General features: G+C 59.1%; 57 protein-coding genes and 3 tRNA genes (1 of these 60 cut by a window edge). 40 read left to right on the top strand and 20 right to left on the bottom strand.

Annotated elements, in window-relative coordinates; genetic code table 11:
- The 3 genes from MHK05_RS02860 to MHK05_RS02850 form a co-directional block, all read right to left on the bottom strand.
- Positions 1–316, bottom strand: the 5' portion of a protein-coding gene (locus tag MHK05_RS02860; protein ID WP_239204691.1) for an MFS transporter. The gene continues 1,052 nt to the left of window position 1, outside the view; 316 of the gene's 1,368 nt are visible here — the first part of the coding sequence; the start codon lies at positions 314–316; its stop codon lies beyond the left edge, outside the window.
- Between the two features lie 15 nt (positions 317–331).
- Complete coding sequence (deoD, locus tag MHK05_RS02855; RefSeq protein WP_200288289.1) at positions 332–1,057, bottom strand: purine-nucleoside phosphorylase; 726 nt, start codon at positions 1,055–1,057, stop codon at positions 332–334.
- A gap of 85 nt (positions 1,058–1,142) precedes the next feature.
- Positions 1,143–2,099: a sugar-binding transcriptional regulator gene (locus tag MHK05_RS02850; protein WP_239204689.1), complete on the bottom strand. Its 957-nt coding sequence runs from the start codon at positions 2,097–2,099 to the stop codon at positions 1,143–1,145.
- A gap of 164 nt (positions 2,100–2,263) precedes the next feature.
- Here MHK05_RS02850 and MHK05_RS02845 point away from each other — a divergent pair.
- The 7 genes from MHK05_RS02845 to rplA all read left to right on the top strand — a co-directional run bounded on the left by MHK05_RS02845 (position 2,264) and on the right by rplA (position 5,670).
- Positions 2,264–2,339 (top strand) — tRNA-Thr (locus tag MHK05_RS02845).
- 37 nt (positions 2,340–2,376) lie between these two features.
- Positions 2,377–2,448: transfer RNA gene (locus tag MHK05_RS02840), tRNA-Met, on the top strand.
- Between the two features lie 139 nt (positions 2,449–2,587).
- Positions 2,588–2,660, top strand: a tRNA-Trp gene (locus tag MHK05_RS02835).
- A gap of 223 nt (positions 2,661–2,883) precedes the next feature.
- Positions 2,884–3,216 carry a preprotein translocase subunit SecE gene (secE, locus tag MHK05_RS02830; protein WP_023020522.1) on the top strand — a complete coding sequence of 111 codons (333 nt, stop codon included), beginning with the start codon at positions 2,884–2,886 and terminating at the stop codon, positions 3,214–3,216.
- 126 nt (positions 3,217–3,342) lie between these two features.
- On the top strand, positions 3,343–4,281 hold the full coding sequence (gene nusG / locus MHK05_RS02825) for a transcription termination/antitermination protein NusG (RefSeq protein WP_239204687.1): 939 nt from the start codon (positions 3,343–3,345) through the stop codon (positions 4,279–4,281).
- 172 nt (positions 4,282–4,453) lie between these two features.
- Positions 4,454–4,897 carry a 50S ribosomal protein L11 gene (rplK, locus tag MHK05_RS02820; RefSeq protein ID WP_005327961.1) on the top strand — a complete coding sequence of 148 codons (444 nt, stop codon included), beginning with the start codon at positions 4,454–4,456 and terminating at the stop codon, positions 4,895–4,897.
- A 68-nt stretch (positions 4,898–4,965) separates the two neighbouring features.
- Entirely contained in the window at positions 4,966–5,670 is a 705-nt protein-coding gene (gene rplA / locus MHK05_RS02815) for a 50S ribosomal protein L1 (RefSeq protein WP_005322897.1), read from the top strand.
- Positions 5,671–5,755: 85 nt separating this feature from the next.
- Here rplA and MHK05_RS02810 read toward each other — a convergent pair whose 3' ends face one another.
- The 4 genes from MHK05_RS02810 to MHK05_RS02795 are packed head-to-tail and all read right to left on the bottom strand — an operon-like array spanning position 5,756 to position 10,792.
- A complete protein-coding gene (locus tag MHK05_RS02810) occupies positions 5,756–7,144 on the bottom strand; it encodes a type III PLP-dependent enzyme domain-containing protein (protein ID WP_239204685.1) in 1,389 nt (462 codons plus the stop codon).
- Positions 7,141–8,442 (bottom strand): FAD/NAD(P)-binding protein, encoded by a 1,302-nt coding sequence (locus MHK05_RS02805; RefSeq protein ID WP_239204683.1) that lies wholly within the window; start codon positions 8,440–8,442, stop codon positions 7,141–7,143. The genes MHK05_RS02810 and MHK05_RS02805 overlap by 4 nt, the downstream gene beginning before the upstream one ends.
- The gene (locus MHK05_RS02800) at positions 8,439–9,455 is read right to left on the bottom strand and encodes a pyridoxal-phosphate dependent enzyme (protein WP_239204681.1); all 1,017 of its coding nucleotides are present in this window, start codon (positions 9,453–9,455) and stop codon (positions 8,439–8,441) included. Before MHK05_RS02800 ends, MHK05_RS02805 begins: the two co-directional genes overlap by 4 nt.
- A gap of 32 nt (positions 9,456–9,487) precedes the next feature.
- Positions 9,488–10,792 (bottom strand): cryptochrome/photolyase family protein, encoded by a 1,305-nt coding sequence (locus MHK05_RS02795; protein WP_239204679.1) that lies wholly within the window; start codon positions 10,790–10,792, stop codon positions 9,488–9,490.
- A 313-nt stretch (positions 10,793–11,105) separates the two neighbouring features.
- On the opposite strand from MHK05_RS02795, the gene rplJ reads away from it, so the two are divergent.
- The 15 genes from rplJ (at position 11,106) to tuf (ending at position 30,707) form a co-directional block, all read left to right on the top strand.
- Positions 11,106–11,627 (top strand): 50S ribosomal protein L10, encoded by a 522-nt coding sequence (gene rplJ / locus MHK05_RS02790; RefSeq protein WP_005322886.1) that lies wholly within the window; start codon positions 11,106–11,108, stop codon positions 11,625–11,627.
- An 88-nt stretch (positions 11,628–11,715) separates the two neighbouring features.
- Positions 11,716–12,105, top strand: coding sequence for a 50S ribosomal protein L7/L12 (gene rplL, locus MHK05_RS02785; RefSeq protein WP_005322882.1), 390 nt, complete (start codon positions 11,716–11,718; stop codon positions 12,103–12,105).
- A 143-nt stretch (positions 12,106–12,248) separates the two neighbouring features.
- Positions 12,249–12,530, top strand: a complete 282-nt coding sequence (locus tag MHK05_RS02780; RefSeq protein WP_200288284.1) for a type II toxin-antitoxin system RelE/ParE family toxin — start codon at positions 12,249–12,251, stop codon at positions 12,528–12,530.
- Positions 12,505–12,837 (top strand): HigA family addiction module antitoxin, encoded by a 333-nt coding sequence (locus MHK05_RS02775; protein WP_023020529.1) that lies wholly within the window; start codon positions 12,505–12,507, stop codon positions 12,835–12,837. The genes MHK05_RS02780 and MHK05_RS02775 overlap by 26 nt, the downstream gene beginning before the upstream one ends.
- Positions 12,838–12,909: 72 nt before the next feature.
- Entirely contained in the window at positions 12,910–13,926 is a 1,017-nt protein-coding gene (gene pgfA / locus MHK05_RS02770; protein WP_239204677.1) for a cell envelope lipid trafficking protein PgfA, read from the top strand.
- A gap of 384 nt (positions 13,927–14,310) precedes the next feature.
- Entirely contained in the window at positions 14,311–17,805 is a 3,495-nt protein-coding gene (gene rpoB, locus MHK05_RS02765) for a DNA-directed RNA polymerase subunit beta (RefSeq protein WP_239204675.1), read from the top strand.
- Positions 17,806–17,912: 107 nt separating this feature from the next.
- A complete protein-coding gene (locus tag MHK05_RS02760; RefSeq protein WP_023020532.1) occupies positions 17,913–21,908 on the top strand; it encodes a DNA-directed RNA polymerase subunit beta' in 3,996 nt (1,331 codons plus the stop codon).
- A gap of 291 nt (positions 21,909–22,199) precedes the next feature.
- Positions 22,200–22,811, top strand: coding sequence for an ECF transporter S component (locus tag MHK05_RS02755; protein WP_200288279.1), 612 nt, complete (start codon positions 22,200–22,202; stop codon positions 22,809–22,811).
- Between the two features lie 14 nt (positions 22,812–22,825).
- Complete coding sequence (locus tag MHK05_RS02750) at positions 22,826–24,253, top strand: ABC transporter ATP-binding protein (RefSeq protein ID WP_239204673.1); 1,428 nt, start codon at positions 22,826–22,828, stop codon at positions 24,251–24,253.
- Positions 24,246–25,016 carry an energy-coupling factor transporter transmembrane component T family protein gene (locus MHK05_RS02745; RefSeq protein WP_239204671.1) on the top strand — a complete coding sequence of 257 codons (771 nt, stop codon included), beginning with the start codon at positions 24,246–24,248 and terminating at the stop codon, positions 25,014–25,016. Before MHK05_RS02750 ends, MHK05_RS02745 begins: the two co-directional genes overlap by 8 nt.
- 26 nt (positions 25,017–25,042) lie before the next feature.
- Complete coding sequence (locus MHK05_RS02740) at positions 25,043–25,594, top strand: nucleoside/nucleotide kinase family protein (protein ID WP_023027806.1); 552 nt, start codon at positions 25,043–25,045, stop codon at positions 25,592–25,594.
- A 232-nt stretch (positions 25,595–25,826) separates the two neighbouring features.
- Positions 25,827–26,198, top strand: a complete 372-nt coding sequence (gene rpsL, locus MHK05_RS02735) for a 30S ribosomal protein S12 (protein ID WP_005322866.1) — start codon at positions 25,827–25,829, stop codon at positions 26,196–26,198.
- Positions 26,199–26,204: 6 nt separating this feature from the next.
- Positions 26,205–26,672: a 30S ribosomal protein S7 gene (rpsG, locus tag MHK05_RS02730; protein WP_005322865.1), complete on the top strand. Its 468-nt coding sequence runs from the start codon at positions 26,205–26,207 to the stop codon at positions 26,670–26,672.
- Positions 26,673–26,994: 322 nt separating this feature from the next.
- A complete protein-coding gene (gene fusA, locus MHK05_RS02725; RefSeq protein ID WP_023020537.1) occupies positions 26,995–29,124 on the top strand; it encodes an elongation factor G in 2,130 nt (709 codons plus the stop codon).
- A 392-nt stretch (positions 29,125–29,516) separates the two neighbouring features.
- The gene (tuf, locus tag MHK05_RS02720; protein ID WP_023020538.1) at positions 29,517–30,707 is read left to right on the top strand and encodes an elongation factor Tu; all 1,191 of its coding nucleotides are present in this window, start codon (positions 29,517–29,519) and stop codon (positions 30,705–30,707) included.
- A 230-nt stretch (positions 30,708–30,937) separates the two neighbouring features.
- Here the strand turns inward: tuf and MHK05_RS02715 are convergent, their stop codons facing one another.
- The 4 genes from MHK05_RS02715 to MHK05_RS02700 all read right to left on the bottom strand — a co-directional run bounded on the left by MHK05_RS02715 (position 30,938) and on the right by MHK05_RS02700 (position 36,619).
- A complete protein-coding gene (locus tag MHK05_RS02715) occupies positions 30,938–32,632 on the bottom strand; it encodes an ABC transporter family substrate-binding protein (protein ID WP_239204669.1) in 1,695 nt (564 codons plus the stop codon).
- Positions 32,633–32,741: 109 nt separating this feature from the next.
- On the bottom strand, positions 32,742–34,646 hold the full coding sequence (locus tag MHK05_RS02710) for a dipeptide ABC transporter ATP-binding protein (RefSeq protein ID WP_239204667.1): 1,905 nt from the start codon (positions 34,644–34,646) through the stop codon (positions 32,742–32,744).
- Positions 34,643–35,635, bottom strand: coding sequence for an ABC transporter permease (locus tag MHK05_RS02705; protein WP_239204665.1), 993 nt, complete (start codon positions 35,633–35,635; stop codon positions 34,643–34,645). Before MHK05_RS02705 ends, MHK05_RS02710 begins: the two co-directional genes overlap by 4 nt.
- Positions 35,636–36,619, bottom strand: a complete 984-nt coding sequence (locus MHK05_RS02700; RefSeq protein ID WP_239204663.1) for an ABC transporter permease — start codon at positions 36,617–36,619, stop codon at positions 35,636–35,638.
- A 332-nt stretch (positions 36,620–36,951) separates the two neighbouring features.
- On the opposite strand from MHK05_RS02700, the gene MHK05_RS02695 reads away from it, so the two are divergent.
- A complete protein-coding gene (locus tag MHK05_RS02695; protein WP_023020542.1) occupies positions 36,952–37,650 on the top strand; it encodes a hypothetical protein in 699 nt (232 codons plus the stop codon).
- Here the strand turns inward: MHK05_RS02695 and amaP are convergent.
- The 6 genes from amaP to MHK05_RS02665 are packed head-to-tail and all read right to left on the bottom strand — an operon-like array spanning position 37,639 to position 40,760.
- Positions 37,639–38,214 carry an alkaline shock response membrane anchor protein AmaP gene (gene amaP / locus MHK05_RS02690; RefSeq protein ID WP_023020543.1) on the bottom strand — a complete coding sequence of 192 codons (576 nt, stop codon included), beginning with the start codon at positions 38,212–38,214 and terminating at the stop codon, positions 37,639–37,641. The genes MHK05_RS02695 and amaP overlap by 12 nt on opposite strands.
- Complete coding sequence (locus MHK05_RS02685) at positions 38,207–38,773, bottom strand: DUF6286 domain-containing protein (RefSeq protein WP_239204661.1); 567 nt, start codon at positions 38,771–38,773, stop codon at positions 38,207–38,209. Before MHK05_RS02685 ends, amaP begins: the two co-directional genes overlap by 8 nt.
- Positions 38,766–39,731 (bottom strand): Asp23/Gls24 family envelope stress response protein, encoded by a 966-nt coding sequence (locus MHK05_RS02680; protein WP_023020545.1) that lies wholly within the window; start codon positions 39,729–39,731, stop codon positions 38,766–38,768. Before MHK05_RS02680 ends, MHK05_RS02685 begins: the two co-directional genes overlap by 8 nt.
- A complete protein-coding gene (locus MHK05_RS02675; RefSeq protein ID WP_023020546.1) occupies positions 39,731–39,925 on the bottom strand; it encodes a DUF2273 domain-containing protein in 195 nt (64 codons plus the stop codon). The genes MHK05_RS02680 and MHK05_RS02675 overlap by 1 nt, the downstream gene beginning before the upstream one ends.
- Positions 39,926–39,927: 2 nt before the next feature.
- The gene (locus tag MHK05_RS02670) at positions 39,928–40,275 is read right to left on the bottom strand and encodes a hypothetical protein (protein WP_239204659.1); all 348 of its coding nucleotides are present in this window, start codon (positions 40,273–40,275) and stop codon (positions 39,928–39,930) included.
- A gap of 5 nt (positions 40,276–40,280) precedes the next feature.
- A complete protein-coding gene (locus MHK05_RS02665; RefSeq protein ID WP_023020548.1) occupies positions 40,281–40,760 on the bottom strand; it encodes an Asp23/Gls24 family envelope stress response protein in 480 nt (159 codons plus the stop codon).
- Between the two features lie 719 nt (positions 40,761–41,479).
- Here MHK05_RS02665 and rpsJ point away from each other — a divergent pair.
- Genes rpsJ through rpsQ form a run of 11 tightly spaced genes read left to right on the top strand, consistent with a single transcriptional unit; the run spans position 41,480 to position 46,651 of the window.
- Entirely contained in the window at positions 41,480–41,785 is a 306-nt protein-coding gene (rpsJ, locus tag MHK05_RS02660) for a 30S ribosomal protein S10 (RefSeq protein ID WP_003848085.1), read from the top strand.
- 23 nt (positions 41,786–41,808) lie between these two features.
- The gene (gene rplC, locus MHK05_RS02655; RefSeq protein WP_239204657.1) at positions 41,809–42,465 is read left to right on the top strand and encodes a 50S ribosomal protein L3; all 657 of its coding nucleotides are present in this window, start codon (positions 41,809–41,811) and stop codon (positions 42,463–42,465) included.
- Positions 42,462–43,115 (top strand): 50S ribosomal protein L4, encoded by a 654-nt coding sequence (gene rplD / locus MHK05_RS02650; protein WP_005322847.1) that lies wholly within the window; start codon positions 42,462–42,464, stop codon positions 43,113–43,115. The genes rplC and rplD overlap by 4 nt, the downstream gene beginning before the upstream one ends.
- A complete protein-coding gene (gene rplW / locus MHK05_RS02645; protein ID WP_023020550.1) occupies positions 43,115–43,417 on the top strand; it encodes a 50S ribosomal protein L23 in 303 nt (100 codons plus the stop codon). Before rplD ends, rplW begins: the two co-directional genes overlap by 1 nt.
- A gap of 35 nt (positions 43,418–43,452) precedes the next feature.
- A complete protein-coding gene (gene rplB / locus MHK05_RS02640; protein ID WP_023020551.1) occupies positions 43,453–44,289 on the top strand; it encodes a 50S ribosomal protein L2 in 837 nt (278 codons plus the stop codon).
- 13 nt (positions 44,290–44,302) lie between these two features.
- The gene (gene rpsS / locus MHK05_RS02635; protein ID WP_005276936.1) at positions 44,303–44,581 is read left to right on the top strand and encodes a 30S ribosomal protein S19; all 279 of its coding nucleotides are present in this window, start codon (positions 44,303–44,305) and stop codon (positions 44,579–44,581) included.
- Positions 44,582–44,584: 3 nt separating this feature from the next.
- Positions 44,585–44,947: a 50S ribosomal protein L22 gene (rplV, locus tag MHK05_RS02630; protein WP_239204655.1), complete on the top strand. Its 363-nt coding sequence runs from the start codon at positions 44,585–44,587 to the stop codon at positions 44,945–44,947.
- Positions 44,947–45,690 carry a 30S ribosomal protein S3 gene (gene rpsC, locus MHK05_RS02625; protein ID WP_023027807.1) on the top strand — a complete coding sequence of 248 codons (744 nt, stop codon included), beginning with the start codon at positions 44,947–44,949 and terminating at the stop codon, positions 45,688–45,690. The genes rplV and rpsC overlap by 1 nt, the downstream gene beginning before the upstream one ends.
- 3 nt (positions 45,691–45,693) lie before the next feature.
- Positions 45,694–46,110, top strand: a complete 417-nt coding sequence (gene rplP, locus MHK05_RS02620) for a 50S ribosomal protein L16 (RefSeq protein WP_023020553.1) — start codon at positions 45,694–45,696, stop codon at positions 46,108–46,110.
- Positions 46,110–46,340 (top strand): 50S ribosomal protein L29, encoded by a 231-nt coding sequence (rpmC, locus tag MHK05_RS02615; RefSeq protein ID WP_005322842.1) that lies wholly within the window; start codon positions 46,110–46,112, stop codon positions 46,338–46,340. The genes rplP and rpmC overlap by 1 nt, the downstream gene beginning before the upstream one ends.
- A 2-nt stretch (positions 46,341–46,342) precedes the next feature.
- A complete protein-coding gene (rpsQ, locus tag MHK05_RS02610) occupies positions 46,343–46,651 on the top strand; it encodes a 30S ribosomal protein S17 (protein ID WP_023020554.1) in 309 nt (102 codons plus the stop codon).
- 72 nt (positions 46,652–46,723) lie between these two features.
- Here the strand turns inward: rpsQ and MHK05_RS02605 are convergent, their stop codons facing one another.
- Positions 46,724–47,545, bottom strand: a complete 822-nt coding sequence (locus MHK05_RS02605) for a siderophore-interacting protein (RefSeq protein WP_239204653.1) — start codon at positions 47,543–47,545, stop codon at positions 46,724–46,726.
- Between the two features lie 100 nt (positions 47,546–47,645).
- On the opposite strand from MHK05_RS02605, the gene MHK05_RS02600 reads away from it, so the two are divergent.
- From MHK05_RS02600 to MHK05_RS02585, 4 genes are all read left to right on the top strand, one after another.
- Entirely contained in the window at positions 47,646–48,593 is a 948-nt protein-coding gene (locus MHK05_RS02600; protein WP_023020556.1) for an ABC transporter substrate-binding protein, read from the top strand.
- Positions 48,594–49,676, top strand: a complete 1,083-nt coding sequence (locus MHK05_RS02595; protein WP_239204651.1) for a FecCD family ABC transporter permease — start codon at positions 48,594–48,596, stop codon at positions 49,674–49,676.
- Between the two features lie 5 nt (positions 49,677–49,681).
- Positions 49,682–50,716, top strand: coding sequence for a FecCD family ABC transporter permease (locus MHK05_RS02590; RefSeq protein WP_239204649.1), 1,035 nt, complete (start codon positions 49,682–49,684; stop codon positions 50,714–50,716).
- 85 nt (positions 50,717–50,801) lie between these two features.
- Entirely contained in the window at positions 50,802–51,644 is an 843-nt protein-coding gene (locus MHK05_RS02585; protein WP_239204647.1) for an ABC transporter ATP-binding protein, read from the top strand.
- A 36-nt stretch (positions 51,645–51,680) separates the two neighbouring features.
- Here the strand turns inward: MHK05_RS02585 and MHK05_RS02580 are convergent, their stop codons facing one another.
- Positions 51,681–52,073, bottom strand: a complete 393-nt coding sequence (locus MHK05_RS02580; protein WP_023020560.1) for a hypothetical protein — start codon at positions 52,071–52,073, stop codon at positions 51,681–51,683.
- Positions 52,070–52,954, bottom strand: coding sequence for a carbohydrate kinase family protein (locus MHK05_RS02575; protein ID WP_239204645.1), 885 nt, complete (start codon positions 52,952–52,954; stop codon positions 52,070–52,072). The genes MHK05_RS02580 and MHK05_RS02575 overlap by 4 nt, the downstream gene beginning before the upstream one ends.
- Positions 52,955–52,974: 20 nt before the next feature.
- Between MHK05_RS02575 and MHK05_RS02570 the strand changes: the two genes are divergently transcribed.
- Together MHK05_RS02570 and MHK05_RS02565 are read left to right on the top strand one after the other, a co-directional pair.
- Positions 52,975–54,183, top strand: coding sequence for a glycoside hydrolase family 32 protein (locus MHK05_RS02570; protein ID WP_239204643.1), 1,209 nt, complete (start codon positions 52,975–52,977; stop codon positions 54,181–54,183).
- A 133-nt stretch (positions 54,184–54,316) separates the two neighbouring features.
- Positions 54,317–56,365, top strand: coding sequence for a sucrose-specific PTS transporter subunit IIBC (locus MHK05_RS02565; protein ID WP_239204641.1), 2,049 nt, complete (start codon positions 54,317–54,319; stop codon positions 56,363–56,365).
- Positions 56,366–56,389: the final 24 nt, after the last annotated feature.

The following is a 56,389-nucleotide window of genomic DNA, read 5'->3' as shown; positions in this document are numbered from 1 at the left end:
AGGCTAAAATCGATCCCACGGCAATGAGGACAACGCCGGTGAGCATGAGCTTGCGGATGGAAATGGAATCCGCCAGCGCGGCATAGACCACAGCACCGATGCCGATGATGACGCCGGCGAGGGAAGCCTGGAGGGAGGCGGTCTTAACGGAAAGGTCGAGCGCCTGGGCAATCGGCATGGTCATCGTCTTAAAGCCGTTATCAATAACCAGAGAAAAGACAAAGACGAAGAGCAGGATGGGGACGGCAACTTTGGGGTTTAGCGCGGGACCTGGCCGCTTGTCCTGCGGGGAAGCAGAGGTAGTAGAAGAAGTCACGGGGAAGGCGTCCTTTTAGTCGAGCGCGTTAAGCGGCAGCGCGAGTTCAATCATGGTGCGGAAGGCGGTTTGACGCTCTTCGGCAGAAAGCTTGGTACCGTGCACGAGGTTGTCGGATACGGTGAAAAGCCCCAGCGCGTCGACGCCGGCTTCGGCCGCGGTGGCATAAAGCGCTGCGGATTCCATCTCGACGCCGAGCACGCCCATGTGCGCCCAGCGTTCGTTGACGGATTGGTCAAAGTTATAAAAGATATCCGAGCTCAAGATATTGCCCACGTGAATGTGTGCCTGCTGCTTCTCGGATTCATCCACCAAAGCCTTGAGGAGCTTCCACGAGGCGGTCGGAGCGTAGCTGCCCGGCAGGTTGTACTGGCTCAAGAAATTGGAATCGGTGGAGGCGGAGGAGGCGACGATGACATCGTGCAGCTCGATGTCTTCTTGCATAGCGCCGATGGAACCGACGCGGATGAGCTTCTTTACGCCGTAGTTGTGGATGAGCTCCCAGGAGTAAATGCCGATGGAGGGAATGCCCATGCCGGTGCCCATGACCGAAACGGGGTTGCCTTTATAGGTGCCGGTAAACCCCAGCATATTGCGCACGCCGTTGAACTGGACGGTGTCTTCCAGGAAGTTTTCGGCGATGAATTGTGCGCGTAGTGGGTCGCCGGGCAGCAAGATGGTTTCTGCAATGGGCGCGCCCTGCGGGTTGATGTGTGGGGTGGCAATGTCGGTAGCGGACATAGCTTCGCTCCTCGGTGTGGGGGGGATTTTACACACTTAGCTTAACCCCGCAGGAACCCATGTCAATGACGCAATTTACAATTGTTCAACATTTGTGGGAGGACTCACTAGCCCAGTCCACGAGCTTGCGCGCGGTGGCCTGATCTGTGACCAGATGGGTAGCCAATCCCTTGCGCAGCGCCACCCATATGGCCCGCGCCTTAGATGCGCCGCCAGCTACCAGCACCCGGGTGGGGCGCGTGGCCAAGTCTGCGAGGCTGATGCCCACGGTGCGGGCGTCTACGGCCGGGCAGGCTACTTCCCCGCAGGCGTCGAAGAAGCGCGAGCACACATCACCCACAGCATTGTCTGCAATCTGCTGTTTCTCGGCCGCGGTCAGATAGCCCAGGTTGAAAGCTAAAGATTCCTGCTCGGCCGAGCCCACCGTAAAGACCGCCACGCTTACCGACGCCCCCTTATGCAAAATCTGCCCAATATGCCTATCGCGCTCCACCCACTGCTTGGCCTCCGCGGAATCGAAGATGCCCGGCAGCGGTAAAAGGTGGGCCTCGGCATTGAAGGCGTGGGCAAAGGCCTGCAGGGTGTAGAAGTCTTTAGTGGATCGCTCCGTGTGTGAGTGGCCACCTTTTAGTTGTACAATCTCTACGCCTTCCCGTGGCTGTCGCCGCAGGTGAGAAGCGACGGCGGACATCGTCTCGCCCCAAGAGAGGCCGACGCTGGTGCCATCCTCAATGAGTTCTTCCATGAGGGCGGCGCCGGCGCTGCCCAGGTCTGCTAGGGGAGAACCGCCGGGTGGGGTGGTGGTCACGCGGACGTCGGCAAGCGCAAAGCGTTGGCGTAGTTGGCCCACTAGTTCATCGGATTGCTCCCGCGGATCGGCAATGCTGATGGTGACAAAGCCGCGCGCGGAGGCGTGGCTGAGCAACTTGGACACCGTGGGCCGGGAAACCCCAAGATGATGGGCAACCTCGGCCTGAGAGAAGCCGGAGTTGTAGTACAACTTTGCGGCGTCAATGGACTGGGCATCCTTCTGATCCAACATGCCTTTCATTCAAGCACATTCACATGCGCGATAAGGTGTCATAAAAGCTTCCCATTTTTGCGCTCTGACGTGGCGATTTGTGTAAAACGTTGCAAGCGGGTTAGATTATTGGAGTCCGCAACGGAGAGCACAACGAAATAGCGATGTGTTCAACGCTAGGATGTGCCCCCTTAGCTCAGTCGGCAGAGCGTTTCCATGGTAAGGAAAAGGTCGACAGTTCGATTCTGTCAGGGGGCTCCATTCATGTTCGGAGGAAGAAATTCCCCAAGGTGAATATGGCGGTGTAGCTCAGTGGTAGAGCAAGCGACTCATAATCGCTGTGTCGCGAGTTCAATTCTCGCCATCGCTACCGGGAAAGAAAGGCGCCCGTAGGGCGCTTTTTTATTACCGCGCTGAAGGCTTTGCAGACCCGCCTGGTTTCAGATTGGAACTATGGCTCTGGTAAGGTCTTCAACGCTTGATGCTGAGGCATTAAGAGATAAAAGAATAGGGGCGTGGCGCAATTGGTAGCGCAACGGTCTCCAAAACCGTAGGTTGCAGGTTCGAGTCCTGTCGCCCCTGCACAGTAAACCCCGTCACTTGATTTCAGGTGGCGGGGTTTGTTCATGCCATATTTTCCCGGTCGAGCCTTGCTCGCCGCTGTGCTCGCCCAATGTATCCAAGGCCACGTCTTATAAATGCGGTGGTCAGCTTTTCATGCAGTGCAAGCTTTGCTAGGGTTGACAAAGTTATGGAGGTGCGCGTTAAGCGCCCTATTAGATTTAGTTCCCAAGGAGGGTTAGCTGTGAGCGATGAGCAGCAGCCGAAGAATTCGGGTGCACCGCGCCCGACCGGTAAGCGTCAGCTCTCTGGTGCGGCTACCACGTCCTCCGCGGACTACGCCGATAAGCACGTCGTCCGCGTAGAGGATAAGAATCACGATGACACCCCAGGTGGTGGCGTAGCCGCTTTCCCTGGCGAGGTGGCAACTGAGATGAAGAAAGTGGTGTGGCCGACCGCTAAGGAGATGCTGCAGTACACCCTCATTACCTTTGCCTTCCTCATCGTCATGACCGTTTTGGTGTGGGGTGTGGACGCTCTGGCCGGTCTCGGAGTTGAGCAGGTTCTCTCTGATTAGTAAGATAGCCGCATAATCTTTTATCCCGCTGTTTCCACTGAAGGAACGGCGGGATACTTTTTGCCCATACGCGGGCGGGTAGGCTAGTCCTACGCAACGCGCCGAGGAATTTTTGGAGTAAGAATCATGAGCGACGAGAATAACGTCGAAACCGTAGGCACCTCCCTAGAGGAGGCTATGCAGGCCAACGTGCAGGAGCAGGCGGCAGAGCACGCTAGCTCCGTTGAAGAAGCACAGCAGGAGGACGCTACCCCAAGCGCGCCCGCAGTAGAAGAAGCAGCAGAGTTCACCGACGCTGCAGGCGAGTCTGCGGAGGCAGCCGAGGCACCGGGAGCGGAATCGGAATCGGCAGCAGCCGACGCCGAGGGCGCGGCAGAGGCCGCAGCTCCAGAGGCTGGCGAGGATGAGTCCGAAGACGCCGCCTACCGCAAGCGCCTGCGTGCGTTTACCCGCGAGCTGAAGAAGCAACCGGGCCAGTGGTACATCATTCAGTGCTACTCCGGTTACGAAAACAAGGTAAAGACCAACCTGGACATGCGTGCCCAGACCCTCGAGGTGGAGGACTCTATCTTCGAGGTTGTCGTTCCTATTGAGCAGGTACTTGAGAACAAAGACGGCAAGAAGAAGATTGTGAAGCGCAAGCTGCTGCCGGGCTACGTCCTCGTCCGCGCCGAACTCAATGACGCCGCTTGGTCCGTCATCCGCGAAACCCCTGGTGTGACCTCCTTCGTGGGCAACGAGGGCAACGCCACCCCGGTTAAGACCCGCGATGTGGCTAAATTCCTGATGCCGAACGAAGCACCGTCCACCAAGGGCGATGCCGCCCCGAATGAGGCCGAGGGCGAGCAGGTCGTGGCCATGCCAGAAAAGGAAGTGGCAAAGAAGTACGCCCACGACTTCGAGGTAGGCGAGGCAGTGACCATCCTGTCCGGCCCGCTGGCCGCAGTCTCCGCCACCATTTCCGAGATCGACCCAGAGACCGGCAAGATGCAGGGACTGGTATCCATCTTTGGTCGCGAGACCCCAGTGGAGTTGTCGCCGACCGAGATCGAGCGCATCTCCTAAAAGTGATTTTGTGCAGGGCGCACGGTGTTCTAAACTGGAACGCCGTGCGCCTTTGGCGTGCGTATAAGAAAAACGTTTCATCCTCCGGTGGCCCACTGAAGGTGAGCATCCGGACGGGATCCCGTTATTCATCGTGGCGGCTATCCCGGTAACACAGGAAAGAGGTAATTCGATGGCTCCTAAGAAGAAGGTATCTGGCTTCATCAAGCTGCAGATCGAGGCAGGCGCCGCTAACCCGGCACCGCCAGTTGGCCCGGCACTGGGTGCCCACGGCGTCAACATCATGGAATTCTGCAAGGCTTATAACGCCGCTACCGAGAACCAGCGTGGCAACGTGGTTCCGGTTGAGATCACCGTCTACGAGGACCGTTCCTTCGACTTCAAGCTGAAGACCCCGCCGGCAGCCAAGCTGCTGCTGAAGGCCGCTGGCATCAAGAAGGGGTCCGGCGTTCCACACACCGACAAGGTCGGCTCTGTGTCTTGGGACCAGTGCAAGGAAATCGCAGAGACCAAGTTTGCGGACCTGAACGCACGTGACATCGAGAACGGCGCTCGCATCATCGCCGGTACCGCCCGCTCCATGGGCATCACCGTTGATGGCGCACCGGAGAAGTAAAAACTTTATGTGGTAGGGCCAGCTACGGCCCGCCGAACACCACACCAATCCAGAAAAGGAATTGTTAAATGAGCACCAAGTCTAAGGCTTATAAGGCCGCTGCGGAACTGGTAGATAAGTCCCGCCTGTACCGTCCGATCGAGGCCACCAAGCTGGCTAAGGAGACCTCCTCCAAGAACTTCGACGCCACCGTTGATGTTGTTTTCCGTTTGGGCGTTGACCCGCGCAAGGCTGACCAGCTGGTTCGCGGCACCGTTTCCCTGCCTAACGGCACCGGTAAGGACGTTCGCGTTGCTGTCTTCGCAGAGGGCGAGAAGGCTACCGCCGCTCAGGAAGCTGGCGCTGATATCGTCGGCACCGCTGAATTGATCGAGCAGATCAACGAGGGCAACATCGACTTCGACGTTGCTATCGCCACCCCGGATCAGATGGCCAAGGTTGGCCGCGTTGCCCGCGTCTTGGGCCCGCGTGGTTTGATGCCGAACCCGAAGACCGGCACCGTTACCGCAGACGTTGCTAAGGCAATCTCTGAGGTTAAGGGCGGCAAGATCTCCTTCCGCGTTGATAAGGCTGCTAACCTGCACGCCATCATCGGTAAGGCTTCCTTCGATGCTGAGAAGCTGGCTGAGAACTACGGCGCCCTCATGGATGAGATCCAGCGCCTGAAGCCTTCTTCCGCTAAGGGCATCTACATCAAGCGCGCTACCATCTCCACCACCTCCGGCCCGGGCATCCCGGTTGACGGTTCCGTGGTCAAGGATTACACCGCTTAAGCAGTTATCACGTACTGCGTTTAAGGTTAAAGGGCTTAGAGGCAATTCCTCGAAGCCCTTTTTCTATATCTCGAGCCACTAGTAGTTATGTGGCGTCAATATCGTCTGGCACCCATTCGCTGCCGTCGTAGTAGACGTTTCGAGCCAAGGGAATCTGGTGCGAAGCAGACTCGAGGATGTGCATAAAATATCCGGCCGTGTTGGGAATGGCGAGGGTATCTCCTACGGCAATGCCCGCTGGGAAGTCCAGTTCGCGGCGCAGAATCACCTCGTCTTCAATGCAGTAGGCACCGACTACAAAGCCGGTACGTCGCTCGCGGGAGACCTCCTTTGCTGAACCGGCTGTAGGCACGAGGAGGGGGTCTAGCAGGATGTCATCCGCGGCGGTCCGGCACTGCGTGCGATTCATCGCCACACCGATAAGGGGCAGGCCATCAGAACGTTCTTTGAGAAAGCTCACCTCGGCGAGGATGACACCACAGCCGTCGAGGAGGCTGCGGCCCGGTTCTAGATGGAGGGCGATGTCCCGCTCTCGCAGGGCACCACCGGCGTTGCCGTAGCCGGGGACCTCACCGGAGAGAAGTTGGTTCAGCCACTGACCGCGCGTCGGTTCCTGCCAGAATGGGTAAGTATTGGAGAGCGGATCCGATTTCCAGGTAAAGGGGTCACCGGTACCAGCGCGTTGCGCAGAGATACGCGCTGTGTAGTTTTCCCACTGCTCGCGGGATTCTAAATAGCTCATGGGCACGCCGCCGCCGATATCGATGAAATTAGCGGGTTGGTTCATTGCGCGTAGGTGCTCGACTAGAGCAATGGCCTCTGCAAGGGCGGTGCGGCGATCCGCCTCGCTATAGCCATGCAGGTGGACGTGGACACCCACGGCACGAAGCTCCGTGGGCCACTCCGCTTTCTGCCATGCAGGTAGCCTTTCCCCGAAGCGGGTCGGTGGTAAATCATCTGGATCTGGAGCAAGGCGCGGTGCCACGCGGGCGGTAGTTTCTAAAGCTCGGGCGATGGCGGCGATGCGGCCGCATTCTGCGCGAGAATCGCACGATATAGTAACGCCACGCGAAATCGCGAGGCGGAGCAAACCATCGCTTTTGATAGCAGCGCTGAGGATGATGCGCTCTGGGGCTACATCGCGCTCGAGCACTTGGCGTAGCTCGTTCTCACTGGCTACATCCACGCCGAGTCCACTCTCGCGAGCGGCGTCGACAAAGCACAGCGCCTTATTGGCTTTGCGGGCGAAAAATACCCGAGTTTTCACGTCGTGGGAAGCACCGGCGTCTAGTAGCTCTTGGGCATTGTGGCGCAGTGGCGCGGGATTAAGCACGTTTACCGGAGAACCATAGCGCGAGGTGAGTGCGCTAACTTCTTGCGGGTTCTCCACGAGCTCTTGCATCCACTGCTCCCATCGGGCACGCAGCGGGACGGTGCCATGGACCGGCAGTGGGGCAACGGGAGGGGTGGTCATGGGTTTCCTACTTTCTCCGCCCAGCGGGGGATGTCATCGTGTACTAAACGGTTAAGAGAGTCATGCCCGGGCAGGGAGAGCTCATTCATGCGGCCAATTTCCACCACACCAGGAACGTTATGGAAGGGGGAGGGGGTGGCTTGGGGAGCCACAGTGGCGTCGATAAGCAGGTCCACGCCGCCCTTCTCCCGCCAGGAATCTATCTGCTCAGGAGTGCCTAGATACTGGGTATCCACCACCCCGGAGTGGATGAGCTCGAGCAGACGCCTGGCTGTGACCGGTGGTGGGCCGAAGGCCACCCGCTCAAGGGTGCGTGAGAGCTCGCGGAACCCGGGCATTGGGCCGTGTGCCTGGTGCCAATCGACGCAGTCTTGGAAGACCCCACGAAAAGCCGCGCCCACGGCCGTGGCCGGAGTCAGGGGACCAGTACCCTCGACCGCACGGAGGGAAGCCTCGAGCTCAGCGAGCGCAGCGCCAGTGAAATCCTGACCATCAATAACGGCTGCTAGTTCCGCACTAGAGAAGTCACCGAACTCGGCTGCGGCCCCGATGAGGATCTCGCGCAAATCTGCGGCGTTAGTGATGTGCGCACAGGCCTGCCGCCACCGCGTCGAAACCTCCGGCAGCGGTGCCTCCGGAGAGGGCTTTACCTCCATAAATCGCCCGCTGCGGCTAACCGGATAAATGACCTCGGCGGTATCGCCATAAAGCAGGCATACATCGATAAAGCTTAAGGCGGCACCGCGCACGCCGATTCGCCGTGGAGCGCTAGGGAGGTCGGCGCCGAAATAGAGACCGGTGACGGGCACACGCGAAGTTTCGTGGACCAAGGAACCAGCATGGAGATGGTCGTGTCCGGTGCAGACCAGGACGTCGTCGAAGGGGGTGCCGTCGACCATGAAGCCTTCTCCGTCATTACTCACTTCGCTCACGCGGTGCGGCAGGTGGCGGATGCCAACGTGCGCCGGCGCGCGCTGCAATGCGGCGGACCAGGTATCAGCGAGGAATTGGCCCACTTCGGCGCGCGGTGGGAAGGCATCGGTGGTGTCCCCACCGCGGCGGGCCCGCCATGCGTTGAAATTATCGTGGGCGGTGGTGACGATGGCGCAGTTGACGTTGAGGCGCCAGTGGGGCGGCTGCTGCGGGCGGTAGACAGCGCCTGAACCGGCCGGATACGGGTCGAAGACCGTGACATCGATGGGGATGCGGGCGCGCTCGATGAGTTCCTCTACGGCCCAGAGACCGCGCGGACCGCCTCCGATGATGGCAATGCGTCGGGCAGGCTTAGCGGAAGTCACTGCGCCGTCCCTTCGCTGCGCGCGGCAAGTTCGGCAGGTGAAATGCCGAAGTTTTCGCACACCCAGGAATCGTTATAGATAGTGTCTAAGTAAGGCTGGCCGGCGTCGTGTAGCACGGCAACCACCTCCGCCCCCGCCGGCAGGGAGGGGGCGAGGCGCTGGAAGGCTGCGATAACAGCACCGCCGGAAGCACCCGGCAGCAAACCCTCGGCCCGGGCGAGCCTGCGGGCGGCCACGATGGCCTCGAGATCGGGGACCCGCTCGACGGAGGAGGGCGAAAATTTGGTGGATAGGTCGGTCACGATACCTGCGCCATAGCCGGGCAGCATGCGGGTGCCACGCTCACCGCCGAAAAGTACGGAGCCCTCTGCATCAACGCCGATTGTTTGGGTACTGGCTCCCACCTCGGAAAGTTTGCGGACACAGCCGCCAAGGGTTCCGGTGGTACTCATAGCTACGAGCACATGGCTGGGTGCCTGCCCGAGTTGCTCCAGGATCTCAGTCATAGTGCCCTCCGCGTGGGCGTGGAAGGCGGCTTCATTGGAATACTGGTTGAGGTTGAAAGAATCGGGGATCTCTTCCAATAGCTCGGCCACGCGGGTGCGGCGGGCGGTGAGCCAATCGCCGGTTTCAGGATCTGGGTGGTCGAGCAATTCCACGTGTGCGCCATAGGCCCGCATGGTGGCCACCGTAGAAGCGTTGACGCGCGGATCCACCACGCAGTGGAACTTCATCCCCAGCAGTGGGGCCTGACGAGCTAGAGCCATGCCCAGGTTGCCGGAGGAAGATTCCACCAACGTCGACCCTGGGCGGATATCGCCGGCGGCAAGGGCCGACTGGATTAGTGCTCGGGCGGTACGGTCTTTTGCAGAGCCGCCAAGGTTGAACTGTTCGAGTTTGAGATAGAGGTGGACATCCGGCCGAGGATTGATCGCCTCCACTCGCATGAGTGGGGTATTGCCGATGGGCGGGTGCGCTTGAGAATGAATCCTAGGGCTCATCATTGGCCCCATGGTAGACCGTTATTTCTGCCTCTTCCGCCGACCTAGTCCTTGATCTCCGCATAGGCGTCGAGGGCGGCTTGGCGCGATTCCTTTAGGTCCACTATGGGTGGGCCAGACAGCGCGGGTGCCCAGCGGCGCACATATTCGCCGTCGGGGTCGAAGCGCTTGGCCTGGGTTTCGGGGTTGAAGATGCGGAAAAATGGTGCGGCGTCATCGCCGCAGCCAGCCACCCACTGCCAATTGAAGGGGTTGGAGGCGGCATCGGCATCTACCAACGTATCCCAGAACCATTCTTCGCCTAGGCGCCAGTGGATACCGAGGTTCTTGGTGAGGAAAGATCCCACCACCATTCGTACGCGGTTGTGCATATAGCCGGTGGCCCAAAGCTCGCGCATTCCGGCGTCGACAAGCGCGATGCCCGTGGTACCGGACTGCCAGTCTGTCAGGCGTGGGTCATCCCAGGACCAATCGAAGCGGTCGAATTTTTCCCGTACGTTTTCGGTAGCAAGGTTGGGCAGGTGGTAGAGGCGGTGCCAGGCAAAGTCGCGCCACAGTAGCTCGGAGTGGAATTTGGCGCACTCCGGCTCCTCGGCCGCGGCGAACCACACTTCGCGCGGGGAGACCTCGCCGAAGCGCAGGTGCGGCGAGAGTAGGGAGGTAGCATTAAGCGCGGGGATATCGCGTTCCTTGGCGTAGTTGGCCAGATCCAGCTGGGCTAGGCGTTCCCGCGCTCCGGCTTCCCCGGGCGTCCAGTGCTCGGCCAGGGATGCGGCCCACGCCGGCTCGGTGGGCTTGGGCCAGGAACACGCAATGCTTGCCGACGCCCCCATCTCCGGCACCCCCTCCGGCTCATCGCCTGCCACTTGGGAGGACGCGGCCTTGGAGAAGGGGGTAAAGACCTTATAGGGCTGGCCCTGGCCATTGGTAACCTCCCAGGGCTCTACCAAGGTAAAACCGGGCGCGGAGGTGGCGGTAATGCCTCGAGCGGTCAAGGTTTCCTTGACGGCGGCATCGACCTCGCGCAGCGGGCCGTGGTAGCGGCGCGTCCACGTGACGGTAGTGGCGCCGAGTTCGGCGGCTAGGCGGGGGATTTCCACGCGGGCATCACCGGCGACGCGAAGGAGCTCCACGCCGTGCTCGGCGAGGTCGTGTGCAAGGGCATAAAGGGAGCGCTCGCGCCACCACGTGGTGGCGCCGCCCAGTGGGCGGGTACCCGGATAGGCCGGCTCGTCGAGCACGACGGCGACCAAGGGAACGCCTGCAAGCGAGGCGGCTTCGGCCGCGCGGCGAAGGGCCTGGTTATCGTGTAGGCGCAGGTCATCGCGAAACCACATCAGGCAGGTCATGTCGGCTATCCTACGCGGCGAAAACGGGGATTTGGAGAAACCGTGGGTGGGAAGGTAGTGTTTTCCACGAAGTTTGAACGGCCGCTTCAGGCCGAGTCAAAGTTCACCGAAGACCGTTGGTCATCCATTTGGATCGAAGGTTCTCCATCCTAGGAGGCGGCCCACGCAGGAGACACTTTGCGATTATTCGCGGCATTCTCTTATGTCGCGCGCCCTGTGCTCTTGCACGGGGCTTTTGTTATTTCGGGTAACCGAAATAAGGAAGGTCCCGGCGGAATAATAAAAGAGATGTTTTGGAAGGAGGCGAGAGACAATGGCAAACCCAAAGAACACTGCAGACCTGGCAGAGCTGAAGGAGAAGCTGGCTGGCGCTAACTCTGTTGTATTGACCGAGTACCGCGGCCTGACCGTATCCCAGCTGCAGGAGCTGCGTAACGATCTGGGATTTGACGTTGAATACTCCGTCGCCAAGAACACCCTTTTCAAGATCGCTGCCAAGGAAGCTGGCATCGAAGGTCTTGATGATTTGCTGACTGGCCCGACCGCAATTGCGTTCATCAAGGGTGAGGCAGTGGATGCTGCGAAGGTCATCACCAAGTTCGCTGATGACAACAAGGCACTCATCATCAAGGGTGGCTACATGGACGGCAACGCACTGTCTGCCGACCAGGTTGAGGCCATCGCCAAGCTGGACAACCGCGAGACCACCCTCGCAAAGCTGGCTGGCGCTATGAAGGGTTCTATGGCGAAGGCAGCCGCTCTCTTCAACGCTCCTGCAACCAAGGCTGTACGTACCGTCGCAGCCCTGCAGGACAAGAAGGAAGCAGAAGCTTAAGTCGTCACAAAAGACGCACAATTACAACACCGTGCGCGTTGCCTAATGTAGGTGCAGCGCTCACACAACACAGAAAGGACTTGCCATCATGGCTAAGCTCACCAAGGACGAGCTCATTGAAGCTTTCAAGGAAATGACCCTCATCGAACTGTCCGAGTTCGTTAAGGAATTTGAAGAGGTATTCGACGTTGAGGCTGCTGCTCCGGTTGCTGCTGTTGCAGCTGGCGCTCCGGCTGAGGGCGGCGCTGGTGCCGCTGAGGAGAAGACCGAGTTCGACGTCGTTCTGACCGACGCTGGCGCTAAGAAGATTGGCGTTATTAAGGCTGTCCGCGAGATCGTCTCCGGCCTGGGCCTGAAGGAAGCTAAGGAAATGGTCGAGGGTGCTCCTAAGGCTATCCTCGAGGGCGCTTCCAAGGACGACGCTGAGGCTGCTAAGACCAAGCTGGAAGAGGCTGGCGCTTCCGTCGAGCTCAAGTAATTTCACTGAGCTTTCCGCTTTTAAATCCCCACTTCTACCGCTGCACGCGGTGGGAGCTGGGGATTTCCTCGTTTTGTGTTTGCGAGCGTAGTGCGTGGAGTGCAGCAATGGCCAATAGTGTCAAAGTATGACACCATGGCGTTGTGGAGTTTAGGAGGGATAGCTTAGAGCGCTTTCACACAGATGGTAAGGCGCCAAAGTATGTACCTCCTGAACTGCGGAAGATCCTGCGCCGCAAACTCATCATGATTGACCGGTCCGTTTCCCTAGCTGATTTAAGGATTCCACCAGCAAATCGTTTGGAGAGGCTGAAAGGGCAATGGGACGGATTTTATTCCATCCGCGTTAACGCGCAGTGGAGAGTAGTCTTTCGATGGACAGGGAAAGGAGCTGTGGACGTTGACTTCATCGATTATCACAAATGAGGGAGAGGAAGCTTCGGATATCATATCCGTTCCACACCCTGGGGAGGTTCTGCGCGAGGAGTTTCTGGAGCCGCTCGGACTTACTCAATACCGCTTAGCCAGGGATATTTTTAGCTCCAAATCCCAAATTTCAAAGCTGGTCCGTGGACGCATTGGGATTAGTGCGGAAATGGCGCTTCGTCTCTCTGCCTATTTTGGCAATTCGGCGGAGTTTTGGCTGGGACTGCAGGAAGAGTTTGATCTTTGGTGCGCGCGCCAAACCACGGATACTAGCAGTATCGTTGCTTGGAATAAGCACACTGCTTAGAAATCAATCCGGCACGGCGGGGTGGCCTGTAGAAACCAGGAATTTCCGCCAAGGGCTGTAGAATTAGCCCCCATGCTGCCCAAGTCCCGCATTTTTTCCGTCCTGCTCCTAGGCTTCGGTGTCGCGTTGATCGCCGCTGGTGTTGTGGCGCCGGCATTTTTGGATTTTTCCCCGCGGCTGCCGCTGAACCTGAAAAACAGCACCTGGACATTGCACGATGATTCCGCGGATTCCCAGCAATTGTCCAAGGATGGTTCCACGCCGTATTCAGGCCCCATGACTTACCAGATCAACATGGATATCCAAGAGCCCTCGGACGAAGAGAAGGCTACCGTGCGCATCGGTGAGACGCGTATGCGCGGCGAGGGCGAAGGCTTAAACGACTTGAGCCAGGCCCAAGTGTGGACCTACCCGGTGGACCGCCTGAGTGGTGAAGCTATGGGGGAGGCCTCGTTGAGCCATACGCTCGCGACTCCATCAGACACGGTGACCATAGACGGCTACTGGCTCAAGTTCCCCGCGGATGCCGAAAAGACCAATTATCCAGTCTTTGACCCGACGCTGCGCAAGGCCGTCGATGCAGTCTTTGAAGAAGAAACCACGATGGATGGCCGTACGGTCTACCGTTATCATCAAGAAATTGAGCCGACGAACGTAGCGCAGCTTTATGCAGCCGATGGGAATACCACCAGCCTGCCCAAGGAGGGCGGCGGCGAGGAACAGGGGTATTTGACCCACTCCGGGAACCGTGACTTCTATGTAGACCAACAAACCGGACTCGTGGTGGGTATGGATGTAGACATCGATGACTACTACGCAGACCGCGAAGGTGTGGGCCGCGTGCGTGCCTTCGTCTTTGATGGTTCTACCTCCGAAGAGGACCAAAAAGAGCTGCTGAAGGAAGCCGCAGAATTCCCGCGCGATCGCGTGGCGGAGATTGTCCGCTGGATAGTCATTGGAGTAGGCGCGCTGCTTGCATTACTAGGAATCATCGGTGCGCTGGGGCTATTTGGCGGAAAGAATAAGCATGCCCGCCGGCGTGGCCACCACGCGCACAACGGTGGAAGCGCGGTGCCGGTGAGCCGCTAAAAGAGCAGCTAGGAGCCTCAATCGCCGGCAGGGTTGCGGTATAGAGAGATTTTAGTGGTAGGGTGCTCACTGGTTGTCGCGCACATAGTCGTGGCATGGACGCGTTAGCGCCGCGGCGAGCACGAGCTTGCCCCCTAGCGTGGTAGCGACACGCCCCAATTGTGGTGTGTCTTTACATGACAGGTCTTTTCCTATAAGCTATTTCGTTGCGCTGGAATCTGGATCTTCGGTGCACATTTAGCCTTTCAGGCCGGTGATGGCAAAACCGACTTGACAAGGTGATTTTGTGCATTCTGAACCCAGACACTCCACAGCAGACCGAATGCTAGAATTACCAGCGGTTTTGCGGCTCGTCGGCCAGGGCGAGCAGGCAATCCGCGTGAGGTGCTGGAAGGACCCATCTTGGCAGTCTCCCGCCAGACCAAGTCAGTGGCCAATATCCCCGGAGCCCCGAAGCGATACTCGTTTGCAAAAATTAGCGAGCCCATCGCCCTGCCGGGTCTCCTTGACGTACAACTTGATTCTTTCGCTTGGCTCGTCGGCTCGCCGGAATGGCGCGAGCGCGAGCAGGCTGCGCGTGGCGATGATGCCCGCGTAACGAGCGGCCTCGAGGACATCCTCGAAGAGCTCTCGCCGATTGAGGACTACTCGGGCAATATGTCCCTGTCCTTGTCGGAGCCGCGCTTTGAACCGGTGAAAAACACTGTGGATGAGTGCAAGGAAAAGGACATCAACTACTCCGCGCCGCTGTACGTGACCGCAGAGTTTATCAATAACGACACCCAAGAGATTAAGTCGCAGACCGTTTTCATCGGCGATTTCCCGATGATGACGGATATGGGCACGTTCATCGTGAACGGTACCGAGCGCGTCGTCGTCTCTCAGCTGGTGCGCTCCCCGGGCGTGTACTTCGATCGCTCGATCGATAAGTCCACCGAGCGTCCGCTGCACTCCGTGAAGGTTATTCCTTCCCGCGGTGCATGGTTGGAGTTCGACGTCGACAAGCGCGATACCGTCGGCGTGCGCATTGACCGCAAGCGCCGCCAGCCGGTTACCGTGCTGCTTAAGGCACTGGGCTGGAGCGAGGAGCAGATCAAGGATCGCTTCGGCTTCTCCGAGCTTATGATGTCCACCCTGGAATCTGATGGTGTGGCAAATACCGATGAGGCATTGCTGGAGATTTACCGCAAGCAGCGCCCAGGCGAGCAGCCAACCCGTGAATTGGCACAGTCCTTGCTGGATAACTCCTTCTTCCGTGCGAAGCGTTACGACCTGGCAAAGGTCGGCCGCTACAAGGTCAACCGCAAGCTGGGTCTGGGCGGCGACCACGATGGTCTGATGACCCTGACCGAGGAAGACATTGCCGTCACCCTCGAGTACCTGGTCCGCCTGCACGTAGGCGAGCGCGAGATGAAGGCGCCAAATGGCCAGATGATCTCCTTGCACACGGATGACATCGACCACTTTGGTAACCGCCGCCTGCGCACCGTAGGTGAGCTCATCCAGAATCAGGTCCGTGTGGGTCTGTCCCGCATGGAGCGCGTTGTGCGCGAGCGCATGACCACCCAGGACGCGGAGTCCATCACTCCGACCTCCCTGATTAACGTGCGCCCGGTCTCTGCTGCTATCCGCGAGTTCTTCGGCACCTCGCAGCTGTCCCAGTTCATGGACCACAATAACTCGCTGTCCGGCCTGACCCACAAGCGCCGTTTGTCCGCGCTGGGCCCGGGCGGTCTGTCCCGTGAGCGCGCCGGCATTGAGGTGCGAGACGTTCACGCTTCTCACTACGGCCGCATGTGCCCGATTGAGACTCCTGAGGGTCCGAACATTGGCCTGATTGGCGCGCTGGCTTCCTATGCCCGCGTGAATGCCTTTGGCTTCATCGAGACCCCGTACCGCAAGGTTGTGGACGGCAAGATTACCGACCAGGTGGAGTACCTCACCGCCGATGAAGAGGATCGCTTCGCTATTGCTCAGGCCGAGGTCGAGCAAGACGCAGAGGGCAACCTCACTAGCGAGCGCATTGAGGTCCGCCTGAAGGACGGCGATATCGGACTTACTGATGCCTCTGGTGTGGACTACGTTGACGTGTCCCCGCGCCAGATGGTGTCCGTGGGTACCGCCATGATTCCGTTCTTGGAGCACGACGATGCTAACCGTGCCCTGATGGGTGCGAACATGCAGAAGCAGGCCGTGCCGCTGGTTCGCTCCGAGGCTCCGCTGGTAGGTACCGGCATGGAGCAGCGCGCTGCTTATGACGCTGGCGACGTTGTTATCACCCCGAAGGCCGGTGTGGTAGAAAACGTCACCGCTGATGTCATCACCATCATGGATGATGAGGGCCAGCGCGACACCTACATCCTGCGTAAGTTCGAGCGCACCAACCAGGGCACCAACTACAACCAGACCCCGCTGGTTTCTATGGGCGAGCGCGTAGAGGCCGGCCAGGTTCTGGCCGATGGTCCTGGTACCCACAATGGTGAGATGTCCCTCGGCCGCAACCTGCTGGTTGCCTTCATGCCGTGGGAAGGCCACAACTACGAGGACGCCATCATCCTCAACCAGCGCATCGTGGAAGAGGATATCTTGACCTCCGTCCACATCGAAGAGCACGAGATCGATGCTCGCGATACCAAGCTGGGCGCGGAGGAAATCACCCGCGAGATTCCGAACGTCTCTGAAGACGTCTTGAGCGATCTGGACGAGCGCGGCATCATCCGCATCGGTGCCGACGTCCGCGCCGGCGACATCCTGGTGGGTAAGGTCACCCCGAAGGGCGAGACCGAGCTGACCCCGGAGGAGCGCCTGCTGCGCGCCATCTTCGGTGAGAAGGCCCGCGAGGTTCGCGATACCTCCATGAAGGTGCCGCACGGTGAGGTAGGCAAGGTCATTGGCGTTGCCCGCTTCTCCCGCGATGATGATGACGATCTGGCCCCTGGCGTCAACGAGATGATTCGCGTCTACGTGGCCCAGAAGCGCAAGATCCAGGACGGCGATAAGATGGCCGGCCGCCACGGCAACAAGGGTGTTGTGGGCAAGATTCTGCCGCCAGAGGATATGCCGTTCATGGAAGACGGCACCCCGGTAGACATCCTGCTGAACACCCACGGTGTGCCACGTCGTATGAACATCGGCCAGGTCCTCGAGGTTCACCTGGGCTGGTTGGCACACGCCGGCTGGAAGGTTGACACCGAGGATCCGAAGAACGCCGAGCTGCTCAAGACCCTGCCGGAGGAGCTCTATGACGTTCCTGCGGATTCCTTGACCGCGACCCCGGTCTTCGACGGTGCTACCAATCACGAGATCGAGCGCCTGCTGGCTTCCTCCCGTCCTAACCGCGACGGCGATGTGCTGGTGGATGAGCACGGCAAGGCCACGCTTTTCGACGGCCGCTCGGGCGAACCGTACAAGTACCCAATTTCGGTTGGCTACATGTACATGCTCAAGCTGCACCACTTGGTCGATGAGAAGATTCACGCCCGTTCCACCGGTCCTTACTCCATGATTACCCAGCAGCCGCTGGGTGGTAAGGCCCAGTTCGGTGGCCAGCGCTTCGGCGAGATGGAGGTGTGGGCAATGCAGGCATACGGCGCTGCCTACACCCTGCAGGAGCTGCTGACCATCAAGTCCGATGACGTCGTCGGCCGCGTGAAGGTCTACGAAGCCATTGTTAAGGGCGACAATATTCCAGATCCGGGCATCCCTGAGTCCTTCAAGGTGTTGCTCAAGGAGCTGCAGTCCCTGTGCTTGAACGTGGAAGTTCTTTCCACCGACGGCACGCCGATGGAGCTGTCTGGCTCTGATGACGATGACATGGATAGCCCATCGCTTGGCATTAACCTGTCCCGCGATGAGGGCTCTTCCGCTGACATCGCCTAATTAGTTTCTTGGTCCACCGCGGGGTAAGTCCCCGTGGTAGGGCGTAAACGTTCCATTCATACAAAGCCATCAATTCCTCGACAACGAGGATGAAAGGGAGACATTACGTGTTTGACGTAAATCTCTTCGACGAGCTCCGCATCGGTCTGGCCACCGCAGACGATATTCGTCGCTGGTCCAAGGGCGAGGTCAAAAAGCCTGAGACCATTAACTACCGCACTCTGAAGCCGGAGAAGGACGGCCTCTTCTGTGAGCGCATCTTCGGCCCCACCCGTGACTGGGAGTGCGCTTGTGGTAAGTACAAGCGCGTCCGCTATAAGGGCATCATCTGTGAGCGCTGTGGCGTTGAGGTCACCAAGTCCAAGGTTCGCCGTGAGCGCATGGGCCACATTGAGCTGGCCGCTCCGGTAACCCACATCTGGTACTTCAAGGGCGTTCCGTCCCGCTTGGGCTACCTGCTGGACCTGGCTCCGAAGGATCTCGAGCGCATCATTTACTTCGCCGCCAATATCATCACCTCCGTGGATGAAGAGGCTCGCCACAACGATCAGTCCACCCTGGAAGCAGAAATGCTCCTGGAGAAGAAGGACGTTGAGGACGATACCGAGTCCGAGATCGCAGAGCGCGCCTCCAAGCTGGAGTCTGACCTGGCTGAGCTGGAAGCAGCCGGTGCCAAGGCCGATGCCCGTAAGAAGGTAAAGAACGCTGCCGATAAGGAAATGCAGCACATCCGCGAGCGTGGCGAGCGCGAAATCGCCCGCCTGGATGAAATCTGGAATACCTTCATCAAGCTGGCTCCAAAGCAGATGATCATCGATGAGACCATCTACGAAGAGCTGGTTGACCGCTACGAGGATTACTTCACCGGCGGCATGGGCGCAGAAGCCATCCAGACCCTGGTCCGCAACTTCGACCTCGAGGCTGAGGCCGAGGAGCTGCGCGAGATCATCAACAATGGCAAGGGCCAGAAGAAGATGCGTGCCCTCAAGCGCCTGAAGGTCGTTGCTGCCTTCCTGCGCTCCGGCAACGATCCGGCCGGCATGGTGTTGGATGCCATCCCGGTTATCCCGCCAGAGCTGCGCCCAATGGTGCAGCTGGACGGTGGCCGCTTTGCTACCTCCGACCTGAATGACCTCTACCGCCGCGTGATCAACCGCAATAACCGTTTGAAGCGCATGATCGACCTGGGCGCTCCAGAGATCATCGTGAACAACGAGAAGCGCATGCTGCAGGAGTCTGTGGACGCGCTCTTCGATAACGGCCGCCGCGGCCGTCCGGTTACCGGACCGGGCAACCGTCCGCTGAAGTCTCTGTCTGACTTGCTCAAGGGCAAGCAGGGCCGTTTCCGCCAGAACTTGCTGGGTAAGCGCGTGGACTACTCCGGCCGTTCCGTTATTATCGTCGGCCCGCAGCTGAAGCTGCACGAGTGTGGTCTGCCGAAGCTCATGGCGCTCGAGCTATTCAAGCCGTTCGTCATGAAGCGCTTGGTAGAAAACGACTATGCCCAGAACATCAAGTCCGCCAAGCGCATGGTTGAGCGCCAGCGCCCAGAGGTGTGGGACGTTCTGGAGCAGGCCATTTCTGAGCACCCTGTGATGCTCAACCGTGCACCTACGCTGCACCGCCTGGGCATTCAGGCCTTCGAGCCGAAGCTGGTTGAGGGTAAGGCTATTCAGCTGCACCCGCTGGCTTGTGAGGCGTTCAACGCCGACTTCGACGGTGACCAGATGGCAGTCCACCTGCCGCTGTCCGCTGAGGCACAGGCTGAGGCCCGCGTCTTGATGCTGGCGTCCAATAACATTCTGTCCCCGGCATCCGGTAAGCCACTGGCTATGCCGCGTCTGGATATGGTTACCGGTCTGTACTACCTGACGATGGACAAGTCCGAGGACGAGATCGGTGGCAACGGCCGCTTCCGCGAGGCAGAAGAGGACAAGCCAGCAACCGGCGTTTACTCCTCCTACGCCGAGGCCCTCATGGCCTATGACCGCGGCACCGTTGGCCTGCAGGCCCCGATCAAGGTCCGCATCGATCACCTTCGCCCGCCGAAGGAGATCGAGGAGGAGCAGTTCCCGGATGGCTGGACCAAGGGCCAGGCATGGATGGGCTACACCACCATTGGCCGCGTCATGTTCAACGAGTTGTTGCCATGGAACTACCCGTACCTCGAGGGCATCATGGTCCGTAAGGGCGGCGGCTCTGGCAACAAGGTCCTCATCGGTGACGTGGTCAATGACTTGGCCAATAAGTACCCGATGATCACCGTGGCTCAGGTGCTGGACAACATGAAGGATGCCGGCTTCTACTGGGCAACCCGTTCTGGCGTGACCATCACTATGTCTGACGTTCTGGTTCTGCCGAATAAGACCGAGATCCTCGAGTCTTATGAGAAGGAAGCAGAGCGCATCGAGCGTAAGTACTGGGAGCAGGGTGCTCTGACCGAGCGCGAGCGCTACGATCGCCTGGTTGAGCTGTGGAAGGACGCTACCGATACCGTCGGTGAGGCCGTCGAGAACATGTACCCTGACCACAACCCGATTCCGATGATTGTGAAGTCTGGTGCGGCCGGTAACATGCGTCAGATCTGGACGCTGGCCGGTATGAAGGGCATGGTTGTGAACTCGCACGGTGATTACATCACCCGTCCGATTAAGACCTCCTTCCGTGAAGGCCTGTCCGTGCTGGAGTACTTCAACAACTCCCACGGTTCCCGTAAGGGTCTGGCCGATACCGCGCTGCGTACCGCTGACTCCGGCTACCTCACCCGTCGTCTGGTGGACGTGGCCCAGGACGTCATCGTCCGCGAAGAGGACTGTGGCACCCGCCAGGGCGTTCGCGTCCCCATCGGCGAGGTTTCCGGCGACAAGGTGGTTCTCTCCGAGCTGTGGGAGACCTCCGCATCCGGCCGCGTTCTCGCGACCGATGTCAAGGACGACAATGGGGAGGTCGTGGCCGAGGCCGGCTCCGACCTCACCGAGGAACTCACCCAGAAGCTGTTGGACGCCAAGGTTACTGAGGTCAAGGTTCGCTCCGTGCTGACCTGCCAGACCCCGGCGGGCGTGTGTGCCAAGTGCTACGGCAAGTCCATGGCTTCCGGCCAGCTGGTCGATATCGGCGAGGCCGTCGGCATCGTGGCGGCACAGTCCATTGGTGAGCCGGGCACCCAGCTGACCATGCGTACGTTCCACCAGGGTGGTGTCGGTGGCGATATTACCGGCGGTCTCCCGCGTGTTCAGGAGCTTTTCGAGGCCCGTAACCCGAAGAACCGCGCTCCTATCGCTTCCGTTGACGGCACCGTATCCCTGTCCGATGAGGGCAACTTCTGGACCCTGACCATCACCCCGGATGACGGTTCTGATGATGTGGTCTATGAGAAGCTCTCCAAGCGTCAGGGCCTGGCTCAGGTCCGTCGCCCGATGGAGTCCAACCCGGATGCGATGATCGAGCGTTCCCTCAAGGACGGCGACCACGTCGAGACCGGAGACCGCCTGATGCGCGGTGCGGCTGACCCGCACGACGTGCTCGAGGTCCTCGGCCGCCGTGGCGTGGAGCAGCACCTCATCAACGAGGTGCAGGCTGTGTACCGTACCCAGGGTGTGGCTATCCACGATAAGCACATCGAGATCATCATCCGCCAGATGCTGCGCCGCGGTACCGTCATTGATGCGGGTACTACGGACTTGTTGCCGGGTAACCTCATCGACCTTTCTGAGGCTAAGCAGCTCAATGCTGCTCAGGTTGCAGAAGGTGGCGAGCCGGCTCAGCTGCGCTCGGAGATCATGGGTATTACCAAGGCTTCCTTGGCTACCGAGTCCTGGTTGTCTGCTGCATCGTTCCAGGAGACCACGCGTGTGCTTACCGACGCCGCTATTAATAAGCGCTCCGATAAGCTCATCGGTCTCAAGGAGAACGTGATTATCGGTAAGCTCATCCCGGCCGGTACGGGTATTTCCCGCTACCGCAATATTTCCGTCAAGCCGACCGAGGCTGCGCGCAACGCTGCATACTCGATTCCGACTTACGGCGATTCCATCTATGGCGATGACGGCTTCGGTGAGTTCACCGGTGCCTCCGTGCCGCTGGATGAGGACTTCACTTTCTAGGGTGCAGCTGAATCTGCGTTAACGCGGGATATTGATGGCCCCGCCTTTCTGAATGACAGGAAGGCGGGGCTGTTTCCATGTTTAGGGTGTACCGCTAAACTGCTCTGCTAGTATGAATGCAGCTTTTGGCAAGGCGCCTTTAGGGGAGCGCTGCCTAAGTAGTTGAAAAATGCACACATCACGGGTGCTTGTCAGCTGCCATTGTGTAGCCGAGACTGGCTGAGATGCCGCCACATGCGCGGTGAACCGTAGAACCTGATCCGGATAATGCCGGCGAGAGGGAGGAAAATTATGTCTACTACACGTGCGTCCGCTGCCCCGAAGCGCAGTTTGAATTGGCGCGTGGTCGATATCGTGGTTGCATCTGTTCTGGGTGTAGCTTGCGGCTTCGTATTCTTGGGTTGGAACGCAGTGGGCTATGCCTGGTTCCAAGCTATGGATGCTATTACCCCGGGCTTGGGCGGTATAGCCACCGGCATTTGGCTCATTGGTGGCGTGCTGGGTGGCCTTATCATCCGCAAGCCAGGTGCAGCTGTATACGTTGAGGTCCTAGCGGCCACTGTGTCCGCAGTGCTGGGTTCCCAGTGGGGCATTGAAACCCTGTATTCCGGCTTGGCACAAGGGCTAGGCGTGGAAATCATCCTGGCTATCTTCCTGTACCGCAGGTTTGGCTTTGGAGTTTCGGTATTAGCCGGCATGGCGGCTGGCTGGGGTGCTTTTATTCTCGAGCTATTCCTTTCCGGTAACTTGGCTCGCTCCTTCGAGTTCCAAATGATTTATTTGGTTACGCTGACTATCTCCGGTGCGATCCTCGCCGGTGCTTTGGGCTTTTTCGTGGTGAAGGCGCTAGCGAAGACAGGCGCTTTGGATCGTTTCGCCGCAGGCCGCGAACAGCGCGCTTAGGGCGTATTGGCACTGTGACTGACTTTTCCACTCTGGCGGGAAGGCCCACAAAAATTACCGCCCGCGGTTTTGGCTGGACGCATGCCGGGCGCACCCAGCCAGCGTTAGCTGATATTGACCTGGTTATTGAACCGGGCGAGCGGGTATTGCTTTGCGGCGACTCTGGATCCGGCAAGTCCACATTCTTGGCTGCTATAGCCGGGGTGCTGGGCTCCGATGAAGAGGGAACCCGCACCGGAGAGATCCTCTTGGAAGATTCCACTGGCGCAGTGGAAGAACCGGGACATTCCATTCCCGTAGGGCTGGTATTACAAGACCCAGATTCGCAGGTTATCTCAGCTCGGGTGGGAGACGATATTGCCTTCGGCTGCGAGAACCTAGCGTATCCGAGGGAAGAGATTTGGCGCCGCGTAGCCGCGGCCAAGGATCTGGTCGGCCCGTTCGTGGATATGGATTTTCCCACCGAGCGCCTGTCTGGTGGGCAAAAGCAACGTCTTGCTTTAGCGGGGGTAATCGCTATGGGTGCCGGTGTGGTGCTGCTCGATGAACCCACTGCCAATCTTGACCCTGCCGGCGCACGCGATGTGGTTCGCGCCGTTTCTGCACTGGTAGAAGAGACTGGGGCTACCCTCGTGGTGATAGAGCACCAACATACGGCCTGGGAAGGAGTGCTGGACCGTGCCGTGGAGCTTGCGCATGGGCGCATCGTGGCCGATGGTCCCTTTGAGCAGATAGCACGACGCCGCCGTGTCGAAGAGCTCCCGCAGGCGCGCGAGTTGGGTGATGGCGCAGCTAGGGAAGGAGACGCTGCGCTCTGGACTAAGGATTTGGTTACTCGCTTCGGCCCACCGCGCACGATTTCTCTGCCGGCGGGCGCTTCGACTGTGATTACAGGTCCTAATGGTGCAGGAAAATCGACATGGTTGATGACCATGGCGGGCTTGCTGCCGGCCATCTCCGGCGAGATCGGAGTGGCAGACTATGTGCGCCGTGGCGTGAAGGGGCCACCGATTCGGTGGAAGTCTCGAGAGCTGGCAGACCGCATTGGATTCGTATTCCAAAACCCGGAGCACCAGTTCGTTTCGCGCACCGTAGCGGAAGAGCTGCGCGTCGCGCCAAAGGTCATGCGAGTAAAACCGCCAGAAGAGCGCATAGCCCAATTGGTGGATTCCCTGCGCCTGGAGCACCTTTTGGAGGCTAATCCCTTCACGCTTTCTGGAGGCGAGAAGCGCCGCCTTTCGGTAGCTACTGCGTTGGTAACGTCACCTGAGGTAGTACTTCTTGACGAGCCTACTTTTGGACAGGACCCGCAGACCTTTGTGGAGCTGGTGCGTTTGCTACGCGAGCTAGCCGATGGTGGCACCACCGTTGCCTCCATCACCCACGATCCTTTGTTTATCCAGGCTTTAGGGGATCATCATGTGGAGGTGGATAGTGCCTAACCTTTTGCGCGAAGCCAATCCGCTGACACGAGTGTTTATGATGTTTATCTGGGTCACTCCCATTTTGGCATCTATTGACTGGGTTTCGGCAGCGGTATCATTGGCGCTCACCCTGATTTTCGCCCCGTTATGTGGGGTATCGTGGGCGAGGGTCTTTAAAGCCGGGTGGTTCCTTTTCTTGGTTGCCCCGATTTCCGGCGTTTCCATGCTGCTTTATGGTGAGCCCAGCGGCACCGAATACTTCCACTGGTGGCTTATTCATGTCACTGAAAATTCCCTCACCCTGGCAATCGCTATTACGCTGCGCGTCTTCGCCGTGGCTTTGCCCATGGTGGTGCTCGCCCGTGATATCGACCCTACGGATCTGGGTGATGCCCTCTCGCAGATCCTGAAGCTACCATCGCGCTTTGTCATTGGTGCAGTGGCCGGTGTGCGCATGATGACGCTCTTTCAATCCGATTGGCAGTCGCTGGGGATGGCGCGCAGGGCGAGGGGGCTGACCGACGTCGGCAAGCTGAAGCACCTGCTTACTATGTCCTTCGGGCTATTGGTCATCGCGCTGCGCCGCGGTGGCAAGCTGGCGACGGCCATGGAGGCGCGCGGATTTGGGCGCACCCCACCCGGAGGAGGGGCACGTACGTGGGCGCGTCCCTCCCGGCTGCATGCCCGCGATGGGTGGATTATGGCCCTAGGTACTGTCCTCGCTTTTGTACCGGTGGTAGTTTCGGTACTCACTGGGGCCTGGAGATTCTTCGGCCTATAAACCGCGAAAGCAGTGATTGAGCGACCATGGACTTTGATAGCCAACAAGAGCGCCTTTTAGAGGACGTCGTCAAGCTGGCGGCAGCCAGAAAGCGTGCCTTCAAGCCAGTGACCGTGCTTATCGACGGCCCTTCGGGTGCCGGAAAAACCTGGACTTCCGCCGCGCTGGCCGAGCGCACCAACTGGCGCGTGGTACACCTCGATGAGTTCTACCCCGGCTGGCACGGCCTAGACAAGGGCTCTGACATGGTGGCAGAACAGGTATTGCGCACCATGAATCCCGGCTATTGGCGCTGGGATTGGGAGGCGGACAGCCCTGGAGACTGGGCTAGCCTCGACGTGCGCGATGATCTCATCGTGGAAGGGGTGGGCTCCGTAACCCCGGCCAATATCGCAGCCGCAAAGGAGAGGGGAACGGTAGTTAGCGTGCTTATCGACGGCCCCCGGGACCAACGCCGCGAACGCGCCATCGCCCGCGAGCCCGACTACGAGCAGTGGTTTGAAACCTGGGAAGCACAGGAAAAGGACTACTTTGCCACCAAGGCTGCTGAGGCTGATTTAGTTTGGGAATGGTCCTAGCAGGAAGAAGGTGCCGATCGCGTTTTGTATAAAGCGTGATCGGTTTGCTAGTCTAAACGGCAGTTCACTATGCGTGCCTTGCTGGCGCCCGGTGAAGAGTCTGATCCTTAACAAGGCACCGACCTTGGGAAGAGTTCTGGACATGCGGCAGCGCCCCGGGAAAGAGCGCCCATTTTTGCATGTTTGGTTCTTTTCCTTCGGTATTGGTGCAATTCGACAGAAAGACTGTTAAATGCCAACTATTCAGCAGCTGGTCCGCAAGGGCCGCCACGATAAGCGTAAAGAGGTTTCCACCGCTGCGCTGAAGGGTTCCCCGCAGCGTCGCGGTGTATGCACCCGCGTGTACACCACCACTCCTAAGAAGCCGAACTCCGCACTGCGTAAGGTTGCTCGTGTTCGCCTGACCACCGGTATTGAGGTTTCCGCCTACATTCCGGGCGAGGGCCACAACCTGCAGGAGCACTCCATGGTCCTCGTTCGTGGCGGCCGTGTGAAGGACCTTCCTGGTGTTCGTTACAAGATCATCCGCGGCGCTCTGGATACCCAGGGTGTCAAGGACCGTAAGCAGGCACGTTCCCGTTACGGCGCAAAGAAGGGACAGTAATAAACAATGCGTAAGAATGCTGCTCCGAAGCGTCCTGTAGTCAAGGACCCGGTATACAACTCCGAGCAGGTAACCATGCTCGTCAACAAGATCCTCCAGGACGGCAAGAAGTCCACCGCAGAGCGTATCGTCTATGGTGCTCTCGAGGCTTGCCGCGAGAAGACCGGTACCGATCCGGTTGGCACCCTGGAGAAGGCACTGGGCAATATCCGCCCAGACCTTGAGGTTCGCTCCCGCCGTGTCGGTGGCGCTACCTACCAGGTGCCGGTTGAGGTTCGCCCTGACCGTGCAAACACCCTGGCACTGCGCTGGATGGTGACCTTCACCCGCCAGCGTCGCGAGAACTCCATGATTGAGCGTCTCGCAAACGAGATTCTGGATGCCTCCAACGGCCTCGGCGCTTCCGTTAAGCGTCGTGAGGATACTCACAAGATGGCTGAGGCTAACCGCGCCTTCGCTCACTACCGCTGGTAATTTCAGCACTCATTTCAATGGCCCAAGCAACGAGAAGAAAGTTTCGCGCTGGCTGCCGGCAGGTTTTCTCCGGCGGCGACACAAAACTACATATCTCTTGCTTGGGTCATTTTTTGCCCTAATGGGTGTGATTTCTGGGCGGTATGCCCGCCCGGTCCAGCGGCATCGTGGAGTGTCCAGTACACTGAAGCGATGGAAGTCTAGGGGCATGCGTGCACCTAGGACGGCCAATAGTGGCAAAAATTAAAAGACCTTATCCATGCAGGCGTCATAGCCAGAAACCTGGTCACGGCGTCGACGACTATTAAGTTGGGGTATAAACGTGGCACAAGAAGTGCTTAAGGATCTGAACAAGGTCCGCAACATCGGCATCATGGCCCACATCGATGCTGGTAAGACGACGACCACCGAGCGTATTCTCTTCTACACCGGTATCAACCGTAAGGTGGGCGAGACCCACGACGGTGCGTCCACTACTGACTGGATGGAGCAGGAGAAGGAACGCGGCATCACCATTACCTCCGCTGCCGTGACCTGCTTCTGGAATAACAACCAGATCAACATCATCGACACCCCGGGTCACGTTGACTTCACCGTTGAGGTTGAGCGTTCCCTGCGTGTTCTTGACGGCGCCGTCGCAGTCTTCGACGGTAAGGAAGGCGTTGAGCCGCAGTCCGAGCAGGTGTGGCGTCAGGCTGCTAAGTACGATGTTCCGCGTATCTGCTTCGTTAACAAGATGGACAAGCTGGGCGCTGACTTCTACTTCACCGTTCAGACCATCATTGACCGCTTGGGCGCTAAGCCGCTGGTTATGCAGCTGCCTATCGGCGCTGAGGATGACTTCGACGGCGTTGTCGACCTGCTGAATATGCAGGCAATCACCTGGCGTGGCAAGGTCGAGACCGGCGCTGAGCCTACCTACGAGGAAATCCCAGAGGACCTCAAGGACAAGGCGGAAGAATACCGCGAGAAGCTGGTTGAGACCGTTGCTGAGTCCGACGAAGAGCTCATGGAGAAGTACTTCGGCGGCGAGGAGCTGACCATTGACGAGCTCAAGGCCGGCATCCGTAAGCTCACCATCAACTCCGAGGTCTACCCGGTTTACTGCGGTACCGCCTACCGCAACAAGGGCGTGCAGCCACTGCTCGACGCTGTGGTTGACTTCCTGCCAAGCCCGCTGGACGTCGGCGAGGTTATCGGCCACGAGGTAGGAAACGAGGACAAGGAGCTTACCCGTAAGCCTTCCGTTGAGTCCCCGTTCTCCGCACTGGCATTCAAGATTGCTGCTCACCCGTTCTTTGGCCAGCTCACCTTCACCCGCGTCTACTCCGGCCAGGTCACCCCGGGTACCGAGGTTATGAACTCCACCAAGGGCAAGAAGGAGCGCATCGGTAAGCTCTTCCAGATGCACGCCAACAAGGAAAACCCTGTTGAGCAGGCAGACGCCGGTAACATTTATGCTGTTATCGGTCTGAAAGAGACCACCACAGGTGACACCCTGTGTGACAAGGATAACCAGATCATCCTCGAGTCCATGGACTTCCCGGATCCGGTTATCAAGGTTTCCATCGAGCCGAAGACCAAGGCTGACCAGGAGAAGCTGGGTACCGCTATCCAGAAGCTCGCAGCTGAGGACCCAACCTTCACCGTCGAGCTGGATGAGGAGACCGGCCAGACCGTTATCGGCGGCATGGGCGAGCTCCACCTCGACGTTCTTGTTGACCGCATGAAGCGCGAGTTCAAGGTTGAGGCGAACATCGGTAACCCGCAGGTTGCTTACCGTGAGACCATCCGTAAGAAGGTTGAGTCCATGGAGTATACCCACAAGAAGCAGACCGGTGGTTCCGGTCAGTTCGCAAAGGTTATCTGCACCATCGAGCCGTACAACCCGGACCCAGAGACCTTGGAAGAGGGCGAGTCCGCAACTTACGCATTCGAGAATGCCGTCACCGGTGGCCGCGTTCCGAAGGAATACATTCCTTCCGTTGACGCTGGTATCCAGGACGCAATGCAGTACGGCTACCTGGCAGGCTTCCCGATGGTTAACATCAAGGCCACCCTGGAAGACGGCGCTTACCACGACGTCGACTCCTCCGAGATGGCCTTCAAGCTGGCCGGCTCCCAGGTCTTCAAGGAAGCAATGGCCAAGGCAAAGCCAGTTCTGCTGGAGCCGATGATGGCCGTTGAGGTTGTCACCCCTGAGGAGTACATGGGCACCGTTAACGGTGACATCTCCTCCCGTCGTGGCCAGGTCTTCGCTATGGAGGACCGTTCCGGCGCGAAGGTCGTTAAGGCTAAGGTGCCGCTGTCCGAGATGTTCGGTTACATCGGTGACCTGCGTTCTTCCACCGCTGGCCGCGCAAACTTCACCATGGTCTTCGATTCCTACGCAGAGGTTCCATCCTCCGTTGCACAGGAGATCATCGAGGAGCGCACCGGCAGCGCTAACTAAGCAGTAGCCCCGCTCCACCCGCGGTTTGTCCGGGCTGGTAATCTTCGCCAGTAGATGCCAGACCCGCCGCGGAGCGGGACAACTGGGCCAGGGTAGCGGCGGGCTGAGTTTGCAGCTTAACCATCTAGGTTGTGAATTGAGCCGGCCGTTACCCTCCCAGGATCCTTTTTAGAAGATTCTTGTCGAGGGAAATGGCCGCGATATTTCGCGGGGTTACCTCCTATAACGGCGGTTTGAAAAAACCGTGGCATAAATCTAGGATCGTGTAACTGGCACGTAAAGAAAGCGTCATTAGCGCTTTGCCCCACATACTGTGGGTCGGGTGCCAATGACAACTGTCAACCACGTGGCTGCGAAGGTCGTAGCCACCATATAGTCCAGGAGGACATACAGTGGCAAAGGAGAAGTTCGAGCGTACGAAGCCGCATGTGAACATCGGCACCATCGGACACGTCGACCACGGCAAGACCACCACCACCGCAGCGATCACCAAGGTTCTGGCTGACCAGTACCCTGAGGAGAACCAGGCATTCGCGTTCGACATGATCGACAAGGCTCCTGAGGAGAAGGAGCGCGGTATTACCATCAACATCTCCCACGTTGAGTACTCCACCCCGAAGCGCCACTACGCACACGTTGACGCTCCGGGCCACGCCGACTACATCAAGAACATGATTACCGGCGCTGCTCAGATGGACGGCGCTATCCTGGTTGTTGCTGCAACCGATGGCCCGATGCCGCAGACCCGCGAGCACGTTCTGCTTGCTCGCCAGGTTGGCGTTCCTTACATCCTCGTTGCACTGAACAAGTGCGATATGGTTGATGATGAGGAAATCATCGAGCTCGTTGAGATGGAGATCCGTGAGCTGCTCGCAGAGCAGGACTACGATGAGGAAGCTCCTATCGTTCACATCTCCGCTCTGAAGGCTCTCGAGGGCGATGACAAGTGGGTACAGTCCGTCGTTGAACTGATGGAAGCCTGCGATAACGCTATCCCGGATCCGGAGCGCGCTACCGATCAGCCGTTCCTGATGCCTATCGAGGACATCTTCACCATTACCGGCCGCGGCACCGTTGTTACCGGCCGTGTTGAGCGTGGCCGTCTGAACGTCAACGAGGACGTTGAGATCATCGGTATCCAGGAGAAGTCCCAGACCACCACCGTTACCGGTATCGAGATGTTCCGCAAGATGATGGACTACACCGAGGCTGGCGACAACTGTGGTCTGCTTCTGCGTGGTACCAAGCGTGAGGACGTTGAGCGTGGCCAGGTTGTTATCAAGCCGGGCGCTTACACCCCGCACACCAAGTTCGAGGGTTCCGTCTACGTCCTGAAGAAGGAAGAGGGCGGCCGCCACACCCCGTTCATGAACAACTACCGTCCGCAGTTCTACTTCCGTACCACGGACGTTACCGGTGTTGTTCACCTGCCAGAGGGCACCGAGATGGTTATGCCTGGCGACAACGTTGAGATGTCCGTTGAGCTCATCCAGCCGGTCGCTATGGACGAGGGCCTGCGCTTCGCTATCCGCGAGGGCTCCCGCACCGTCGGCGCTGGCCGCGTTACCAAGGTTATCGACTAGTCGATACCCAGTAACCGCTCAGTAGAGCTATAAAAAATCCGCTTCACTTTCGGTGGGGCGGATTTTTTGATCCTTAACCCACTTTCTCCGCGATGCACGAGCGTCGGCAATAGCCGTTGCTGCCTTGGCCGGGCGGTGCTGGCCTATAAAAGAGGCCTCCCGCTGCATCCTGTTTGATTGATGCTGCGGGAGGCTTCAGCGCATTGCGCTTTTAGGTGTGCAGGGAGTTGCTACTTTTCCCAGCCGATGTCTTCCTTGGGGAGGATGGCGAAGCCGTTGGCACCGTAGTTGGCCAGACCCTTCTTTACGCCGACCATTTGCGGACCGTTGGCGAAGGGGAGGATACCGTAGTGGCCGAAGGCCTCCGATTCGAGCTCATTGACGCGGTCGATTTGTTCGTCCTGGGAAGGAAGCTTCTGCAGCTCTTCAATCTTCTTATCAAATTCCTTGGTGCCAGTGCTGGACATATTTAGTGTGGAATCGCTGGCGTAGTACTGGCCAAAGTAGGCGACTCCAAATGGATCGGAGGAAGCAATGGCGGACAGGAAGAGGTCGAAGTCTCGCTCAGAGGTTACCTTCGAGAACTCAGCAGAAGGGCGCTCTTCAATCTTGAGGTCAACGCCGACGTCCTTGAGCATCTTTTGAAGTGCGGCGGCAAGGGACTTGGATACCTCATCGTCGCCGATGAGGATATAGCGCAGGGATAGTTTTTCGCCGTCTTTAGCAAAGATTCCGTCATCACCTTGTTGATATCCGGCATCCTCGAGCAGCTTCTTGGATTGCTCGGGGTCGAACTTGATGACGTCCTTGATATTGTCCTTGTAGCCCTCCTGGGTGGAGTAGAGGGTAAGCGAGCCCGGCATCTCTTCTTCATAGCCCAGGCCGTTATAGCGGATCTCGGCCAGCTGATCGCGGTCGATGGCGGAGAAGACGGCGTGGTGCACATCCTCATCCTTGAGCTGTGGCGCCTTGGAATTGAGGGTGAGGATGACATTGGCAGGGCGCAATGCTGCGCGGATATCGATGTCCTCGCCCATTTCACCGGCAATGGTGAGGCTGTTCTTATCGGCCACGCCAGCCGCGTCGATTTCCACGGCCTGGAAGGCGTTGATGGTGGCCTGGGATTCCATGACGCGGAAGCTTACCTTCTTCATCTTTGGCTTATCGCCCCACCACTTTTCGTTCGGCACGAGGCTAAGGGTGCCACCCTTAAAGTCCACATTGTCCACCTTGAATGGGCCAGCGCCGTACTGCGGGTTCAGTTTGCCCAGGTAGGCCTTGTCAAACTTCTCTGGGCTATCAATAGCGGGGTGGAGCAGTTGATTGAAAAGACCCTGCCACCACGGGTAGGGGCCATCGAAGGTGATGACCACGTCCTTGTCGGTAGCTCCCTTTTCCACGGAGGTGATGCGCTCGTAGCCGTCGGTGGAGTTTACCTGGACGTCCTCGTCCTTGCCGTTGTTAAAACGCCAGGTATTCTCAAAGGCCTTCCAATCGATGGGCGTGCCGTCGTTGAAGGTGGCGTCTTTGTTGATCTTGTAGGTGACGACGGTGTTCTTGCCCTTCTTGTCTTCCTTGGCCTCGTCGATGTAGTCGGGGTTTGGGGTGTAGTTTCCCTCGCCGTCGTAAAGTGCCAGCTGTGGGTTGTACCAACCCCATACCGTGCGGGTATCGGTGACCATATTGGCATGGAAGGTGTTTTGCTGCTCGGTCAGTTCGCCGATGGGGAGGGTGAGTTCACCGTCGTCCTTGAGCTCGTCGCGGGATTTTTCGTTATAGTCGCCGGCTGGATTGACCTCGATGTCGAGGCCGCCTACGGCCTTATTAGAGCCTCCGCCCGAGTTGGCGGCACAGCCGGTGAGCGCGAGGGCTGCGGCGGAAAGGGTGGCTACGGTAGCGATCCGGAAGCGAGTGAACTTGTGCATAATCGGGTTCTCCTTGAGTGAGAGGAAAGTGAAAGATGTGGAAGCGGGGCAGCCGCCACATCCTTCTAGGTGTGAGGTCAACTATATAGAACGGTTGCTGTGCGGCGGGTCACTTTCGTGAAATTGGGGATGTATCGGCCGGATAGGGGTTGCGTCGCCTGCGGGCGGTCTCCGGATCTGGAATCGGAATAGCTTCCAGTAGCTTCTTGGTGTAATCCGCTTGGGGGTTTTCGAAGACCTCGTCGGTCGGCCCGGATTCCACAAATTGGCCCTTATACATGACGGCCAACCTATCGGAGAGGTGGCGCACCACCGAAAGATCATGGGCCACGAAGAGGTAGGACAGCCCCAGCCTTCTCTTCAGATCTTCAAGCAAGTTGATGACACCAGCCTGGATGGAGACATCGAGCGCGGAGACGGGTTCGTCCAACACCAAAACCGAGGGGTTGGTAGCCAGCGCGCGGGCAAGGCCGATGCGCTGGCGCTGCCCGCCGGAGAAGTGGCTAGGAAAGCGGTCAAGCTGGGAGGAATCAAGGCCGACCAGGCCCATGAGCTCATTGATGCGGGCGTCCACGTCGCCATCAAAGCCGAGGGAATTGAGAGGTTCGGCAATGACCTCGCGAACCGTAAGACGCGGGTTAAGCGAGCTCATCGGGTCCTGGAAGACAATTTGGATGTCCTTGCGGGCCGCGCGGCGCTGGGAGTTACTCATCCCGGCCGCGTCTTTCCCGTTGAGCACTACAGCGCCATGTTCGGGTTTGAGATCCATGATTTCCAGCAGGGTGGTGGTCTTGCCGCAGCCGGATTCGCCCACGATGGCCATGCATTCACCCTTGCGGATATCAAAGGTGAGACCGTCTACTGCCTTGACCGTTCCGACGCGGCGCTTGACCAGTGCGCCCTTGGTGAGCGGGAATTCTTTGCGCAGATCCGTGACTTCTAGGGTGGTGGGGCGCTCATCGCGGGGTATACCAGCCATGACATCATCGGCCAGCTGTGGCGGTTTGAACATGAGATCGCCGCCGATTTTGCGGTCGCGGATTTCGGGTGCGCGCAGGCAGGCGCTCTCGTGGCCCGGGGCATCGTCCAGCAGGCTCAGCGGTGGCTCGCCTTCGGAGCAGGCGGGTTGCGCCACGGGGCAGCGCGGGGCAAATTGGCAGCGCTGCTTGAGATCGACCAGCACTGGTGGGCTGCCCACGATGGGAGTGAGCGGTTCTTCGGCCGATACGTCAGGGCGCGGCGTGGAGCCGAGCAGGCCCACGGTATAAGGCATGCGGGGCTGGGAGAAGATGGTATCCACATCGCCGCGCTCCACGGGGCGGCCGGCGTACATGACCATGACATCATCGGCCGTTTCTGCCACCACGCCCATGTCATGGGTGATCATGATGGTCGCGGCGCCGGTTTCGCGCTGCGCGAGCTTGATGACGTCCAGGATCTGCGCCTGAATGGTCACATCCAATGCGGTCGTGGGCTCATCCGCGATGAGCACGCGCGGATTATTCGCAATCGCAATGGCAATAACCACGCGCTGGCGCATGCCGCCCGAGAACTCGTGTGGGAAGGACTTCAACCGCAGGTGCGGATCGGGGATGCCCACGAGATCGAGCAACTCCGTAGCCTCTTTGAGTGCCTGCTTTTTGCCGACGTCCCTATGGGCCTGGATTGCTTCCACTAACTGCGATCCAATATCGAAAACCGGGGTGAGCGCGGAGAGCGGGTCTTGGAAGATCATTCCAATGCCGTTGCCGCGGATCTCAGACATCTGCTTATCGCTCAGGCCAAGTAGCTCGCGGCCCTCGAATTTCACGGATCCAGTGATCTTTGCGTAGTCCGGCAACAGGCCCATGATGGACATGGAGGTTACTGATTTACCGGATCCGGATTCACCCACGATGCCGAGTGTGCGGCCAGGGTAGAGATCAAAATCTACGCCGCGGACCGCGGAGACGGATCCGGCCTCGGACGGGAAGTTAACGCGCAGGTCTTTAACGGACAAGACAGGCGAGGTCATGCTTTGCCTCCGGAATTCGAGTTGGGGTCGAGCGCATCGCGCAGGCCATCACCGATGAAGGCCATAGACACGGTGAGCAAGGTCAGGGTTGCGGCAGGGAAGTAGAACAGCCACGGGGAGGACTGCACAGCGGCGGTGCCGCCCTGCAGGAGGGTGCCAAGGGAGACGTCGGGAAGCTTGACGCCCAAGCCCAGGAAGGACAGGGCCGTCTCGGAGCCCACGGTGCCCACCACGCCGAAGACGAATTGGATGATAAGAAGCGAGCCAATATTTGGGATGACGTGGCGCACGATGGTCCGCAACTTGGAAACACCCATGTAGCTAGCTGCGCGGACATAGTCTTGCTCGCGCACCGTAAGTGCCAAAGACCAAATCACGCGGGCCTGGTACATCCAGCCAAAGACAATGAGGACTACGATGAGTAGCTTCCAGTCGCCACCAGAATCCGCTACCACCAGCGCAATGAGCAAGAAGGTAGGGATGGACAGCAAAAAGTGGATGACCGCCAGCACCGCCTTTTCGGCTACTCCGCCCCACAGGGCCGCGGCCGATCCGACAAAAGCGGAGATGACCAAGGTAGCCAGTGATACCACGATGGCGATGGTTAGCGACCTCCCTAAGCCGTGAATGGTCTGGGCGTAGAGGTCATTGCCGGTATCATTCGTGCCGAACCAGTGCTCGGGGCTCGGCGGCTCCGACAGGGCGAGGAAGTCCGGTTCGGTGTAGTCCCACTTGGCAAAGAAGCCGCCGAAGAGGGCTGCCAGCATCAAAAAGACCAGGATGATAAGGCCTAGGGTAGCGAGCTTATTGCGGAAGAAGCGGCGCAGGTAGAGCTTGTAACGCGAAGTGCCACGCGGCATCTGCTCTAAGGTGGCTACTTGCTCGGCCTCGGCCGGGGAGAAGGGGTCCCCCGTTGCGACCTCGCTGTGCGCGGTGATTTCCCCGCGCGGTTCCTGCTTGAAATAGTTGCGGTCTTTAGATGGGGTCATTTAACTCACCCTCACTCGTGGATCAAGCGCAACGACGACCACGTCCGCCAATACCGCGGAAATGGCTGTCGTGGCGGCGCCAAAGGCGGCGACGGCTGCTGCACCGTTGACGTCGTTCTTGCTAATGGTTTCGATGAAGTACTGGCCCATGCCGTTCCAGCCAAAGATGCGTTCAGTCATCACCGCACCGGTGAAAATACCCGGAATGGAAAAGGCTACCGAGGTAGCTACTGGAATGATGGAGGTGCGCAGCGCGTGCTTGCGAATGGCTTGCTGGCGGGTCAATCCCTTTGCGCGAGCGGTGCGTACATAGTCTGCATCCAAGTTATCCAGCAGCAAGGTGCGCTGGGTCATGTGATAGCTGGCGTAGCTAATGAAAACCAGCGAAATAGTGGGAAGAACCAAGTGCTGCGCGGAGTCCATTAGCTTGGGGAAGAAGCCTTCCACATCCAGCGAGTGGGAGCCGACGACATAGAAAATTTTCTTTCCGGTGAGCTCGTTGATTTTGAGCGCGCCCCACACCACAGCGATAGAAGCGACCACCACGTGGGTATTCATTGCGATGATGGAAATGCCCTGCCAGATGCGGTCGCCGGTCTTGTACTGGCGCGAAGCAGTATAAACACCCACGGCCACGCCGATGAGGATGGACAAAATAGTAGAAAGCAAGAGCAGCTGCGCGGAGACCCAGATGCGGTAGCTAATTTCTGAGTTCACCACCTCGCCCACTGGAGATTGGCCCCAGTCCCATTTGGTGAGGATATTGGTCAGCCACGTCCACCAGCGTTGCACTAGCGGGGTATCGGGGCTGAGGTTATAGGGCTCAAGAAGGTTATTGATTTCCTCCGCCGAAAGCGGCGGGCGGCGGCCGATGTAATTGGACCGTGGGTCCAGGAAGTTGGCCGCCAAGAGATAGGCGAGGTTGGTAGCCAAAAAGATCATGAGTAACCAGCCCAAGGTCTTTTTGATCAGATATTTAGTCATAGAGATTCTCCGTGCGTGGTTAAGCAGGAAACGGGATGTAAATGTGGTTCCAACGAGCGAATCGTTGTATGTGACCAATTTAATAAGCTGTTGCGCGGGGCACAATCGAATTAGCCCCGTGATATAAATCCCCTTTAAAGTGATAGGTATTGGCGGAGGTGGCGAGGTGGGAGAATAGTGCAATAAAGCGCCGATGAACAGGGGATATGGCGTTCGCGATTGTTGAACACTTATAGTATTTGTTTAATTGAATGAAATTAACTCGGGGGTGAATATCTTCGCCCGCGCCCCGACCGCTTGCCTGTCGCCGGCGCTGGGTAGTCTTGGCGGATATGGATGACCCCACCCGCATCGATCCCACTCTTGAGTCCCTCCGTCGCGCCTGGGAAGGCCAACCCGACCTCAGCCTCGCCACCTTCTTTGCCATGCTGGCTAATCGGGGCATCGGTTGGGGTGCGAGCGATGCGGAGCTGGTAGCGGAGTTGCAGCGACAAGCGGCCGTGCATCCACCGCTTCTGCCCTTGGATAACGGACGCATTGCGGAAGGGGAGTGGCTGGTGCTTGCCGACGCCCCCACTAACCGCATTACCGCCACCCCCACCCACGTCATCGTGCGCCGTCCACAAGCTCAACCCGTGGTATGGGCATATGATTCCATTCGCCCAACCGGGCCCGGCCGGCCTTTTACCATTCGTGATACAGAAGGCTTCGAGCACCGCTTTGGCGTGGTTACCAGCCTCATGCGGTTGAGCACTACGTGCCCAGACCTCAAGGGCCTGAAGCGACAGGAGTTAGGCGATTTCGTCTTTGTTCTTCGCTTCTCCGGGGCCATTGGCGTTCTTGACCATGGGTTACACCTATTTGCCAAGGAAAATCGCCGCGTTACTCGCCAGGATTATTCTTGGCAGCGAATAGAAAAATGCCGCCCCGGAGAGGAACTGGAAGTGATCCTCGGGGGCGGCGAATCGGCCCGTTTGGGGGCCATTGAAGAGGTCCTAGTGGCAGAGACCCCGAACCCGCTATTCGGATAGGTCCTTCAGAGGCCCAACCTTGCTGAATTGCAGTTTATAAATGGTGTCCAAATCCGCGTCCGGGAAAGCCGCGCGGAAATCGCGTTCATTGGTCTCCACGGCGCCAGTAAGGCGCTCCACCGGGGTATCCGGATTGGCCGTGACCGTGTACTGCAGGGTAGGGCGGGCACGGTCATAAGCCACGAGCCGCTCCACGTGCTCGACGCCCTTAATTCCATCCAGATCCTGGGCCACAGCACCGGCAATAGCGTTCATCGACGTCGTGATAGATCCCTTGTCATTAGACGATGCAGACTCCACGTTATTAAAGCGACGGTGGCGCAGGTTAGCTACCACGAGCCACAGGCCTACGATAAGCAGTAGTGCGGAACCACCGGCCAGCGCCCAGACCCACCAGTCATTGTCCGCCAACGTCTTCCACGCATCGTGGTCCACCCACAGGGCTAAGTACTTGGCAAACTCCACATTGAAGTGGATAAGGATGGGCCACACGCCCAAAGCGATGAGGATTATTCCCAGCAGGCCGAGCAGGATACGGTCAAAAGTAGCAAGTTTTCTAGACATTGTTATCCAACTCCGGAATCTTTTCTACAGCTACGGTGACCTGTGGCGGATTCTTTAAGTGCGCCAGGCACTGCGTAACCGCGGTCTCTACTCGGCCCTGCAGCTCGGCATCGTCGGTATCACCATTGACGGTGACCTTAGCGGTCTTTTTATCCGCTGAGGTCTGTGCGGAGGCAACGCCCGGCACGCGGCGAGCAGTCGCCGAAGATAGGCGAGCGATATCTACCGGCCGCATCCACATGGACGCGGTATCGGAAGCCAGCTGCAGGTGCGTTGTGCGGCGCGTCTTTAGCGTTGCAAATAGGAAGATAAGGCCGACGATGATGGATGCGACACCGGCCCAAATCATCCAGGTCTGCAGCTGTTCAGTGGCGATGAGGTTAAGTACTGGCTGTACCCACGATTGGGCATCGGAACCAGAACCTACAAGCCACGTCTCGCGCACGCCGACGATGCCCGCGACGATCAGAAGCAGCCCTAGAATCACAGCCCACGATCGCGCCGCTGGAGACGCCTTCGGCTGCTGCCCAAAGTTTTCAGGCATGTGCTGTTCAGCCATGGTTGCCTCCTTGTGGGCGGTAGGGGTTTATGGAAATGGCGCGCAACGGCTCCGGCCGTGGCACATCCACGTGCAGTGGGCGAGGGTTGGCCGGGGTGACCTCAATACGTTTGAGTGCTTGTGGTCGAGGGGCTTGTACCTTTCGCGCAGGAACGGACTTAGGGGTCTGCACGCGGCGCGGTGTCCACTCGTGGCGGATCTCGATATCACGCAGCGGCTGCGGCCGAGGAGCTGATACCTGTACTTTTCGCGACAGCGGGCGAACCTGTCCGCTGGGGACCAGCTTGGCTGGGCGCGGTGCCGCCACGCTGTGAACGTGTACCGGCTTAGGCTCTTTGAGAGGCCGCAGCGCATGTTCACCTGGGGAAGAGATTTCGCGCAGGTGGTGGTCAGGGAGATCAGCAGAGACACTGCGTACCTCAGCCTCGCGCGGAGTGTTTACGGACCGCACCGCGATGTCGGAGTCCGGGGCAGTGACGCTGCGCACCGGTGTTTTCTGCGGTGTGGCAATGCTGCGTACGTTGACCGACTCGGCAGTGACCGGCTGCCAGACCGGCGAGGGCGTGATGTGCGGCGCGACGGCAGCAGCAACCTGGCGCTGCTCCACTTCTGCCGCTGTTACCCGATTGCCCGGAACGGAACCGCCAACGGTGACATTAACGCGTGTAGTGGAATAACCGGTATGTGCCGCGATGGCTTCTGAAATGGCGGCGCGGGTATGCTCCGCCACCGTAGTAACCGGCGAGGGCCACACTACGCCGATAGTGGCGTTGACGGCCGCTACCTCGCGCTCCGAGTCCATTTGGACCGAGACCCGTGGAAAACCGCGGCCGCCGATGCCCGCTAGCTTGGCCTCTATGGCCTTGGTGCCGGGGACGCTAGCGATCGCGGCGGTAACGATGCGTTCCATGGTCCGCAGCGAGATACGCGTGTGGCCCTGAGTGGAACTATCTGTCATTAACCTTGGCCTTTCTCCTTACCGATGAGGCCATTCCACACCGAGGTGAGATCGATACGGCCATCAAAGTGTGCTCCCACGATTCCGCCAATGGCAGCAAGGAGTACGGCGAGCAGGGTCGGACCCCAACCTAGGTGCAAAAAGAAGGCAAGAATAAGGCCGGAAATGATGCCCAAAGTGGTGTAATTTTTCATATCTATTCCTTCGATGGAGCAGCGGATAAGCCATCCACGGCGTCAGAAAACTCAACGTCAATGCGCTGCAGTTCGGGACATGCCCCTCGTGCGGCGGACCGGATGTCTTCTGCCAAGGCATAAAGGTCCGGCGCCGCGCTGATATCGACGCGGATGTTGATCTGCAGGTGGCGATCGTCGCGCGGATTGGGTCGCCGCATACCGACGATGCGCTCGCCTGGGAGGTACAAACTCACCGAACCGAACGAACCGCCGTCGAGTGCAGCGACGCCGCGGACCTTCGTGACGGCCTGTGCAATAGCGTGGGCGTGGCTTACCTCGAGCTCGAAATGTGCTCGGGGCTCAGGCATTGGGCTTAGGCCTGACCCTGGTTCAAAGCAGCCTGGTCTTCAGACTCGGACTCATCTTTCGGCAGCTTGACATCGTGAACAACAACGTTGACGCGCTCGACACTCAGGCCAGTCATGCGCTCTACAGCATTCATGATGTTGCGGCGGATAGCCTCAGCGAGCTCGTGGATGGCCACGCCGTACTCAGCCGTAATTGCAATCTCGATGCGGGCGGAGCCTTCTGCTACCTCTACGTCTACGCCCTGGCGGACGTCCTCGGAAGCACCGAAAGACTCGCGAATATTGCCGATCATGCGGGCGCCGCCGCCGCCCAGGGAATCCACGCCGGAAACCTCGCGGGCTGCGATGCCGGCAATCTTGGAGACCACGACATCATCGATGGTGGTGGTACCGTACTGGGTTTCCAGGTTGTTATTGACCTCGCGCTCCTCGGAAGCGGGAACCTGGTTGTCAGAGTTTTGTGCAGGGGTCTTGTTTTCAGACATGGGCGAGTGAGCCTTTCTTTATTGGGTAATGCATGAACGCGATATTCAACTATCTAGGCAGGACAAAGAGTCCACAGCCATTGCCTCCGAGTTTAGATACTTCTCAGCCGAGTGTGGGGTGCGAGGCAACAAAATTTTCCAAAACGTGATTTTTGGCACGGTTTAATACGCGGCTTGAAAAACCGCAGCCCAACATGCTTAAATACAAAGGTTGCTTTAACAGGGCAGCGAGAACCGAGATGTGGTGCGAGCGACGGACGTCGTCAAGCGCAGTCTCGGGGAGACGCTGAGCTGGTAAAGCGAACATGACACCTTCGTTGTCGCCATGTTTCAGGGGAACTTGAAACATTGACTGGAAGGTCATTCGATCGGGCTAGGTCCGCGTTAGAGCAGTGACACCCCGAGAAGATGGACCGGAGAAGGGGCATGGCAAATAAACAGCGGCAGTAGACGAATTGGACACTCTCCACGTGTAATGCGTGAAAACCGTCCTCTTCACAATACTTTGACCACGGGTCTTGTACCCCGTCGAGAGCACTGCGTTCTGGCGCTTGCCATGTACCGCAACTCTTGGTCGTCATGACAGTCAGACCACTGGCGTTGTGTCAGGCCCCCAAGCCCGGACAACGTTATAGAGAAATCGAGAAGCAATTTCCCACCGCTTCACGCCCCGGAAACGCCGGGAATGTGAAAGTGGGGAAGCGAGGAAGAGGATAAGCGTGGCGGGACAAAAAATCCGCATTCGGCTGAAGGCCTATGACCACGAGGCTATCGACGCTTCTGCAAAGAAGATCGTCGAGACCGTTACCCGTACCGGTGCTCGTGTAGTCGGCCCAGTGCCGCTCCCAACCGAGAAGAACGTATACGCAGTTATTCGTTCTCCGCACAAGTACAAGGACTCTCGCGAGCACTTCGAGATGCGCACTCACAAGCGCCTGATCGACATTCTCGACCCAACCCCGAAGACCGTTGATGCTCTTATGCGCATCGATCTTCCGGCAAGCGTCGACGTGAACATCCAGTAAGCGACTTTGGTGGAGAACAAATAATGAGTGAAAACGAGATCAAGGGCATTCTGGGCAAGAAGCTCGGCATGACCCAGGTCTTCGACGAGGACAACCGCGTTGTACCGGTTACCGTCGTCGAGGCAGGGCCATGCGTTGTCACCCAGATTCGCACCCCCGAAACCGATGGCTACAGCGCCATCCAGATCGCCTTTGGCGAAATCGACCCACGCAAGGCAAATAAGCCGGTTGGTGGTCACTTCAAGAAGGCTGGCGTAACCCCACGCCGTCACGTTGCGGAAATCCGCATGGACGACACCTCTGCTTATGAGGTTGGCCAAGAGGTCAAGGTTGACATCTTCGAGGGCATCACCTTCGTTGACGTCACCGGCAAGACCAAGGGCCACGGCTACGCTGGTGCCATGAAGCGCCACGGCTTCGCAGGCCAGGGCGCAGCTCACGGTAACCAGGCCGCTCACCGCCGCGTTGGTGGCATCGGCGGCGCTGCTACCCCGGGCCGCGTCTTCAAGGGCAAGCGCATGGCTGGCCGTATGGGCCAGGACCGCGTGACCACCCAGAACCTGAAGATTCAGAAAATCTATGCCGAGTCCAACCTGCTGCTCATCAAGGGTGCTATCCCTGGTGCGCGCGGCGGCCTCGTCACCGTTAAGACCGCAGTGAAGGGCGGTGCACACGCATGAGCAACCTCAAGCTAGACGTCCACACTTCCGAGGGTAAGACCAACGGCTCTGTAGACCTGCCTGCTGAAATCTTTGACACCGAGGCATCCATTGCTCTGATGCACCAGGTTGTTAACGCTCAGCTTGCTGCTGCACGCCAGGGCACCCACGCAACCAAGACCCGCGGCGATGTCCGCGGTGGTGGTCGCAAGCCTTTCCGTCAGAAGGGCACCGGCCGTGCACGCCAGGGCTCCATCCGCGCACCGCATTACACCGGTGGCGGCACCGTCCATGGCCCACAGCCGCGCGACTACGCACAGCGCACCCCTAAGAAGATGATCAAGGCTGCTCTCTTCGGTGCACTGTCTGACCGTGCTCGCAACGAGCGCATCCACGTCATCGAAGAGCTCGTACCGGGCCAGAAGCCGTCCACCAAGTCGGCTAAGGCCTTCCTCGAGTCCCTGACCGAGCGCAAGAACGTGCTCCTGGTCATCGGCCGCGAGGACATCAACGCTCGTCGTAGCGCTAATAACCTGCCTAACGTTCAGATCCTGGACGCTGGCCAGCTCAACACCTACGACGTTCTCTACTCCGATGACGTTGTGTTCTCCGTTGAGGCGCTACACACCTTCATCAACCGCGCAACCGGCGCGGATAAGGAGGAGAACTAATGGCTAAGATTTCTAACCCACGCGATATCATCATCGCCCCGGTTGTATCCGAGAAGTCCTACGGTCTGATGGAGCAGAACGTGTACACGTTCTACGTCTCCACGGACTCCAATAAGTCCCAGATTAAAGATGCCGTAGAGCAGATCTTTGACGTCAAGGTCGACTCCGTGAACACCGTGAACCGTGCAGGCAAGCGTAAGCGCACCCGCACCGGTTACGGCCAGCGTAAGTCCACCAAGCGTGCATATGTGACGCTCCGTGAAGGCAGCGACTCCATCGACGTCTTCGGCGGCGGCGCTTAAGCGTCACCGGAGAGCCGAAAGGAAAAGGAAGAATTATGGCTATTCGTAAGTACAAGCCGACAACTCCGGGTCGCCGCGCATCCTCCGTTTCTGAGTTTGACGAGATCACTCGTTCTACTCCGGAGAAGTCCCTGCTGCGCCCGCTGAGCAAGACTGGTGGCCGTAACAACTACGGCCGCATCACCACCCGCCATATCGGCGGTGGCCACAAGCGCCGTTACCGTCTGATCGACTTCCGTCGTAACGACAAGGACGGCATCCCGGCAAAGGTCGCTCACATCGAGTACGACCCGAACCGCACCGCAAACATTGCACTGCTTCACTACGTTGATGGCGAAAAGCGCTACATCATCGCCCCTAAGGGTCTGAAGCAGGGCACCATCGTAGAGTCCGGCCCGAATGCAGATATCAAGGTTGGCAACAACCTGCCTCTGCGTAATATCCCGACCGGTTCTACCATCCACGCTGTTGAGCTCAAGCCGGGTGCTGGCGCTAAGCTGGCTCGCTCCGCTGGTGCTTCCATTCAGCTGCTGGGTAAGGAAGGCAAGTACGCAGTTCTGCGTATGCCGTCTTCCGAAATCCGCCGTGTGGATATCCGCTGCCGCGCCACCGTTGGTGAGGTTGGCAATGCCGAGCAGATGAACATCCGCTGGGGCAAGGCCGGCCGTATGCGTTGGAAGGGCGTTCGCCCGACCGTCCGCGGTGTCGTAATGAACCCGGTTGACCACCCACACGGTGGTGGTGAGGGTAAGACCTCGGGTGGTCGCCACCCTGTGTCCCCATGGGGCCACAAGGAGGGTCGCACCCGCAACCCGAACCGTTACTCCAACAACATGATCGTGCGCCGTCGTCGCCCGAACAAGAAGCGCTAAGAGGAGGTAAACAATGCCACGCAGCCTTAAGAAGGGCCCGTTCGTCGATGAGCACCTCCTCAACAAGGTGGATGCTCAGAACGATGCAGGCACCAAGCAGGTCATCAAGACCTGGTCTCGCCGCTCGACCATTCTCCCCGATTTCATCGGTCACACCTTCGCCGTCCACGACGGCCGCAAGCACGTGCCGGTTTTCATCGAGGACTCCATGGTCGGCCACAAGCTGGGCGAGTTTGCACCAACCAAGACCTTTAAGGGTCACGTCAAGGATGACAAGAAGGGACGTCGATAAGCGATGAGTGAGACCATCACCTCCGCATCCGCCACGGCCCGCTACGTCCGCGTCACCCCGATGAAGGCACGTCGCGTGCTCGATCTGGTCCGCGGCAAGTCCGTAAGCGAAGCCCTGGCTATCCTGAAGTACGCACCGCAGGGTGCTTCCAAGCCAGTTGCTAAGGTCGTTGCTTCTGCAGCCGCTAACGCTGAGAACAACTTCGGCCTCGACCCACGTACCCTGGTCATCTCCGAGGCTTTTGCCAACGAGGGTCCGACCATGCGTCGTTTCCAGCCGCGTGCACAGGGTCGTGCATTCATGATTCGTAAGCGCACCAGCCACATCACCGTGGTGGTCGAAAGCCAGCAGGAAGGGGCCAAGTAATGGGCCAGAAGATCCATCCTCACGGCCTACGTTTGGGCATCACTTCCGACTGGAAGACCCACTGGTTCGCCGATAAGGACTACGCGAACTACGTAGCCGAAGACATCAAGATTCGTAACTACCTCAACAAGGGCCTCGAGCGCGCCGGCATTGCCGACGTCGTTATCGAGCGCACCCGCGACCGCGTCCGCGTCGACATTCACACCGCCCGCCCGGGCATCGTGATTGGCCGCCGCGGTGCTGAGGCTGACCGTATCCGCCGCGAGCTGGAAAAGCTCACCGGCAAGATGGTTGCCCTCAACATCCTCGAGGTCAAGCAGGTAGACGCAAACGCAACCCTGGTTGCTCACTCCATCGCGGAGCAGCTGGTTAACCGCGTCGCATTCCGTCGTGCAATGCGCAAGGCTATCCAGTCCGCTATGCGCCAGCCACAGGTCAAGGGCATCAAGATTCTGCTGTCCGGCCGCCTGGGTGGTGCTGAAATGTCCCGCGTTGAGCGCTACCACGAGGGTCGCGTTCCGCTGCACACTCTTCGCGCCGAAATCGATTACGGCACCGCAGAGGCCCACACCACCTTCGGCCGCATTGGCATCAAGGTGTGGATCTATAAGGGTGACGTCGTCGGTGGCGTACGCGAGTCCGAACTGAACGCTCCGGCACAGGGCCGTGGCCGTGACCGCAATGGTCGCTCCCGCCGCGGTGGCCAGCGCCGCCAGCGTGCACAGCAGAAGCAGGAGGGCTAATCCATGCTGATTCCTAAGCGTGTTAAGTACCGCCGTCAGCACCGCCCGAACCGTCGCGGCGTGTCCAAGGGCGGTAACCGCATCAACTTCGGCGATTACGCTATCCAGGCTCTCGAGCCGGCGTACATCACCAACCGTCAGATTGAGGCCGCACGTATTGCCATCAACCGCCACGTCAAGCGTGGTGGCAAGGTGTGGATCAACATCTTCCCGGACCGTCCGTTGACCCAGAAGCCGCTCGGCGTTCGTATGGGTTCCGGTAAGGGCCCGGTTGAGAAGTGGGTGGCTAACGTTAAGCCGGGCCGCGTACTTTTCGAGATGAGCTATCCGAACGATGCCGTTGCAATTGAGGCTCTGCGCCGCGCTGGCCAGAAGCTTCCTTGCAAGGTCCGTATCATCAAGAAGGAGGACCAGTTCTAATGGCAACCGGTACCCCCGCCCACGAGTTCCGTGAGCTCGACAATGCTGAGCTGCAGTCCCGCCTGAAGGATGCGAAGGAAGAACTGTTCAACCTTCGCTTCCAGAAGGCCACCGGCCAGCTGACCAACAACCGCCGCATCGGCACGGTTAAGCGCGACATTGCCCGCATCTACACCGTTCTGCGCGAGCGCGAGCTGGGCCTGTCCGTTGCTCCGGGAGCTGAGGCTTAATCATGAGTGAGGCTAACGTGACTGATTCCAAGAAGGCACCTACTCCGAAGAAGGAGAAGGTCAAGGGCGCTCCTAAGGTTCGCACCGGCTATGTAGTATCCGACAAGATGAACAAGACCATCGTTGTCGAGCTGGAAGACCGCAAGCAGCACGCCCTGTACGGCAAGATCATGCGTTCTAACAAGAAGGTTAAGGCGCACGACGAGGAAGAAACCGCAGGCATCGGCGATCTCGTACGCATCGCTGAGACCCGCCCGCTGTCCAAGGACAAGCACTTCCGTCTCGTTGAGATCATCGAGAAGGCTAAGTAAAAACTAGCCAGCGCAGCCCCTGCTCCGAATCTAATGGTTCGGGGTAGGGGCCTTCGCCGTTTTCGGGCTTAGCTACGGTCGGGCCCTTCCATAAAACCAGTAGGGAACCCACGTGACGTCGGTGGTATCCAGGCCCCACTCATTCACCGCGAGGCCTCGTACGCTCTTTGCTAGCTCCCCCTCGCCGGAAGCCCACACGTACCCTGGCCCCGGCGCACGGGCATAGTCCGCTCTTAGAGCGGCTACGACAGCATCCGCCTCCTGACGCGGTTGGGTATGAATGATGCGCAGGCTGCGGACGCTTGTCTCCCACCGAGTTGCAAGGCCCGGCTCTACCTCGTCCTCGCTGGTTACCACGGCCATAACGTCGGTGGCTCGAAGCATCGCCGGGTTATGGTTTTCTTGGTAGGCCAAGATGTGCCGCAGGGCGGGCAGGGCGGATGCATCGGCGACTAGAAGTTGTGCCGACTCGGTTGGTCGCCACAAGTCGTTGCACGTAAAGAATCCCGCCGTATCGCCGGCTCGTGCGCGGCGAATCCACCGCGAGCCAGGTCCGGAATCGCCGTGGGTGACCACGTCGACATCGACTGTGGCCTCTTCTGAATGGAGCGCGCGGATGGTATACCAGCGCAGGTCCGGACGCCTCTCCTCGCAAATCGCGCTTACCGCCGAGCGGAGGTTTATGCCGTCGACGGGGAAGGGCCTAAATTCCTGTCCGGCTTGTGGCATGACGAGTCCAAAGAATTCATCGGGTCCGGAGAGGGTGTATGTCCGGAATGCCTCGGCATAAAACGTCAGGCGGTGCAGGCGCGGCCGGATCCGTTTATTATCGGTCAGAATAACGGGGATGAGTTCGTGTTGACGCATCGTGGCGGATTGTGGGGAAGAGTTCATGCGTCTAATATACTCATAATAAACTAAGGCTTGCCTAAATTACTCTTTGCGGTATAGGCTAAGCAAAGTTATTTTCCTCCTTCTTGAAAGGGCTAGCCTGGTGAAGATTTTCGGCCGTCGTAGTTTGGGTGCAGTAGCAGTGCTTTCTGCCGGAGCCGTAGCCTTAGGAGGCTGCTCCCGCGGTGAAGGCGATGAAACGGCTAAGGCTACTGACGCTTCCAGCGAGCAGCGGGTGGCTAGCCTGGGCCTGGGTGACGCCGATACGCTGCTTGCCCTGGGGATCACTCCCGTGGCGGTGGCACCGTGGGGTGCTGAGGGCGATGGCGATCCCTCCGGCGTCGGCCCCTGGGCAGATAAGCTTTTGGGCGATGCAAAGCCTGAGGTGATTTATAACACCGCAACCGGATTCACCGCGGATACCTTTGAGCAGATCACCGCGGCAGATCCCACCCAGATCATTGCGGTGAACCAGGCCGTGGATGCGCATACGAAGGAATCCCTGGAAGACATCGCGCCTACCACCGTCAAGCCAGATGGCTATGAAGACTGGCAGGTGCCCTGGGAAAAGCAGGTAGAAACCATTGCAGACGCGGTGGGTAAGGAAGACGAAGGCGATAAGCTTATCGATGACACCGAAAAGGCCTTCGAGGAATTCCGCCGCGAGCACACGGAATTGCAGGATAAATCTGCGGCCATCGTCATGCCTTATGACGGCAAAATCGGCCTCTACACCGAGGAGGACGGGCGCGGACAATTCATCGAGGATCTTGGCATGGAGATCCCCGATGCCTTGCAGGGCGATGGCAGCAGCTTCTTCGTTGACATTGCCCCAGAAAATTACGCAAAACTTAACCAGGTTGATTACCTCTTTGTCCTGGACTACAACGGTTCCTCCGAAGCCTTGAAGAAGGATAAGACCTTCCAAGGCCTCGACGTTGTCAAGGATGGTCGCGTGCGCTACCTGGATACGGATACCGGTAATGCCATGAGTATGCCGAACCCGGTGACCATCCCCTGGGCAGTAGATAAGTTTGAAGAGAAGCTGTAATTGTCAGCAACCACGAAAGTCGGCCAAAAAATCCAGACGGATAACACCGCAGATAGTCCTACCGCCACCGGCGCCGCCGCACCGGTAATGACGCGGGCACAGAGTCACAAGCTGCTCCTTGTTGCCCTCATCCTCGCCAGCCTGGTGTTGGCGGTGGCGTCCTTGACGCTAGGATCCCGCTCGATTCCGCCCGGGAAGGTCATCGCCGCCCTGCACGGAGCAGGGGAGCAGGATATCCACGATATCGTGTGGAACCTGCGCATGCCGCGCACCTTCCTGGCTTATTTCGCCGGCGCGGCCCTTGCTGTGGCCGGTGTACTGGCGCAATCGTGGACCAGAAACCCGCTGGCGGATCCAGGGTTTATTGGCGTTACCGCGGGTGCGTCATTCTTTGTTGCCATAGGCACGGCCATCGGCATTGCTACCTCCACCGGTATGCGGACTACCCTCGCGCTCGCTGGCGCGGGTATTACCACGCTGCTGGTCTTAGCCGTATCGCGGCGGTTTCAGGATCCTCTGACGCTCGTTCTGGTAGGTGCCGGCGTCTCCGCCGCCTTGGGATCGGGCGCGATGATCATCGGCCTTTATTCCACGGACGTCCTCGATAGCATGCGGCGGTGGACCATCGGATCCACCTTTGGCCGCGGCCCAGAAGACGTCGCGATCGCGGGCATAGGGCTTGTTATCGGCCTAGCGTGCGCGGCGATGGCAGCCAGACCCCTCGACCTTTTGGCTATGGGGGAGGAGTCCTCCCTCGCCTTGGGCGGGTCCCCCACCACCGCGCGGGTGGGCGCGGCGCTCAGCGTCGTGGTGCTGGCCGGCAGTGCAACGGCGGCAACGGGGCCCATTGCCTTCGTCGGCTTTGCCATTCCTCACATCGTGCGGCGGGTGGTGGGCCCTAGCGTTGCTACCATGCTTTTGCCCTCCGCGCTCTTAGGTGGTTGTGCCGTGCTTGCCGCCGATATCATCGGCCGCCTCATTGTGGGTAACTCGGAGCTGGAGATGTCCATCGTCCTCGCGGTAGTGGGCGCACCCTTCCTCATTTGGGGTGCCCACCGAGGAATGGGCAGAACGTGGGGGTAAAACGCATGACCACGATCAGCACAATTTTAACAGCGCAGCAACGCCGTCGGCACGCGCGCGTGCTCGCTTCCACGTTGGCATTTATCCTTATCGCCCTTATCGCGTACTTAGTATTGTTGGGGCAAGGTTCCGTGGAACTGAGCCCACGGCAAGTCATCGATGTCCTCACCGGCGGCGGCAGCGAGAGCCACATCAGGGTGGTGTGGGACTTGCGCCTGCCGGTTGCTATCGCCACCGTCATCGTGGGCACCGCCCTCGGTCTGGCCGGTTCTTGGACGCAAACCATGGCCCGCAACCCGCTCGCCTCGCCGGATATTTTAGGCGTTACCGGCGGGGCATCGGTGCTGGTGGTCCTGGGCACCGTGCATTCGCGCCCCAGTTTCGCTGAGGGCATCCCGGAGTTTTGGTGGCGGGCATGCTTGGCGACGATCGGCGCCCTCCTCGTTGTCCTCCTCCTCGCCACCCTTGGTGGCATCGGTACGAGCAACCGCATCGTCATCGTCGGTATTGCCTTATCGCTGCTGTTTCAGGCCATCGTGGCGTATTTGATGCGCAGCGCCCAGGTCCTGCGCGCTGCGGAGGCGCAAACGTGGCTTGCGGGATCGACTGGATTTGTGCGCATGGAGGTCATCCTCCCTCTGCTGGCGGCATTAGCGCCGTTTCTCGCTATAGGCATCTGGTGCGCGCGGGAATTGCCGTTGCTTGCCCATGATGATTCCTCCGCAACCACCCTGGGCGTGAATATCTCCCGCCAGCGCTCTCTTCTGCTTATCGCGGCAACCGGTATCAGCGCCGTGGTGGTCTCGGTGGTGGGACCCATTGGGTTTATCGCGCTGCTAGCGCCGCACCTGGCGCGGATGGTGGCGCGCACCCCCACGCCATCGCCGCTGGCGTCGGCAGCCGCGGGCGCGGCGTTGCTTACCGTGTGCGCCGTCATCGCTGGCGCTATCCCGGTAAACGCGCCGGTGGGTGCGGTTTCCTCGGTCATCGGCGGCTGCGCCTTGGTGATAGTGGTGTGGAATGCGGCCGGGCGCAGCTAAACGTTGCGCCGCGGCACAGCGGGGGAAACGGACAAACACAGCGCCGGATGGTGCTAGATAGTCGTACGTGGATGAAGGAAAAGATATGACGAATAATCGGCCTAATCAGCCTAAACAGCCCACGAGCGCGAAGCCTCGGTGCAGTCTCCACGCCACCGGCATTCATGCGGGATATAAGGATGGCGAGGACATCCTTGCCGGCGTCGATCTGCACGCCCGTGCCGGCGAAGTCACCACGCTCATTGGGCCCAATGGCTGTGGCAAGTCCACGCTGCTGAAAACTCTCTCGAAAATCCTGGCCCCGCGGCAGGGCAGCGTCATGGTCGGGGACGCTGACCTACATGCGCTGTCCGCGAAGGATGCCGCGCAGCAGGTGGCGCTGCTGCCGCAGCACCCCGTGGCCCCCGATGGGCTACGGGTAGGCGAGTTGGTCGCGCGCGGGCGTCATCCCTATCAGGGGAGGATGCGCGGCCTTTCCGCTACGGATCGGGAGACTATCGCGCAGGCCTGCGAGGCTACCGACATTGTGGACTTCCTCGATCGTGATATCGCTTCGCTATCGGGTGGGCAGCGCCAACGCGTCTGGCTGGCGTTGGCACTGGCACAAGATACGCCTGTGCTGCTTCTCGACGAACCCACGACCTTTCTCGACCCCGCCCATGCCATGCGCATGCTGGAGTTGGCTCGCGCACAGGCGCAGGTGGGAAAAACAGTGGTTGTAGTCCTGCACGATCTCATGCTGGCCGGCCACTATTCTGATTCCATGGTGGTGATGAAAGCCGGCAAAATTATCGCTCGCGGGGCGCCGAAACAAGCGCTATCCCCGAAGGTATTGGAGCAGGCCTATGGCATCGAGGCTGAAGCCTGGGACGATCCGGATAGTGATGCCCCCATCATTGTTCCCCGCCGCGTCGTAGCGGCGCATTAGTGGAAGCCTGCCAATTGTGGCTGTTGCCCAGTCGCTCTAGTTGACCTTTCTTTGTATATCTAGAAAGGAAATTGCCACTACAAAAAGATTGAGCACGCTTCCCGCGCCGAGCAAAAAGGTACCGATTCGATAGGAACCTGTGCCCACGGCCGCCATATTGCCGTAGATATAGACCCAGATGCCCCAGCCGATGAGCAGAACGAGGCCGGCAAGACCAGAGAGCAGGCGGAGGCTACGAGGGGAGGCGGGGGCGAAGAATTTATAGGCGGCGTCGACAAGCGTGCAAGCCGCAAGCCCCAAACTCAGCCCGCCGGTCAACCAAACAGGAAGTAGAGCGGAGGTGCCAAAAACTACGGGCAGGATAAACGCGAGAAACGCGAGGATAAAGAGCGCGGAGTGCAGCCACAGGGTGCGCTTGGTGTAGGTCATAGCGCTGACTCTACTTCCTCACGCCGTGGTGGGTTAGCACCTTTGCGTGAAACGGTGATCCCTGCGGCGGCCGCGGCGAAGGACAGGATTTCCTTCCACTCCGCAGCTCCTAGTTCAGACAAAGCGGTGGCGTCGAGCCCGCGCTCATCAATCTGGGTCAACAATGCGGCCATGATGGTATCGCCGGCGCCAATGGTGTCGGCGACGGTGACCTTTGCGGTCGGCACCTGTAGTGCAGTGTCACCGGCCTGAACGCTAAGGCCCTCCCCGCCGCGGGTAATTACGACGACGGGGACCTGGGAAATGAGGTCGGTGCCGAGGAATTCCACCTCCTCGTCGGAAAGCTTGAGCACAGTGACGTGGGGGAGCAGGTCCGCTAGGAATTCTCGGTGCTCCTGGGTGGCGTAGAACGGGCGGATATTCGGATCGAGGGCGACCAAGGTACCTTGTGCGGCAAAATCCTTCAATAGTTGCGCATAGCGGGAGGCGCCAGGTTCAAGGGCAAGGGAGACCGTGCCAAAGCACGCGATATCGGCCGGAACCAAGTGTGGCTCAACCAAGCGGTCGGCGGTGCCCTCGATATAGAAGTTATAGGAAGCGGAGCCGTCCTCATGGATGGTCGTGACGGCTAGCGTGGTGGGCTCATCGCCACGCTGCAGGTGGGTGGTGGTCACGCCTTCTGACTTAAGGCGGCCAACGAGTTCCTGGCCAAAACCATCGGTAGAAAGGCGGGACTGGAACTCTACGTCCGCCCCCAGTCTCGCGGCTGCGATGGCCACGTTAAATGGCCCGCCGCCCAGCGCCGGGGTGTGGTCGTTCAAGCTGCCAGGGGCTACTGGAACGAGGTCCACGAGCCCTTCACCGCACACATGAATAGTCATATTTTCATAGTATCGGTGATATGAACTACCGGCCCAATTTTCACCTTGCCCCACCACAAGGCCGCCTCAATGATCCCAATGGTGTCTTTGTAGACGGTGATACCTTGCATGTTTACTACCAGCATGACCCTGCCTTCCCGCGCCAGCCCAAGCGCACCGGCTGGGGCCATGCGACCACACGTGTTTCCGCGCCCACGCCATGGCAACACCACCCGGATGCCTTATACCCGGATCTGCCCTATGACAAGGATGGATGCTATTCGGGCGGCGCGGTGGTCGATGGCACCGATGTCTGGCTGTTTTATACAGGCAACCTGAAACAAGACGGCCGCCGCATTCCCTCGCAGAACCGCGTGCGCGCCCTCGACCCTTCGGGCCCTGAAGGCGGCATCTATCTCCGCGATGAGAATAACCCCCTCATCCCGGACTCCCCGGAGGGTTATACGGGCCACTTCCGTGACCCACAGATCACCCGCGACGGTGACGGTTGGCGGATGGTCATCGGCGCCCAAACCGAAGATGAACGCGGCACCATTGTTCTCTACCGCTCCCAGGACTTAGCGCAGTGGGACTTTCAGGGCGAGATTGTTTTGGATGATCCTTCCCAGCTGCCGGGCGGATATATGTGGGAGTGTCCTAATCTCCTCACGCTAGGGGACAAGCAGGTACTCATCTTTTGCCCGCAAGCAGAAACGGACCGCTGCGGCTATGTCGTGGGCACGCTCGAAGGGTTGGATTTTCACATTGAGCGCGGCTTTACACTCTTGGATCACGGCACCCAGTTTTATGCGCCGCAGGCTACCGAGGACGGCATCCTGCTGGGGTGGATGGGCATGCCCTCCCAGGATGACACTCCGACGCAAGGCTGGGTGCACACCTTGACCCTGCCACGCCGCATCTGGCTTGAGGGTGACTACTTGCACCAAGAGCCGCTGTGGTCTGCCTTGCCGGAGACCCACGGGCGCGAAGGCTTTGGCTCCACCATCGATATCAAGGGCGAAGGTTCCTTTGCTCTTATCGACGCCGCCGGGGATGAAGCTTTCCGTGTCACCCAACGCGACGGGACCATTTCCTTTAATGGCGGAGAACCCATCGACTGCCCGGATGGTGAGATGCGCTTGATTGCGGATGGCTGCGCCGTTGAGGTCTATGCCGGGGGTGGTCGGATTGCTGCTTCGTTCGCGGTGTTTGGCGAGTCACCGTGGCAGGGGTGGGAACCGCGCGGGTAGGTGTACCTATCACCGGTGAAGTTGCCAACACTCCGCCCGAATGTGTGGACTTAGGCCCGGATTCCAGCTGTAATGGACATAAGTAGTCACGTCCGGTATCAGGATGTGATCCATTACACTGAAGGGCTCTTCTATGGACCACAAGGAAGTAGCCGCCCGCACGCTTAAGGCGCTCGGCGGCGAAAACAACATCATCGCACTCGCGCACTGCGCCACGCGCCTGCGCATGGTGCTGCAAGATTCGGACAAGGTGGATACCGCCGCGCTGGATAATGACCCCGATCTCAAGGGCACCTTTGAGGCTGGCGGTATGTTCCAGGTCATCGTCGGCCCTGGTGACGTCAATATCGTCTTCCAGGAAATGACCAACCTGATTTCCAAGGACGTGGCCGTATCCACCGACCGTCTAAAAGACATCGCTGCTGAATCCGGCAACTGGTTTAGCCGGGCCGTCAAAGTCTTGGCGGATATCTTCGTGCCGCTCATCCCCATCCTATTGGGCGGCGGTTTGCTCATGGCTCTCAATAACGTCTTGACGGCCGAAGGCCTGTTTGGCGATAAATCCGTCATCGAGATGTTCCCGGCGTGGGAAGGCTTTGCTGGGCTAGTTAATTTGCTCGCCGCCGCGCCGTTCGCCTTCCTGCCCATCCTCGTCGGCTTTACCGCGACGAAGCGCTTTGGTGGCAACGAGTTCCTTGGCGCCGGTATGGCTATGGCGATGGTCATGCCGGATTTGGTCAGCGGTTACAACGTGGCTGAAGCGATTGAAAGCGGCGAGATGTCCTATTGGAATATCTTTGGCTTCGACGTCGCCCAGGCCGGCTACCAAGGTTCCATCCTTCCTATCTTGGTGATTTCGTGGATCCTCGCCACCTTGGAGAAATTCCTGCACAAGCACCTCAAGGGCACGGTGGACTTCATGCTTACCCCGCTGCTCACGCTGCTCATTACCGGTTTCTTAACCTTTATGGGCTTGGGGCCCATCCTGCGCACGGCCGGCGACTGGCTTGGCATGGGACTAGCTAACCTCTATGACTTTGCCGGTCCAGTGGCCGGTTTCCTCTTCGGCCTTGTCTATTCGCCGATTGTGATTACCGGCTTGCATCAATCTTTCCCGCCGATTGAGACGATGTTGTGGAACGAGGGCGGTTCCTTTATCTTCCCGATTGCCTCCATGGCCAATATCGCCCAAGGTGGTGTCGCGCTCGCCGTATACTTCCTGGCCCGCTCCGAAAAGCTCAAGGGGCTGGCCGGTGCCTCCGGCATTTCCGCCCTGTTCGGTATTACTGAGCCCGCTATCTTCGGCGTAAACCTTCGCTTGCGCTGGCCGTTCTATATCGGCATGGCGGCGTCCGCCGTTTCCTCTGCCTTCATCGCCATCTTTGGCGTGCTTGCCGATGCCCTCGGCGCCGCCGGCTTCATCGGTTTCGTCTCCGTCCCCCGCTTCGTGCCGACCTTCCTCCTGTGTGGTGTCATCTCCTTCGTGATTGCCTTTGTGGGCGCGTACCTCTACGGCCGCGTGCTCATTCGGAAGAATGGCTCCATCGACCCGGACGAGGTCAATCCTCCCGCAGCCGAGGCACAGGCTGCCGCTGCCACCCCAGCTGCGGTAGCTGCCGACGATGCCTGCACCATCTTCTCCCCACTGGAGGGCACCGCCGTGCCACTGTCTCAGGTCAGCGATCCTATGTTTGCCGGTGGCAAGCTGGGCCAAGGTGTGGCAATCGAGCCCACCGTGGGCAAGCTGGTTGCGCCTGCCGACGGCAAAATCACCGTTACTTTCCCCTCCCACCATGCCTATGCCATTCGTGCCAAGGACTCAGTGGTGGGCAACATCGATATCCTCATGCATATCGGATTCGATACGGTAAACCTCAAGGGTGAGCACTTCACCTCCCACGTCACCAAGGGCGATGAGGTCAAGCGGGGCGATATCCTCGCCGAATTCGATATCGACGCTATCAAGGCCGCCGGCCTTCCCGTGACCACTCCGGTGGTTGTCTCGAATTCGAAGAAGACCGGCCCGGTCATCCCTACCGAGGCCTTCCGCCCCGGCGAACTTATTGGCTCCGGTACCGATATCTTCACCGTGGATCCCAAGCCCGAGCCAGCATCCACACCAACCACTGGCCATGCAGCTACACCTGCATCCACTGAGGAGCCTTCCAGTACAACCAGCTAGCTCTAAAGAACAAAGGCCGAACTG

The organism is Corynebacterium nasorum (assembly GCF_022347325.1).
GTDB lineage: Bacteria > Actinomycetota > Actinomycetes > Mycobacteriales > Mycobacteriaceae > Corynebacterium > Corynebacterium kefirresidentii.
The sequence above is the reverse complement of the archived record's forward strand: the minus strand, read 5'-3'. Positions and strand labels throughout refer to the sequence as shown.

Bases quoted from the DNA above. Each gene is read 5' to 3' on its own strand.
- deoD (WP_200288289.1), bottom strand. From the start codon at position 1,057: ATGTCCGCTACCGACATTGCCACCCCACACATCAACCCGCAGGGCGCG.
- MHK05_RS02850 (WP_239204689.1), bottom strand. From the start codon at position 2,099: ATGTTGGATCAGAAGGATGCCCAGTCCATTGACGCCGCAAAGTTGTAC.
- nusG (WP_239204687.1), top strand. From the start codon at position 3,343: ATGAGCGACGAGAATAACGTCGAAACCGTAGGCACCTCCCTAGAGGAG.
- rplK (WP_005327961.1), top strand. From the start codon at position 4,454: ATGGCTCCTAAGAAGAAGGTATCTGGCTTCATCAAGCTGCAGATCGAG.
- rplA (WP_005322897.1), top strand. From the start codon at position 4,966: ATGAGCACCAAGTCTAAGGCTTATAAGGCCGCTGCGGAACTGGTAGAT.
- MHK05_RS02810 (WP_239204685.1), bottom strand. From the start codon at position 7,144: ATGACCACCCCTCCCGTTGCCCCACTGCCGGTCCATGGCACCGTCCCG.
- MHK05_RS02800 (WP_239204681.1), bottom strand. From the start codon at position 9,455: ATGGGGCCAATGATGAGCCCTAGGATTCATTCTCAAGCGCACCCGCCC.
- MHK05_RS02795 (WP_239204679.1), bottom strand. From the start codon at position 10,792: ATGACCTGCCTGATGTGGTTTCGCGATGACCTGCGCCTACACGATAAC.
- rplJ (WP_005322886.1), top strand. From the start codon at position 11,106: ATGGCAAACCCAAAGAACACTGCAGACCTGGCAGAGCTGAAGGAGAAG.
- rplL (WP_005322882.1), top strand. From the start codon at position 11,716: ATGGCTAAGCTCACCAAGGACGAGCTCATTGAAGCTTTCAAGGAAATG.
- pgfA (WP_239204677.1), top strand. From the start codon at position 12,910: ATGCTGCCCAAGTCCCGCATTTTTTCCGTCCTGCTCCTAGGCTTCGGT.
- MHK05_RS02755 (WP_200288279.1), top strand. From the start codon at position 22,200: ATGTCTACTACACGTGCGTCCGCTGCCCCGAAGCGCAGTTTGAATTGG.
- MHK05_RS02740 (WP_023027806.1), top strand. From the start codon at position 25,043: ATGGACTTTGATAGCCAACAAGAGCGCCTTTTAGAGGACGTCGTCAAG.
- rpsL (WP_005322866.1), top strand. From the start codon at position 25,827: ATGCCAACTATTCAGCAGCTGGTCCGCAAGGGCCGCCACGATAAGCGT.
- rpsG (WP_005322865.1), top strand. From the start codon at position 26,205: ATGCGTAAGAATGCTGCTCCGAAGCGTCCTGTAGTCAAGGACCCGGTA.
- MHK05_RS02715 (WP_239204669.1), bottom strand. From the start codon at position 32,632: ATGCACAAGTTCACTCGCTTCCGGATCGCTACCGTAGCCACCCTTTCC.
- MHK05_RS02710 (WP_239204667.1), bottom strand. From the start codon at position 34,646: ATGACCTCGCCTGTCTTGTCCGTTAAAGACCTGCGCGTTAACTTCCCG.
- MHK05_RS02705 (WP_239204665.1), bottom strand. From the start codon at position 35,635: ATGACCCCATCTAAAGACCGCAACTATTTCAAGCAGGAACCGCGCGGG.
- MHK05_RS02700 (WP_239204663.1), bottom strand. From the start codon at position 36,619: ATGACTAAATATCTGATCAAAAAGACCTTGGGCTGGTTACTCATGATC.
- MHK05_RS02695 (WP_023020542.1), top strand. From the start codon at position 36,952: ATGGATGACCCCACCCGCATCGATCCCACTCTTGAGTCCCTCCGTCGC.
- amaP (WP_023020543.1), bottom strand. From the start codon at position 38,214: ATGTCTAGAAAACTTGCTACTTTTGACCGTATCCTGCTCGGCCTGCTG.
- MHK05_RS02685 (WP_239204661.1), bottom strand. From the start codon at position 38,773: ATGGCTGAACAGCACATGCCTGAAAACTTTGGGCAGCAGCCGAAGGCG.
- MHK05_RS02680 (WP_023020545.1), bottom strand. From the start codon at position 39,731: ATGACAGATAGTTCCACTCAGGGCCACACGCGTATCTCGCTGCGGACC.
- MHK05_RS02675 (WP_023020546.1), bottom strand. From the start codon at position 39,925: ATGAAAAATTACACCACTTTGGGCATCATTTCCGGCCTTATTCTTGCC.
- MHK05_RS02670 (WP_239204659.1), bottom strand. From the start codon at position 40,275: ATGCCTGAGCCCCGAGCACATTTCGAGCTCGAGGTAAGCCACGCCCAC.
- MHK05_RS02665 (WP_023020548.1), bottom strand. From the start codon at position 40,760: ATGTCTGAAAACAAGACCCCTGCACAAAACTCTGACAACCAGGTTCCC.
- rplC (WP_239204657.1), top strand. From the start codon at position 41,809: ATGAGTGAAAACGAGATCAAGGGCATTCTGGGCAAGAAGCTCGGCATG.
- rplD (WP_005322847.1), top strand. From the start codon at position 42,462: ATGAGCAACCTCAAGCTAGACGTCCACACTTCCGAGGGTAAGACCAAC.
- rplW (WP_023020550.1), top strand. From the start codon at position 43,115: ATGGCTAAGATTTCTAACCCACGCGATATCATCATCGCCCCGGTTGTA.
- rplB (WP_023020551.1), top strand. From the start codon at position 43,453: ATGGCTATTCGTAAGTACAAGCCGACAACTCCGGGTCGCCGCGCATCC.
- rpsS (WP_005276936.1), top strand. From the start codon at position 44,303: ATGCCACGCAGCCTTAAGAAGGGCCCGTTCGTCGATGAGCACCTCCTC.
- rplV (WP_239204655.1), top strand. From the start codon at position 44,585: ATGAGTGAGACCATCACCTCCGCATCCGCCACGGCCCGCTACGTCCGC.
- rpsC (WP_023027807.1), top strand. From the start codon at position 44,947: ATGGGCCAGAAGATCCATCCTCACGGCCTACGTTTGGGCATCACTTCC.
- rplP (WP_023020553.1), top strand. From the start codon at position 45,694: ATGCTGATTCCTAAGCGTGTTAAGTACCGCCGTCAGCACCGCCCGAAC.
- rpmC (WP_005322842.1), top strand. From the start codon at position 46,110: ATGGCAACCGGTACCCCCGCCCACGAGTTCCGTGAGCTCGACAATGCT.
- rpsQ (WP_023020554.1), top strand. From the start codon at position 46,343: ATGAGTGAGGCTAACGTGACTGATTCCAAGAAGGCACCTACTCCGAAG.
- MHK05_RS02605 (WP_239204653.1), bottom strand. From the start codon at position 47,545: ATGAACTCTTCCCCACAATCCGCCACGATGCGTCAACACGAACTCATC.
- MHK05_RS02590 (WP_239204649.1), top strand. From the start codon at position 49,682: ATGACCACGATCAGCACAATTTTAACAGCGCAGCAACGCCGTCGGCAC.
- MHK05_RS02585 (WP_239204647.1), top strand. From the start codon at position 50,802: ATGACGAATAATCGGCCTAATCAGCCTAAACAGCCCACGAGCGCGAAG.
- MHK05_RS02580 (WP_023020560.1), bottom strand. From the start codon at position 52,073: ATGACCTACACCAAGCGCACCCTGTGGCTGCACTCCGCGCTCTTTATC.
- MHK05_RS02575 (WP_239204645.1), bottom strand. From the start codon at position 52,954: ATGACTATTCATGTGTGCGGTGAAGGGCTCGTGGACCTCGTTCCAGTA.
- MHK05_RS02570 (WP_239204643.1), top strand. From the start codon at position 52,975: ATGAACTACCGGCCCAATTTTCACCTTGCCCCACCACAAGGCCGCCTC.
- MHK05_RS02565 (WP_239204641.1), top strand. From the start codon at position 54,317: ATGGACCACAAGGAAGTAGCCGCCCGCACGCTTAAGGCGCTCGGCGGC.